49 protein-coding genes and 1 pseudogene (1 of these 50 cut by a window edge) are annotated in these 57,671 nt (G+C 41.5%); 16 read left to right on the top strand and 34 right to left on the bottom strand.

Features of this window, described 5'->3' with window-relative positions:
* The 5 genes from CDG76_RS18520 to CDG76_RS18505 form a co-directional block, all read right to left on the bottom strand.
* Nucleotides 1-383, bottom strand: partial view of a DUF421 domain-containing protein gene (locus CDG76_RS18520; protein WP_094350414.1) — the 5' portion only. The gene continues 169 nt to the left of window position 1, outside the view; the window shows 383 of its 552 coding nt (coding positions 1-383); its start codon is at nucleotides 381-383; its stop codon lies beyond the left edge, outside the window.
* Between the two features lie 186 nt (nucleotides 384-569).
* Nucleotides 570-1,586: a YihY/virulence factor BrkB family protein gene (locus CDG76_RS18515; RefSeq protein WP_094350413.1), complete on the bottom strand. Its 1,017-nt coding sequence runs from the start codon at nucleotides 1,584-1,586 to the stop codon at nucleotides 570-572.
* Between the two features lie 112 nt (nucleotides 1,587-1,698).
* Nucleotides 1,699-1,830: a hypothetical protein gene (locus tag CDG76_RS39135; protein WP_262984337.1), complete on the bottom strand. Its 132-nt coding sequence runs from the start codon at nucleotides 1,828-1,830 to the stop codon at nucleotides 1,699-1,701.
* A gap of 74 nt (nucleotides 1,831-1,904) precedes the next feature.
* Nucleotides 1,905-2,606, bottom strand: a complete 702-nt coding sequence (locus tag CDG76_RS18510; protein ID WP_094350412.1) for a bacteriorhodopsin — start codon at nucleotides 2,604-2,606, stop codon at nucleotides 1,905-1,907.
* 233 nt (nucleotides 2,607-2,839) lie between these two features.
* Nucleotides 2,840-4,369: a YifB family Mg chelatase-like AAA ATPase gene (locus tag CDG76_RS18505; RefSeq protein ID WP_094350411.1), complete on the bottom strand. Its 1,530-nt coding sequence runs from the start codon at nucleotides 4,367-4,369 to the stop codon at nucleotides 2,840-2,842.
* A gap of 477 nt (nucleotides 4,370-4,846) precedes the next feature.
* On the opposite strand from CDG76_RS18505, the gene CDG76_RS39655 reads away from it, so the two are divergent.
* Nucleotides 4,847-5,071 (top strand): hypothetical protein, encoded by a 225-nt coding sequence (locus tag CDG76_RS39655; RefSeq protein ID WP_317616128.1) that lies wholly within the window; start codon nucleotides 4,847-4,849, stop codon nucleotides 5,069-5,071.
* A 153-nt stretch (nucleotides 5,072-5,224) separates the two neighbouring features.
* Here CDG76_RS39655 and CDG76_RS18495 read toward each other — a convergent pair whose 3' ends face one another.
* The 8 genes from CDG76_RS18495 to CDG76_RS18465 form a co-directional block, all read right to left on the bottom strand.
* Nucleotides 5,225-6,451 carry a pentapeptide repeat-containing protein gene (locus CDG76_RS18495; RefSeq protein WP_094350410.1) on the bottom strand — a complete coding sequence of 409 codons (1,227 nt, stop codon included), beginning with the start codon at nucleotides 6,449-6,451 and terminating at the stop codon, nucleotides 5,225-5,227.
* A 264-nt stretch (nucleotides 6,452-6,715) separates the two neighbouring features.
* Complete coding sequence (locus CDG76_RS37440; RefSeq protein ID WP_190240894.1) at nucleotides 6,716-6,856, bottom strand: hypothetical protein; 141 nt, start codon at nucleotides 6,854-6,856, stop codon at nucleotides 6,716-6,718.
* Nucleotides 6,857-7,009: 153 nt separating this feature from the next.
* Nucleotides 7,010-8,977 carry a hybrid sensor histidine kinase/response regulator gene (locus CDG76_RS18490; protein WP_094350409.1) on the bottom strand — a complete coding sequence of 656 codons (1,968 nt, stop codon included), beginning with the start codon at nucleotides 8,975-8,977 and terminating at the stop codon, nucleotides 7,010-7,012.
* Nucleotides 8,977-9,453 (bottom strand): response regulator, encoded by a 477-nt coding sequence (locus CDG76_RS18485; RefSeq protein ID WP_094350408.1) that lies wholly within the window; start codon nucleotides 9,451-9,453, stop codon nucleotides 8,977-8,979. Before CDG76_RS18485 ends, CDG76_RS18490 begins: the two co-directional genes overlap by 1 nt.
* Nucleotides 9,450-12,584: a PAS domain S-box protein gene (locus tag CDG76_RS18480; protein WP_094350407.1), complete on the bottom strand. Its 3,135-nt coding sequence runs from the start codon at nucleotides 12,582-12,584 to the stop codon at nucleotides 9,450-9,452. Before CDG76_RS18480 ends, CDG76_RS18485 begins: the two co-directional genes overlap by 4 nt.
* Nucleotides 12,585-12,588: 4 nt before the next feature.
* Entirely contained in the window at nucleotides 12,589-12,828 is a 240-nt protein-coding gene (locus CDG76_RS18475) for a helix-turn-helix domain-containing protein (RefSeq protein ID WP_094350406.1), read from the bottom strand.
* A 418-nt stretch (nucleotides 12,829-13,246) separates the two neighbouring features.
* Nucleotides 13,247-14,155 (bottom strand): transposase family protein, encoded by a 909-nt coding sequence (locus CDG76_RS18470; RefSeq protein ID WP_094348222.1) that lies wholly within the window; start codon nucleotides 14,153-14,155, stop codon nucleotides 13,247-13,249.
* Nucleotides 14,156-14,475: 320 nt separating this feature from the next.
* The gene (locus tag CDG76_RS18465; RefSeq protein WP_094350405.1) at nucleotides 14,476-15,144 is read right to left on the bottom strand and encodes an HAD family hydrolase; all 669 of its coding nucleotides are present in this window, start codon (nucleotides 15,142-15,144) and stop codon (nucleotides 14,476-14,478) included.
* A 611-nt stretch (nucleotides 15,145-15,755) separates the two neighbouring features.
* Here CDG76_RS18465 and CDG76_RS18460 point away from each other — a divergent pair.
* Nucleotides 15,756-16,376: a Uma2 family endonuclease gene (locus CDG76_RS18460; protein ID WP_094350404.1), complete on the top strand. Its 621-nt coding sequence runs from the start codon at nucleotides 15,756-15,758 to the stop codon at nucleotides 16,374-16,376.
* Nucleotides 16,377-16,450: 74 nt separating this feature from the next.
* On the opposite strand, the pseudogene CDG76_RS38400 reads toward CDG76_RS18460, so the two are convergent.
* From CDG76_RS38400 to CDG76_RS18440, 3 genes and pseudogenes are all read right to left on the bottom strand, one after another.
* Nucleotides 16,451-20,212, bottom strand: a pseudogene (locus tag CDG76_RS38400) (nSTAND1 domain-containing NTPase); the annotation flags it as partial.
* A 25-nt stretch (nucleotides 20,213-20,237) separates the two neighbouring features.
* Complete coding sequence (locus CDG76_RS18445) at nucleotides 20,238-21,485, bottom strand: ISL3 family transposase (protein WP_442946355.1); 1,248 nt, start codon at nucleotides 21,483-21,485, stop codon at nucleotides 20,238-20,240.
* A 128-nt stretch (nucleotides 21,486-21,613) separates the two neighbouring features.
* Nucleotides 21,614-22,357 (bottom strand): hypothetical protein, encoded by a 744-nt coding sequence (locus tag CDG76_RS18440; RefSeq protein WP_223265274.1) that lies wholly within the window; start codon nucleotides 22,355-22,357, stop codon nucleotides 21,614-21,616.
* A gap of 163 nt (nucleotides 22,358-22,520) precedes the next feature.
* On the opposite strand from CDG76_RS18440, the gene CDG76_RS37435 reads away from it, so the two are divergent.
* Nucleotides 22,521-22,823, top strand: a complete 303-nt coding sequence (locus CDG76_RS37435) for a hypothetical protein (protein WP_094350403.1) — start codon at nucleotides 22,521-22,523, stop codon at nucleotides 22,821-22,823.
* A 114-nt stretch (nucleotides 22,824-22,937) separates the two neighbouring features.
* On the opposite strand, the gene CDG76_RS18430 is transcribed toward CDG76_RS37435, so the two are convergent.
* The 4 genes from CDG76_RS18430 to CDG76_RS18415 form a co-directional block, all read right to left on the bottom strand.
* On the bottom strand, nucleotides 22,938-24,242 hold the full coding sequence (locus CDG76_RS18430; RefSeq protein WP_094350402.1) for a P-loop NTPase fold protein: 1,305 nt from the start codon (nucleotides 24,240-24,242) through the stop codon (nucleotides 22,938-22,940).
* A 200-nt stretch (nucleotides 24,243-24,442) separates the two neighbouring features.
* Nucleotides 24,443-25,528, bottom strand: a complete 1,086-nt coding sequence (locus CDG76_RS18425; protein WP_442946379.1) for a pentapeptide repeat-containing protein — start codon at nucleotides 25,526-25,528, stop codon at nucleotides 24,443-24,445.
* A gap of 101 nt (nucleotides 25,529-25,629) precedes the next feature.
* The gene (locus CDG76_RS18420; RefSeq protein WP_094350401.1) at nucleotides 25,630-27,105 is read right to left on the bottom strand and encodes a pentapeptide repeat-containing protein; all 1,476 of its coding nucleotides are present in this window, start codon (nucleotides 27,103-27,105) and stop codon (nucleotides 25,630-25,632) included.
* Between the two features lie 240 nt (nucleotides 27,106-27,345).
* On the bottom strand, nucleotides 27,346-28,056 hold the full coding sequence (locus CDG76_RS18415) for a pentapeptide repeat-containing protein (protein ID WP_094350400.1): 711 nt from the start codon (nucleotides 28,054-28,056) through the stop codon (nucleotides 27,346-27,348).
* Nucleotides 28,057-28,324: 268 nt separating this feature from the next.
* Between CDG76_RS18415 and CDG76_RS18410 the strand changes: the two genes are divergently transcribed.
* On the top strand, nucleotides 28,325-29,527 hold the full coding sequence (locus CDG76_RS18410) for an FAD-dependent oxidoreductase (protein WP_094350399.1): 1,203 nt from the start codon (nucleotides 28,325-28,327) through the stop codon (nucleotides 29,525-29,527).
* Between the two features lie 115 nt (nucleotides 29,528-29,642).
* Here CDG76_RS18410 and CDG76_RS18405 read toward each other — a convergent pair whose 3' ends face one another.
* Nucleotides 29,643-31,460, bottom strand: a complete 1,818-nt coding sequence (locus CDG76_RS18405) for a tetratricopeptide repeat protein (RefSeq protein ID WP_094350398.1) — start codon at nucleotides 31,458-31,460, stop codon at nucleotides 29,643-29,645.
* An 814-nt stretch (nucleotides 31,461-32,274) separates the two neighbouring features.
* Nucleotides 32,275-32,469, bottom strand: coding sequence for a hypothetical protein (locus CDG76_RS18400; protein ID WP_094350397.1), 195 nt, complete (start codon nucleotides 32,467-32,469; stop codon nucleotides 32,275-32,277).
* Nucleotides 32,470-32,882: 413 nt separating this feature from the next.
* On the opposite strand from CDG76_RS18400, the gene CDG76_RS18395 reads away from it, so the two are divergent.
* Nucleotides 32,883-33,737 carry a sulfurtransferase gene (locus CDG76_RS18395; RefSeq protein ID WP_094350396.1) on the top strand — a complete coding sequence of 285 codons (855 nt, stop codon included), beginning with the start codon at nucleotides 32,883-32,885 and terminating at the stop codon, nucleotides 33,735-33,737.
* A 19-nt stretch (nucleotides 33,738-33,756) separates the two neighbouring features.
* Here CDG76_RS18395 and CDG76_RS18390 read toward each other — a convergent pair whose 3' ends face one another.
* Entirely contained in the window at nucleotides 33,757-36,924 is a 3,168-nt protein-coding gene (locus CDG76_RS18390) for a plasmid replication protein, CyRepA1 family (protein WP_094350395.1), read from the bottom strand.
* A gap of 204 nt (nucleotides 36,925-37,128) precedes the next feature.
* Nucleotides 37,129-37,275, bottom strand: coding sequence for a hypothetical protein (locus CDG76_RS38395; protein WP_223265273.1), 147 nt, complete (start codon nucleotides 37,273-37,275; stop codon nucleotides 37,129-37,131).
* A 297-nt stretch (nucleotides 37,276-37,572) separates the two neighbouring features.
* Between CDG76_RS38395 and CDG76_RS36280 the strand changes: the two genes are divergently transcribed.
* Together CDG76_RS36280 and CDG76_RS18380 are read left to right on the top strand one after the other, a co-directional pair.
* A complete protein-coding gene (locus CDG76_RS36280; protein WP_190240893.1) occupies nucleotides 37,573-37,995 on the top strand; it encodes a DUF4278 domain-containing protein in 423 nt (140 codons plus the stop codon).
* A 470-nt stretch (nucleotides 37,996-38,465) separates the two neighbouring features.
* On the top strand, nucleotides 38,466-39,281 hold the full coding sequence (locus CDG76_RS18380; protein ID WP_094350394.1) for a hypothetical protein: 816 nt from the start codon (nucleotides 38,466-38,468) through the stop codon (nucleotides 39,279-39,281).
* 203 nt (nucleotides 39,282-39,484) lie between these two features.
* Here the strand turns inward: CDG76_RS18380 and CDG76_RS18370 are convergent, their stop codons facing one another.
* Nucleotides 39,485-39,778, bottom strand: a complete 294-nt coding sequence (locus tag CDG76_RS18370) for a type II toxin-antitoxin system Phd/YefM family antitoxin (RefSeq protein WP_094350393.1) — start codon at nucleotides 39,776-39,778, stop codon at nucleotides 39,485-39,487.
* Nucleotides 39,779-39,791: 13 nt separating this feature from the next.
* Complete coding sequence (locus tag CDG76_RS18365; protein WP_094350392.1) at nucleotides 39,792-40,487, bottom strand: uracil-DNA glycosylase family protein; 696 nt, start codon at nucleotides 40,485-40,487, stop codon at nucleotides 39,792-39,794.
* Between the two features lie 441 nt (nucleotides 40,488-40,928).
* Here CDG76_RS18365 and CDG76_RS18360 point away from each other — a divergent pair, with 441 nt between their 5' ends.
* Nucleotides 40,929-41,153 carry a hypothetical protein gene (locus CDG76_RS18360; protein ID WP_223265272.1) on the top strand — a complete coding sequence of 75 codons (225 nt, stop codon included), beginning with the start codon at nucleotides 40,929-40,931 and terminating at the stop codon, nucleotides 41,151-41,153.
* A gap of 35 nt (nucleotides 41,154-41,188) precedes the next feature.
* On the opposite strand, the gene CDG76_RS18355 is transcribed toward CDG76_RS18360, so the two are convergent.
* The 3 genes from CDG76_RS18355 to bchB all read right to left on the bottom strand — a co-directional run bounded on the left by CDG76_RS18355 (nucleotide 41,189) and on the right by bchB (nucleotide 43,393).
* Nucleotides 41,189-41,440 (bottom strand): DUF4926 domain-containing protein, encoded by a 252-nt coding sequence (locus CDG76_RS18355; RefSeq protein ID WP_094350390.1) that lies wholly within the window; start codon nucleotides 41,438-41,440, stop codon nucleotides 41,189-41,191.
* A gap of 3 nt (nucleotides 41,441-41,443) precedes the next feature.
* Entirely contained in the window at nucleotides 41,444-41,773 is a 330-nt protein-coding gene (locus tag CDG76_RS18350) for a DUF6883 domain-containing protein (RefSeq protein ID WP_143854115.1), read from the bottom strand.
* A 93-nt stretch (nucleotides 41,774-41,866) separates the two neighbouring features.
* On the bottom strand, nucleotides 41,867-43,393 hold the full coding sequence (bchB, locus tag CDG76_RS18345) for a ferredoxin:protochlorophyllide reductase (ATP-dependent) subunit B (RefSeq protein ID WP_094350388.1): 1,527 nt from the start codon (nucleotides 43,391-43,393) through the stop codon (nucleotides 41,867-41,869).
* 436 nt (nucleotides 43,394-43,829) lie between these two features.
* Here bchB and CDG76_RS37430 point away from each other — a divergent pair, with 436 nt between their 5' ends.
* Both CDG76_RS37430 and CDG76_RS18340 read left to right on the top strand, forming a co-directional pair.
* Nucleotides 43,830-43,994, top strand: a complete 165-nt coding sequence (locus CDG76_RS37430) for a hypothetical protein (RefSeq protein WP_190240892.1) — start codon at nucleotides 43,830-43,832, stop codon at nucleotides 43,992-43,994.
* A gap of 209 nt (nucleotides 43,995-44,203) precedes the next feature.
* The gene (locus tag CDG76_RS18340; protein ID WP_094350387.1) at nucleotides 44,204-44,893 is read left to right on the top strand and encodes a Uma2 family endonuclease; all 690 of its coding nucleotides are present in this window, start codon (nucleotides 44,204-44,206) and stop codon (nucleotides 44,891-44,893) included.
* A 492-nt stretch (nucleotides 44,894-45,385) separates the two neighbouring features.
* Here the strand turns inward: CDG76_RS18340 and CDG76_RS18335 are convergent, their stop codons facing one another.
* The 4 genes from CDG76_RS18335 to CDG76_RS18320 form a co-directional block, all read right to left on the bottom strand.
* Nucleotides 45,386-45,763: a DUF2358 domain-containing protein gene (locus tag CDG76_RS18335; RefSeq protein ID WP_094350386.1), complete on the bottom strand. Its 378-nt coding sequence runs from the start codon at nucleotides 45,761-45,763 to the stop codon at nucleotides 45,386-45,388.
* A gap of 53 nt (nucleotides 45,764-45,816) precedes the next feature.
* Nucleotides 45,817-46,380, bottom strand: a complete 564-nt coding sequence (locus CDG76_RS18330) for a hypothetical protein (protein ID WP_094350385.1) — start codon at nucleotides 46,378-46,380, stop codon at nucleotides 45,817-45,819.
* A gap of 160 nt (nucleotides 46,381-46,540) precedes the next feature.
* Complete coding sequence (locus CDG76_RS18325; RefSeq protein WP_094350384.1) at nucleotides 46,541-47,215, bottom strand: HupE/UreJ family protein; 675 nt, start codon at nucleotides 47,213-47,215, stop codon at nucleotides 46,541-46,543.
* A 182-nt stretch (nucleotides 47,216-47,397) separates the two neighbouring features.
* Nucleotides 47,398-48,201: an SGNH/GDSL hydrolase family protein gene (locus CDG76_RS18320; RefSeq protein ID WP_143854114.1), complete on the bottom strand. Its 804-nt coding sequence runs from the start codon at nucleotides 48,199-48,201 to the stop codon at nucleotides 47,398-47,400.
* 393 nt (nucleotides 48,202-48,594) lie between these two features.
* Between CDG76_RS18320 and CDG76_RS39120 the strand changes: the two genes are divergently transcribed.
* The 6 genes from CDG76_RS39120 to CDG76_RS18295 all read left to right on the top strand — a co-directional run bounded on the left by CDG76_RS39120 (nucleotide 48,595) and on the right by CDG76_RS18295 (nucleotide 56,272).
* Nucleotides 48,595-48,720 carry a hypothetical protein gene (locus CDG76_RS39120; RefSeq protein WP_262984336.1) on the top strand — a complete coding sequence of 42 codons (126 nt, stop codon included), beginning with the start codon at nucleotides 48,595-48,597 and terminating at the stop codon, nucleotides 48,718-48,720.
* A gap of 142 nt (nucleotides 48,721-48,862) precedes the next feature.
* Nucleotides 48,863-50,254, top strand: a complete 1,392-nt coding sequence (locus CDG76_RS18315; RefSeq protein WP_094350382.1) for a calcium-binding protein — start codon at nucleotides 48,863-48,865, stop codon at nucleotides 50,252-50,254.
* A gap of 355 nt (nucleotides 50,255-50,609) precedes the next feature.
* Nucleotides 50,610-50,891: a hypothetical protein gene (locus CDG76_RS18310; RefSeq protein WP_094350381.1), complete on the top strand. Its 282-nt coding sequence runs from the start codon at nucleotides 50,610-50,612 to the stop codon at nucleotides 50,889-50,891.
* 104 nt (nucleotides 50,892-50,995) lie between these two features.
* Nucleotides 50,996-52,183, top strand: coding sequence for a TRC40/GET3/ArsA family transport-energizing ATPase (locus CDG76_RS18305; protein ID WP_094350380.1), 1,188 nt, complete (start codon nucleotides 50,996-50,998; stop codon nucleotides 52,181-52,183).
* A gap of 256 nt (nucleotides 52,184-52,439) precedes the next feature.
* A complete protein-coding gene (locus CDG76_RS18300) occupies nucleotides 52,440-55,745 on the top strand; it encodes a GAF domain-containing protein (protein ID WP_094350379.1) in 3,306 nt (1,101 codons plus the stop codon).
* A gap of 203 nt (nucleotides 55,746-55,948) precedes the next feature.
* Nucleotides 55,949-56,272: a hypothetical protein gene (locus CDG76_RS18295; RefSeq protein WP_094350378.1), complete on the top strand. Its 324-nt coding sequence runs from the start codon at nucleotides 55,949-55,951 to the stop codon at nucleotides 56,270-56,272.
* 73 nt (nucleotides 56,273-56,345) lie between these two features.
* Here CDG76_RS18295 and dnaN read toward each other — a convergent pair whose 3' ends face one another.
* On the bottom strand, nucleotides 56,346-57,509 hold the full coding sequence (gene dnaN, locus CDG76_RS18290) for a DNA polymerase III subunit beta (protein ID WP_094350377.1): 1,164 nt from the start codon (nucleotides 57,507-57,509) through the stop codon (nucleotides 56,346-56,348).
* Nucleotides 57,510-57,671 lie beyond the last annotated feature (162 nt).

Genomic DNA, 57,671 nt, shown 5'->3' with positions numbered 1-57,671 from the left:
ATTAACTCTCGTTGCAGATGGCGCTCAATCATCCGCCCATTTTTTACCAGTAGCAACGGTGGCGGATTCAAGAAACGTTGGAACTGGGGAAGTTTGTAACCCAACCAGTTCAGCAAGTAACTCCAAAAAATCACTGTTCCTACCAGGATAGCGCCTTCAGTAATTGATGTGTAATTACTTGCCATAGCATTTTGAGCAGCTTCCGCAAATAGTACAACTACGAGTAAATCAGTAATTCCTAATGTTCCTAATTGTCGGCTAGGAAGTAGTCTTAGCACTGAAAACAGCGCTAAGTAGACTAGCGATCCGCGGATAATCAACTCAAAGATGCTGATGCTAGGAATAAAAATTGCTTGCCAATTGATAAAAAACCATTTTTCCATTAGCACTGATTTTCTTCCTTGTTCAATAGAATTCTGGAAAAAATCCAGTATAAAAAGGAGTCAGAATTCAGAATTCCTGAATACTCTACTCATCAAGTGTGGCAAGAATAACTAATTAGCTGGGCTGGATATTAGATACTTTAATATCTATCAGATTTACAAATATAAATCTCCAGTAATCAAGGATTAAAATCGCTGATTTTTTCTTCTCTGCTTTAAGCGTTTGGGCTTTCTAAAATACTGAAAGAAGCGATTAATAAAGCGAGAAGATGGCTTTTTATTAGTTGATGCTTGTTCTCTTGGAGCCTTGCCATTATAGTTTGTGTCATCAGATATATGTACAGCATTTTTAGTTGGAACTATACCGCTTCCATGCCTTCGGGAATAAACTTGAGTAAATTCTGCACCGAAGAAAAGAATCTGTGCGGCATAGTTAACCCAAGCTAAAATTACCACCAGTGAACCAGCAGCACCGTATGTCGATCCAAAGCTGCCATTACCCAAATATTGTCCTAATAAAAATCTCCCAATAGAGAACAAAACTGAGGTGAGAGCAGCCCCAACTAAAACATCACTCCATGCAATTTTGACATCTGGTAGAACTTTGAAAATTAGTCCGAACAGCACTGTTGTGATTGCAAAAGATATGATTAAATTGGCAATCTGCCAGATGAAATCGAAACCTGGTAACAAATTACTAAAGTATGTTACTAATGTTGCTAATATCGTACTAATTACTAGAGAAACTAAAAGTAAAAAGCCAATTCCGATCACCATTGCAAAGGACAAAACGCGGAGGCGAATCATGTTATTTATGCCACGTCCAGGTTTGGGTTTCACTTCCCAAATCGTGTTCATGGCATCTTGCAACTCAGTAAATAAGCCTGTAGCACCCACTAGGAGAACTAGGACACTAATGATGGAAGCGATCGCTCCTGTCTTTGGTTGGTTAGCATTTTTGATAGCTGTTTCGAGAAACTTTGCGCCATCTACCCCGACTAAACCTTGAATTTGTCCGACAATTTGACCTCTTGCCGCCTCCTCTCCAAATACTGCACCTGCGATCGCAATTACAATAATTAGCAATGGTGCAATAGAAAAAATCGTGTAATAAGCTAACGCTGCCGCTAACCGTGAGGCTTTATCGTCACTCCATTCTTTGAACGTCTCTTGTAATAACTTCCAAATTTCTTGCAAATTCATTCAATCAGTCTCCTTGTAGGGGATATCGCTTAGTCCCTGATATATTGGATACTGATTTCCTAAGTTGCGACATCCCCCCAAGGATATTTGTGAAGCGTTCTTGGGGAGGAATTTAGCAGAGTCGGTAATTTATATGACGGGAATATCTATAAAGAATTTGCTTTTTGGTAGAGAATAGGTAGTGCGATCGCTTTAGCATATAAAATGCAGTGGCAGCGATCGCATAATACCTTGATTGATTCATCTAATATCCTTTCGTTAAAATTCGGGGTTTCTTTATCGGTTAACTATCTAAAGCATCGGACTGAAAATTTATACTTACTGATATAACGGTTCCGATTCAGTAACCGATTCTCCTGCCTGTTCTAAATTACGTAAGGTGTTTAACGATAGAAAACCAAACCCGACTTTAGAGGCAATATCTAGTAGCGTATAACCCATTGTTTCCCCGCCTTGACCAAAAACGTTAAACCATTCTGGACTAAGAATCCAGACAATTGGATAGAGTGTCCACAGCACCAGATGCACAGTTACCAGCTTGCGAAATGCTTGCTTGGATCTAGGATGTTTGCGTTCTGCCTCGATCCGGTAGGGCTTGACTAATAAGTAGAAAACCGCCACGTAAGCACCACAACTCACAATATACCAGATGTAGCTGATCGGCTTGGGTGTAACTGTGGCAAGGAAGCCAGTGGCAAGCATATAGGCGTTTGATCCTAACAAGCTACTTGTAATCAGCAGACTGGTTTTTCCCAAGAAAGTCAGATCCAACAACAACAGTGGCGTTGAGCAAAACCAAGTGACAAATCGCACCCAATAAGTTGGACGATCGTTGATGATGTTAACTCCTTGACCGAATGCCATTGCTAAGTACAGCCCACTAGCAATCAAGCAAATGAAAAAATTAAGTGTATACAGTATCTTCCAGCGTTCGTTTTTACCATTGTGTCCGCCTACGCCGAAAAAAGCAGAACCCAGCGCCATACTGATGACACCAATCCACAGCCAAGTTTGAACCATAAATATTTTCCAGCTTTTTGGTAAGTACAAGGGCTTAAATCAAAGCTCGTAGTGAGCGGCTTTAGTCCTTGATAACCTTATATTGAGCGATTTATCGCTCACTACGAACAGAAGTTTTATTTTACATTTAATTACGTCTGCTTACTTAACTATTGAAGCCTGAGCTTTGGATTTTTCGCTGCGTCTAAAGCGTGACGCTAATTCCTACTCTCATTCAGCAACGCCAAAAACTTTTACTGCATTCTATCGATTGTGCGATATTGAATTGCTTCCGCTACATGATTGGTTTTTAGCTCATCTTCTCCTGCTAAATCTGCAATAGTCCGTGCTACTTTGAGAATGCGATCGCTTGCTCTTGCCGATAAACCTAATTTTCTAATTGCTGCTTCTAATAAATTGCGGCTAGCATCATCTAACTTACACCATTTCTGGAGATGACGACTTTGCATGTGGGCATTGCAACGCAGATTTGTTTCTCCTTGGAAACGGGTAATTGCGCGATCGCTTGCTTGTTGCACTCGTTCGCGTACTGATATTGATGCTTCTCCCGTGGGTTGTTGGGTAATTTCTTCTGGTTTCAAGCGATTCACTGCAACTTGTAAATCAATTCGATCCATCAACGGCCCAGAAAGTTTTGCCCAATATTGCTCACGTTGCCGAGGAGAACAAGTACATTGTTGGATGGTATCGCCATAGTAGCCGCAAGGGCAGGGATTAGTACTCGCCACCAAAGTAAACTGCGCGGGAAACGTCACCGATAATTTGGTGCGAGAAATTGTCACATAGCCATCTTCTAGAGGTTGACGCAGAAATTCCAGCACATCTCGTTTAAATTCTGTCAGCTCATCCAGGAACAGCACACCCCTATGAGATAGTGAGATTTCTCCAGGACGAGGGAAGCTACCACCACCCACCAGAGAAGGCCCGGATGCCGAGTGGTGGGGACTGCGAAAAGGGCGATCGCGTACCAATGTACCACGATTTTTCAATAAACCAGCTACCGAATGAATGCGAGTCACTTCTAGAGATTCGGCAAAGCTTAAGGGCGGTAAAATTCCGGGTAAGCGCCGTGCTAGCATCGTCTTCCCACTACCAGGCGGCCCGACAAAAATGAGATTATGTCCACCAGCCGCAGCAATTTCTAAAGCACGACGCCCATGAGCTTGTCCTTTCACATCATGCAAATCTGCGCCAGGGTAGGATACTGTTGTTGTCTGTGTTGTACTATCTATCTGTACAGGTTTGTAACGCCCCGGATTATTTAAAAAATCCACCACCTCAGACAAATGCTTGCAGCCGTAAACAGCCAAATCTTCAACCACTGCTGCTTCTTGAGCATTATCAGCAGGGAGAACTAAACCTGCAATTCCCATCTTTTGGGCTGCTGCGGCGATGGGTAATACACCAGCCACCGGACGCAAACTGCCATCCAAAGAGACTTCGCCCAAAAATAGATAATCCCCCAACAAATCAGCGCTAACTTGCTCAGAAGCCGCCAAAATTCCCACACTAATAGGTAAATCGAAACAGGGGCCTTCTTTGCGTAAATCTGCCGGAGTTAAATTAATTACTATCTTTCGCATCGGAAAGGCAAAGCCAGTATTTTTCAAAGTTGCTTTGACTCTTTCTCTTGATTCTTGAATCGCTGAATCTGGCAGTCCCAAGACAACAATTCCCGGTAATCCCCCTGACACATCGACTTCCACGCCGACTTTGACGGCATCGATGCCCACAATTGATGCACTCCAGACTCTAGCAAGCATTGCTTATATAACAGTAAACCTTTAGAATCTCTAGCAGATGAGTTGGTAGATTGGCATTAGTGAAACCACATAGACGATTTTTTGGAATTAAGGCTAGTGGTCTGTCAATTTGAAATTCATGGGTAAGCAAGTTAGTAGTAAGGACTTTAGTCCTTATTTTCTAAGCACTAAAGTGCTTACTACAAACCCTTAAAACTACAGAGAAGTCTTTTACAGCAATTCAAGAGGTAAAATAACTATTGGAAAAATTATTAAGAATATCAAATATTATTGATAATTGCACTGAACGCATTGGTCGATTTACCAGTTGACTAGTGCTAGTAATAATTGTACTTGGCGTGTGGAATGTTATCGGGCGATATCTCGGAAGAATTAGCGGTAACAACTTCACCTCCAACGCCTACATAGAATCTCAATGGGTATATTTTTGATTTAGTTTTCTTGTTGGGACGCTTGCGCGGCGGACTGGCTTTAGCTGTGATTTTGGTGGGGGCGCTCTTAGCAGCAACTACTGGGGTAGTGGCGGCGACTGTGGTGGCGATGGGTTTGATTTCTCTGCCATTTGTTGGGTTGCGCTTTGCTTCACCCAACCTACAATTTTTCACAAAGCCAAGCGTATTGCCTTATAAACTACCTGATGTTATTAGAAGTGACAATCGCAGCTGTGTTAAAAACCTCTCGGCGTTTCATAATTGTTCGTGATTTAAATTGCAGAAAATTTAGGCTGATAGAGAATATCTATCAGGTTTTTGGCAATTTTTTAGTTTTAGGTACTAAATTAAACACGATAGGGACGCATAACTGTGCGTCCCTATCGTGTAATCAAGTTTTAGATGCTGAAACTTTAGCTTGTTATTACCGCCAATGTTGAGGTATTTTCAAATTTTCCGGTAAAATTGTTGTGCGATCGCCAATTGCCTGTTCAATCTGCTGTGATTCTACATTTTCCGAGCCACTCAAGTTGGCTCCACAGAGGTTAGCTTCTTGGAAATTAGCTTCTTGGAGGTTAGCTGTACTCAGTAATGCACTGTCTAGATTAGCGCCAGCCAGTTTTGCTCTTTGCAAGTTACTGCCAATTAGGTTTGTATCTTGGAGATTGCTACCCTCGAAATTGACTTCTTCCAAGTTGGCATCACAAAGGATTGCTCCTTCCAAGTTGGCATCACAAAGAACTGCTCCTGTTAAGTTGGCATCACACAGAACTGTGCCTTCCAAGTTGGCATCGTAAAGGATGGCTTGAGAAAGGTTCGCTTTTCTGAGAACTGCGCCTTGAAGATTGGCTTCTGGGAGGATTGCTTTTTGCAGGTTGGCTTCATAGAGGATTGAGCCACAAAGACAGGTAACAGATAAGTCTGCTTCAGAGAGGTTTACTCTGGTAAAATTGACCCATTGCAAGTTAGCCCCGACGAAAATTGCTCTAGAGAGGTTAGCTTCCGTTAAGTCTGCATTACAGAGGTCTGTATTGCGTAAATCGAGTTTCTGATTGACTGGATCTTTAGATGAATTGCGTCTGCCAATGACAGTTAAGGCTGTTTGAATATCTGTAGGAAGTTTTGATGATTGCAGCGACTCATCCTCATATTCTCTATTCACTGGGGCATTCTCGCGGATAAAAGCAGCGAGGATTTCCATGATTGTCCAATGATCTTTCGGAGAATCCTTGGCAATTCGTTCTAAAGCATAAATTGCGGCAAATCGCGTTTCAATCTTTTCATTTCCCAGTTGTTCAATTGCTTTAGAAAAGCGTTCAGAAACAATTTCTTGTGGAGCTAGTGGTGTCTGATTGATACAATTTACGATATTGTTATCCCAAGCTATTGTTCCAGACAGGAGTTGCGTTAACAAGCTGTGATTCTCATCCAGAGAGAGTCTAGAGGTATAGTAAGCATTAAGAATTAATGCCAATCCCCCAATAATTATGGCAATTGTTGTTAATGCTTGAGTGATGTATTCAATTTTTTCTTGATTTGAAAATCCTTGAATATTTTCAAAAAATAATATAATTAGAGTGAATGATAAAATAAATATAACTGAGACAAATGCCAACAAAGTCGTGAGTCCATTGGTCTTTATGAAAGACATGTCATAAGTCTTCATATCCGACTCCTTACGGAAGTAAATTTAGGTTGATTCTAAGAGTATCCGTAAAGTTATGATAGAGTACAAACACGGATAAAATTGGCGAACCTTTAAATCTACTATATAAAAATTATCTATATAACAATCCTGAATCATTCACGCTCGACAAGATTATCGACTTTCGAGAGAAGTTTGGGATCTGATTATTCACGAATGATTAGACGTCTGGTGAAGTTAAATATGCGTTCAGGACTTGCAAAAAATAAATTATCCCAAATTATTTGTAGATTTGTAGGGGCGCAACACTGTTCGGTTAAGGCAAGAGACGCGATGAATCGCCGTCTCTACAATAATCAGTCTTTCGTCTTGACGGTGAGAAATTGCGTTTTTGTAATCTAGAATTTTCATCAATAAACCTTAACCGAACCGTATTGACACAATATTTTTCTGGATCGCCCGGAGTATTCCAGGCAATTAAAAAAGCTATATTACTTGTGAAGAATAGTTTAAAATCTGTAACATTTAGCAAGTTCATCTAATTACTCAGGTTGATCATAAACCCTAAGTAGATTGGACTAAGTTAGAAATCGCCATAAGCAATTCCTCTGGTGCTACAGGTTTAACAATGTGCTGTTGAAATCCTGCTCTTAGTGCGTATTGCTGATTTATTTCACCTGCATAAGCAGTCAGAGCGATCGCAGGCATCTTTTTTCCCCCGATTTTTGCTTCTAGAGTCCGCACCTGTTCTATCAGCATATAGCCGTTCATTTCTGGCATCCCAATATCGCTGAGTAAGATATCTGGCTTTGACTGGGTTAGTGCTTGTAATGCTTCATTTCCTGATGCTACTGCGGTGACGATCGCACCAAACTGTTCTAGCACAAAGCTGAAAAAGTCGCGGCTATCATCATTGTCATCCACAACCAGCACTTGTAAACCCATGAGGGGAGAGTAGGGAAAAGCGGCAGTTGAGGAATCAGTATTTGTATCATCCTCGATTGTTGCAGTGTCCTTGATTAGCGGCAACCTAACTGTGAAGATCGCTCCCTGCTGCTCACCAGGGCTTTCCGCCCAAACTGTTCCCCCGTGCATCTCAATCAAGTGACGAGCGATCGCTAAACCTAACCCCAATCCACCAAACCTTCTAGTTGTTGTACTGTCACCCTGACGGAAATAATCAAATACATAAGGTAGAAAATTAGGGTGAATGCCTTTACCTGTATCGCTGATGGTAATCTGTGCCTGAGTATCGATGCGCTCCAATCGCACATTTACTTTTCCCTCAGTCTCAGTAAACTTGACGGCATTCGATAGAAGGTTCCAGAAAACTTGCTGTAAGCGGGCTGGATCGCCCAAAACTTTCCCTACAGTTGGATCGAACATTGTCTCAATCTGAATAGTTTTAGCCTCTGCTGCCAAATGCACTGTTTCCATTGCGGCTTCAATGGTGGATACCAGATCGACTGGGATCATGTTGAGGCTGAGTTTGCCTTGGAGGATGCGAGAAACATCTAGTAAATCTTCAATTAGTTGAGCTTGTAATTTGGCATTGCGCTCAATAGTTTTCAGTGCTTTGTTGAGCGCTGCCTCATCAAATTTCCGGCTCTGCAACAGTTTTGCCCAACCGAGAATCGGATTCAAGGGCGATCGCAATTCGTGAGAAAGTACCGCCAGAAACTCATCTTTGATTCGGTTAGCAGCCTCGGCTTCCGCCCTGGCTCTTTGCTCAAGTTGCAAAAGGCGATCGCGTTCTGATTCGGTGCGTTTGCGATCGGTGATATCAGTTAGCATGGCGATCGCACCCAAGCACTCACCCTGTTCATTCAAAATCGCTCTCGCAGAAATCAGTGTCCAGATGTACGAACCATCCTGGCAGCGCAATCGCCCTTCTTTGAGATCGCTCTCTTCTCCCTTGAACCACTCCAGTTTTGCTTCGCCTGCAATATCATCAGCCCGATCCATAAAATCAAATATAGAACGACCAAGCATTTCTGCTGCTGGATAACCCAACATCTGAGATATCCGCTGATTCACGAACTCTGTTCGAGTTTGAGAGTCAATCATCCAGATTCCCTCATAAGAGGTATCAACAATTCGGCGATACTTGGCTTCACTTTTCTGTAAAGATTCCTCTGCTTGCTTGCGCTCACGGCGCTCTTTAGCTTCCCGCAATGCCCGTTGTACTGAGGGAACTAACCGCCCTAGTCGTTGCTTTAATACATAATCGGTTGCACCATTCTTCAAAGCTTCGATCGCTAATTCTTCACCCAGTACAGCCGAAACAAAGATAAAAGGAACCTCTGGAGTGCGATTTCGGGCAATTTCCAAAGCCAAAATTCCATTAAAAGATGGCAAGGCATAATCGGCAAGAATTAAATCGAAAGTCTCTGTTTCTAAAGCCGCTAGGAAATCAGCACTGGTTTCGACTCGGATCAGTTCGCAATTAATTCCCCCTTCGGTTAATATCATTTGGGCAAGCTCTGCATCTAACAGGCTATCTTCCAAAAGGAGGAAACGCAGGACATTCATCAGTTGCTCTCCTTTTGAGGATGAGGCGCTGGCGGTAAAGCACCAACGGGAGGCTGATTGATCACTGCCCAAAACAAGCCAACACCTTTAATAGAATCGACAAAATCATGGTAATCTACTGGCTTCACAACATAAGCATTGACCCCTAGCTCGTAGCAGCGAACTAAATCCGGCTCCTCGCGGGAAGAAGTCAGTACCACCACTGGAATCACTCGCATTACTGGGTCAGATTTTAGTTGTACCAAGACTTCTAACCCATCAACTTTAGGCAGTTTCAAATCGAGCAACACTACAACAGGATACCCTTCCATTCGCAACCGGAACAACCCGCGGCGATAAAGATAATCTAGTGCTTCTTCGCCATCACGTACCACCACTACTTCATTGGCGAGATGGTTTTCTGACAAGGCAGCTAGGATTAACTCGGCATCGTTGGCACTGTCTTCAATTAGCAGAATTCGCTTCAGTTCTTTCATTCACTCTCCTTGTTGGACAATTTAGGCAGCGAGAAATAAAAGGTGGCGCCACTGTCAACTACAGCCTCTGCCCAAACTCGACCATTATGCCGATGAATAATGCGTTGCACGTTTGCCAATCCAACACCAGTGCCTTCAAATTGTGGGTCGCTATGCAGGCGTTGAAATACTCCGAATAGCTTGTGTACATATTGCATATTAAAGCCTACGCCGTTATCTTGTACAAAAAAGATAACTTCGTTTTCATGCTCAATACTGCCAACAGTAATTTCTGCTGGGTTTCGAGTCTGGCTATATTTTACGGCATTGCCCATCAGGTTGCGAAGCACGAGCCGCAGCATGGAGGGATCGCCCTGCACTTCTAGCAGTGATTCGATGTGCCAATGGATTGTGCGTCCTGGAGTTTCTGCAATCAAATCGCGTTTTACCTCATGTACCAATTCCTCCATATTGAGGTTGATGTAGCGCATTTCGGTGCGCCCCATACGAGAAAATGTCAGCAACTCATCAATTAGTATTCCTGCTTGTTTGGCAGTTTCGGCAATTATTTTTAAATAGCGCTGACTCTTTTCATCTAAGGTTGTTGAGTTATGGCGTTTCTGAAGCAATTCTACAAATCCGGCGATGTGGCGCAGCGGTGCCCGCAAGTCGTGAGAAACTGAGTAGGAGAAAGATTCAAGTTCTTTATTGGCGGCTTCGAGTTGGACAGTGCGCTCTTGAATCCGTTGCTCTAGCATTTCGTTGAGTTGTAGCAGAGCGGCTTCGGCAACTTTGCGAGCGTGAATGTCGCTGGCAATGCCCACCCATTTGATAATCTGTCCGGCTGCATCTCGAAATGGTAAACCTCGGACAATATGCCAACGATAGCTACCATCAGAAACTTGACGAAAGCGAATTTCGACTTCGTAGTCTGTAGCATTAGCAATAGCCTGCATGGAAGTTTTCAAGACGCGATCGCGGTCATCGGGGTGAATGGCATAAATCCAGCCATAGCCAGTGGTCTGCTTCATTGTCAGTCCGGTATAGTCTAACCAGTGTTGATTGCAATAGGTAATACCACCATCGCGATCGCCCATCCAAATAGCCTGTGGTGAGACTTCCGTTAAAATTCGGTACCGTTCCTCACTGTCACGTAGCGCTTCTTCTGCCAACTTGCGATCGTGGATATCAACACAAGAGCCGATATAGCCAAGAAATTGCCCTGTTGGTGCAAGCCGAGGCACACCAGTATCAAAAAGCCAACGGTATTCGCCATCATTGCGTCTAAGGCGATATTCCATTTGAAAATTTTGTCGGGCATCAAAAGCATTGTTGTATGTATCCAAGCAACACTGAAAATCATCAGGATGAACACCTTCAGTCCACCCATTGCCGATCTCTTCCTCCAGAGTCCGCCCGGTAAAATCTAGCCAGGGTTTATTAAAGTAGTCACAAAGTTTGTCAGTGCCGGACATCCAAATCAGTACGGGGGCGGTATCTGCCATCTGGCGAAAGCGGGATTCACTTTCGCGCAGTGCTGCTTCTGCCTGAGCGCGATCGCGTAGCGCAGCTTGCTGTTCGCTAATATCGGTGACTAACGCCACATACCCTTCAACAATTCCCTCTTTATTAAACTGGGGAACGTAAATGGCATTAATGTAACGTGTCCCACCATCTTGATAAGGAACTTCACTTTCAAAAGTAACCTGCACTCCTGCTAGTACTTGTTCCACATAAGGACGCAGCACTTCATAAGCGGATTCACCCAAAACTTCCCAAAGATGCTTTCCATAAACTTCTGCCGCTGGATGCCCAAACCACTCTTGATAGGCTCGATTGTTGAAGCGGTAGCGTTGTTCTGAATCTACAAAAGTAATCAGAACTGGCAGCGTATCTGTAATTAAACGAAGTTCTGTTTCTCGTTGCCGCAGTGCTTCTTCTACGAGTTTACGGTTGGTGATATCGCGCCAGCAATCTATGGCACCAATAATCTCACCTTGAGAATCCCGAATTGGGACGACATTGGCGATCGCTGTAATTGTAGTACCATCTGGACGTTCAATGATGCATTCTTCATCGCAGATCGTTTCTCCATAGCGCGTAGCACGGTATAAAGGTAGTTGCTCTAAGGTAAGGGGCGTTACACCATCAGCTAGGAACAGACCGTAGAGCTGAACATAAGACTCAGAAGATATGCCAACGAGAGATTCACTTGGTTTGCCCAAAAGTTTTTGCGCGAGTTTGCTGTTAGCGATGATTGGGAAATCAGGGGGGCCGCCAGCGATCGTAATTCCCTCTGGGACGTGTTCTAGGAGCATTTGCAGGATGCTCTGAGCAACTTCTGCTTGGCGGGCGCGATGCTGGGCTTCTGCTTGGGCTTGTTTGCGTTCGCTTAAGTCAAGAACAAAACCAATGATTGTCCGATCTCCGTGTTTAGCAAAGCCAATTAGAACGGAAACTAGAGAGCCGTCTTTGCGAATGTATTCCTGCTCAAAGGGCTTACAACTCCCAGTAATTGTCAGTTCTTGAATCCCTCGCTCGCTCACCTCAATATATTCGAGTGGAACAATTTCGCCCCAGCGGATTCGACCAGAGCGCAAATCCTCGCGGGTATAATTGAGCATTTTTAGAAAGGCATCATTGGCTTCAATGATTAAGCCGTTTAGATCGGCCACAATCATCCCAATAATATTAGACTCGGTTAAGCGACTAAACCGGGCCTCGCTTTCGCGTAGTGACTTTAGGTTTGCCTCAGCTTGCCGTTGGGCTGTGCGGTGTGATTCATTAAGCCAGCTGATTAACCCTGCTGTCAGCATGAACACTACCAAGGGAACTACAATATTTGGATCTGTAATGTTCTGCGGATGGAGTGGCTTAAAAAAGAAGTAATTAACTGCAAAAGTAGACAAAAGGGTTGCAAGTAACCCTGGTCCTAAGCCCCCGTACCAGGCACTCACCATCACCGCACCAAAAAACAGTGCCGCAGGCGTGGCAGTGAGATATGGATTGAGTAGTAGGGTTGCCCGCAGTGCTAAGGCAACGGATAGGAAGGCAACACCATAGTGCCGGAGTTTCTCCCGGATGAATGCGCCCTTGTCTCTATTGCCAGAAAAGATGTTTTGGGATTCAGATGGCTTCGCCTTACGACTCATAACCCTACTCTGCTTCTGGAAAATACTGATTTAGCAGTCTTTTGCCGGGTTCACCCATCTTCCGTAACATTTCTTCTATTAGTTTTAGCGCTATCCGTGAAGGGACTGTATGTCCATTCTCCCAACGGTTGACTGTTTTGAAGGAAATTCCTACTTTAGCAACAAACTGTTTCTGAGAAAGATTGAGCTGCTGACGAAGTTCCCGAATTAAATCTAAAATTTCCAGCCGCTTTGTTAGAGACATCTCTGTGTTTTATCCCCATAGGATAATTAGCGTAGGACAGATGTCTTATTCATTGTCTCTTACTCAGGGAATATTTTAAAAGTGAATGGCTGTAATTTTAGGCACTTGTTGATCCCCCCTAACCCCCCTTAAAAAAGCTACGAGCCAATACATCGGGGGGATTGAGGGGGGTAAAGGATGTACTTCATTTAGATGCAAAATGCTGTAAGTTCCGCCTGTTGGATCGCTCCTTCTTTTAAATAGACTTATCCAAAAATCTGAAATGTTTACTATACAATGCTTTTAGCGATTTTAATGGCTTGCGATCGCTTGCGCTTGGTGGACGCAAGAATAAGGCTTTAGGGGAATTAATCGAGCTAATTTATCAGTTAGCAAGGAAAAGATAGAAAGAGTGAAAATTTATTTTTTCCCGATAAACTCAATTATTAACAGATAAAAACCATGAGCAATTAAGTCGCAATCTGACAAGTCCACATACTGCCATTATTACCCGATTATAGCGATGACGAGATAAACGAAATTTCTCACTCGCTACTCGAAATATTTTCACTCGACATATCATGTGTTCAACACCAATTCTCCGTGAAGATAATTGTTTATTCTGTTCTTTTTGCAGTTGTGAAATCTCTGATTTTTTGGGTTTTTTATGTGGTGTAGTAATTGCATTATCTCCGATATAAGCTTTGTCACCAATAAACTTTTGTTCAACATTGAATTTATGCCGTGTTTCTCGAAATAAACCTATATCGCTTGTTTTACCTAATTTACCAACATATACATCAACAATATCTTCTCCCTTTGGCAGCACAATAAACTGATTTTTTAGAGTGTGCATTTTTTTCTTACCAGAATAATATTGTTTCTGGTTTTGGTAGTCCATAGGTCTTTCTATGGCTTGCTCTGCGCTATCTACAATTAATTCGTATTCACCAAGTATTTTACGTAAATTTTGATATTTTTTGCTATCTTTTTCTACTTCTTCTATTTGAGAGGCTGGTAAAACTTCTCTTAAAATTTCTACCCAATAATTAAATGTATCATTAGCTTTTGTTTTGGAGATGTCAAAGAGTAAACCTAATATTTCAAAAATTGGTTTTTGTCTAAGATAAATTAGGCATAAGCAGATCCCTTCTTTTGAAGATATCTCCGGTTTTCGTCCACCCCCAGGGGCAATAATACGAGTTTTATTCCTTTCGATTTCTGCACGTTTTTCTAAATGGCATTTTTCCGCTAAACTTACTAATGCTAAAAATTGCTCATAATCAATACCGATTAATCGCTTTGCTTCTTGCGGATGTGATTCAATTCTTGCCAGAGGACTTGTCATTATTCAATATACATATTTCTTAATTCTTGGTTGATTATCCCACAAAGCTTATATTAAGGATAGGTCTAATGTTCTCTGAGATTGACTAAGGCTTTTTGAGTAATAAGCTAATGCGCCTATATATTGCACAAACTCCAGACGGTCATTAGTCATTAGTCATTAGTCATTAGTCATTAGTCATTTGTGTTTCTAAGGACAAAGAACAAATGACAACCCTCATTAGTTAATGTGCAATTTTAATGCGTAACAGCTTACAATATTGCACAACTTCGTTGATGAATTGACTGCGATCGCTTACCCTTTTAGTACCGTTTTAGTATTTAAGCATTTGCACCCAGAATAGAAGAGTCATAGTGCTGTAGTAAATCTTCTGGATCGTTGTAAATTGCGATCGCTCCCGACAGTTGTTCATCGCTAAAGCCACCGCAGCGTAAACCAATCACAGCTACCCCTGCTTTGCCGGCAGACTCAATATCGTAGGGCGAATCTCCTAGCATCACGACTTTTTCAGGTGTCATTTGCCCTTTCTTCAAGGCGGCTTCTACAATGTCAGGAGCAGGTTTAGATGCTTCGGCATCATCGGATGTAGTGACTTCCGACAGCAAATCATCTACTTGGGCAATTTTGAGCATAATATCGAGTTCTTCAGAACTCGCGGAACTAGCAACAACCAGATGTAATCCCGATTTTTGCATCTTTAATATTAAGTTTCTGCTACCATTAGCAGCAGTGATTTGCGGTATATATTTGTCAAATAATAGTTTTTTGCGGAGTTGAGCGATCGCTTTGCCAGTTCCTTCTTCACCATTTAATTCTGGCACTACTTTGGGAATAAGTTGATCTCCACCCATGCCCATAAGTGGTCTAACTGTTTCAAATGGCACTTCCAAGTTATAAGCTGCAAATGCCTCTACCCAGGTATTTGCATGAGCATCATTACTTAAAACCAGTGTTCCATCAATATCTAAAATCACTCCTTCTAATGCCATGAAAAACCTCGGCTGACGTTTTGTTTCATAGCTGATGATTGCATGGCAAATAGTTTAGTTCATCGTCCCATGAGAGGAGAAGGGAGTTAGAGAAGCTGACATTTCACGTTATGTGGAAAAGTCCACCAAAAACCTAACCCCCTAACCCCCTTCCCGACGCGGGAAGGGGGAAAATTCAAAGTCTCTCTCCTTTTAGGAGAGAGATTTAGAGAGAGGTTTTCCAGATGCCGTGAAAAGTCAGGTTATAGAAGAGATGGCGATCGCTTATAATTCAATACGCTTGGGTTAAGCATTTCTTCCTTTCTTATCTTTGCGTCAAACTTCTTACGAGACGCTGCGCGTTGGCGGAAGCCTCTCGCAGAGAAGGCGTTTTCCTCTAACGAGACGCTACACGTTGGCGAAAGCCTCTCGTAGAGAAGGCGGTTCGTTAAAAAAAAGAGTTTTAGCCTTAACCCAAGCGTATTGGCTTATAATTATCTGCAATTGCGATCGCGTTCGAGACGCTTAGGCGATCGTACAGTGCCGGAGGCGGACGCTAAGAAAGCTTGTAGAATTTGTTAGTTAATAGGGTAGGCATCATATTACCGAATCCCTATTGGTAAGAGGTCAAAATGGTACAAACACCCGCTAGTTCAGAAACCGAAACCCTATTGATTGAGTTGCCTAAGTCCATTGGGCTGTATGTTACCCAAGAACAGTTTGCTGCTTTAGCCGCAGCCAATAGAGACTTGAGAGTGGAAAGAACCGCACAAGGAGAATTAATAGTGAACCCACCAACAGGCTGGGAAACTGGAGAGCGAAATTGCAGTATTTCTGGCGAATTGTATTTGTGGTGGCGTAATGCGGGTGAACCTGGTAAGGTCTTTGACTCTTCTACAGGCTTCATTTTACCCAATGGTGCGACTCGCTCCCCCGATGCCTCTTGGGTGAGTGGAGAACGATGGCAGGCGCTTACTTCGGCACAAAAAGGAACGTTTGCTAATATCTGCCCCGATTTTGTAGTTGAGTTACGCTCTAGTTCAGATACCCTCAAGTCTCTGTCTCTGCAAGATAAATTGAGGGAGTATATCGACAATGGCGCTAAACTTGGTTGGTTAATCGATCCGCAGGAGCGACGGGTGGAAATTTATCGACTAGCTAAGGATGTGGAAGTGTTGGAGAATCCTGCTGAGTTGTCGGGTGAAGCGGTGTTGCCGGGTTTTGTCTTGAATTTGCGACGGGTGTGGGATTGAAAGCATCTTGCTCGCTACGCGTTAATTAATGCGTAGCTTGCTTCTCGCTGGAGGCGAGTATTACGAATTGCGAATTACTTAATATCATCGCAGAGATGCTTGTCCCTCTCACCCAAATTCGAGTTATTCTGCAAATAATCATGCAGCCAATTGCAACCCCGCACCAGCAACCGCTCTAAATTATCCACAGGCCACAACCGGGCTGTGTTGTCATCTGATGCCGTGGCGATGGTTTTGCCGTCCGGGCTGAAACTCACACTATAAACATAGCCTTGATGCCCTTTGAATTCTTGTAGCAGTTGCCCGTTGAGCGTCCACAACCGCGCTGTCTTATCATCTGATGCCGTGGCGATGGTTGTGCCGTCCGGGCTGAAACTCACACGCCAGACATAGCCTTGATGCCCTTTGAATTCTTGAAGCAGTTGCCCGTTGAGCGTCCACAACCGCGCTGTCTTGTCCCATGATGCCGTGGCGATGGTTTTGCCGTCCGGGCTGAAACTCACACTTGAGACATAGCCTTGATGCCCTTTGAATTCTTGTAGCAGTTGCCCGTTGAGCGTCCACAACCGCGCTGTCTTGTCATCTGATGCCGTGGCGATGGTTTTGCCGTCTGAGCTGAAACTCACACTTCTGACTATGCCTTGATGCCCTTTGAATTCTTGTAGCAGTTGCCCGTTGAGCGTCCACAACCGGGCTGTGTTGTCATCTGATGCCGTGGCGATGGTTTTGCCGTCTGGGCTGAAACTCACACTTCTGACTATGCCTTGATGCCCTTTGAATTCTTGCAGCAGTTGCCCGTTGAGCCTCCACAACCGCGCTGTCTCGTCAGCTGATGCCGTGGCAATGGTTTTGCCGTCCGGGCTGAAACTCACACTTAAGACTTCGCCTTGATGCCCTTTAAATTCTTGCAGCAGTTGCCCATTGAGCGTCCACAACCGCGCTGTGTTGTCTTGTGATGTGGCGATGGTTTTGCCGTCCGGGCTGAAACTCACACTTGAGACATAGCCTTGATGCCCTTTGAATTCTTGTAGCAGTTGCCTGTTAAGCATCCACAACCGCGCTGTCTTGTCATCTGATGCCGTGGCGATAGTTTTGCCGTCCGGGCTGAAACTCACACTTCTGACTATGCCTTGATGCCCTTTAAATTCTTGCAGCAGTTGCCCATTGAGCGTCCACAACCGCGCTGTCTTGTCATCTGATGCCGTGGCGATAGTTTTGCCGTCCGGGCTGAAACTCACACTATTAACATAGCTTTGATGCCCTTTGAATTCTTGTAGCAGTTGCCCGTTGAGCGTCCACAACCGCGCTGTCTTGTCAAATGATGCCGTGGCGATGGTTTTGCCGTCCGGGCTGAAACTCACACTTAAGACTTCGCCTTGATGCCCTTTGAATTCTTGTAGCAGTTGCCCGTTGAGCGTCCACAACCGCGCTGTCTTGTCTTGTGATGTGGCGATGGTTTTGCCGTCCGGGCTGAAACTCACACTTATGACCCAATCTTGATGCCCTTTGAATTCTTGTAGCAGTTGCCCGTTGAGCGTCCACAACCGCGCTGTCTTGTCAAATGATGCCGTGGCGATGGTTTTGCCGTCCGGGCTGAAACTCACACTTCTGACTATGCCTTGATGCCCTTTGAATTCTTTTAGCAGTTGCCCGTTGAGCGTCCACAACCGCGCTGTGTTGTCATCTGATGTGGCGATGGTTTTGCCGTCCTGGCTGAAATTCACACTATAAACATAGCCTTGATGCCCTTTGAATTCTTGTAGCAGTTGCCCGTTGAGCGTCCACAACCGCGCTGTCTTGTCATCTGATGCCGTGGCGATGGTTTTGCCGTCCGGGCTGAAACTCACACTTCTGACCCAATCTTGATGCCCTTGAAACTGGTTAAGTTCTTTAATTTTATCGAGAATACTATCCAAAGCAAAAATAGGGCTGATAGCTGGATATTTTTCTAAAGGGCGACCATCTTTTACCAAAGTTTTTAACTCTTTACCACTGTGCATTGCTGCCACCAGCGATTCTAACTCGCCGGCATACTCAAACTGTCTTAAGGCATTAACACCTGCCCGTTCTAATTCCGTTCCCTTTTGTGCTTCTTTTTGTGCTGCTTCTGCTCCTTGTAGCGCTGCTTGCGCTTGACTCAAAATAGTTTGAGCCTGTTTAGTTTTAGATTGTGCTTCCTGTTGTTGTCTATTTGCCTGTTGTGCTTTCTCTTGAGCAGTTTTAACTTGTTTGTTAGCTGTTTGAATTTTTTCCTCTGCTTGAGAATTTTTATCTTGTAAATCTGCTGCTTGCTGCTTTACATTCCCTAAATCTACCTGTGCTGCCTTAAATTTTGCATCTACGACTTGCTGATTTTTCTGCGCTGCTTCAAACTTTTGCTCTGCATCTTTCTTTTTTGCTTCTAATTCTTGGGCTTTCTTCTGTGATTCTATCTGTGTTTTTTGCGTAGCTTGCAATTCAGCTTGAGCCGTTTTAACTGTATTTTCTGCCCGTTGCTTTTTACCATCAGCATCTTTAGCCACTTGAATTTGACTCAATGCATATAAAGATGATATACCTGCGAATAATAATAGACATACCGCCAAACCAGAACTCACCATCAACTGCATCCGCCCTTGGCGAATTTGTCGCTTGGCTTCTTGTTGAGCATTAACTAATATCTGCTTTGCATCTTGTTCAAGCTTCAGCTTCTCTTCTGCTTGCAAGCGTTGTTCTCGCTCTCTAGTTAATTCTGCTAATATTTCATTGCCCTGCTGTTGGCGAATAAAGGACACAAGGTAATCATGCACCAGTTGATAACGGTCAGCCGGCGATTCTGGTAATTGCAATACTAACCTTGATGCCACAAGAATCTCTAACACCAAATCTAGTTTATCGGCTTCTGCTGCCAAATCTGCGGCTAACTCAGCATGAGTCTTGAGGGGACGAGTCCCATTTTCATCTGTGAGTAAATATAAAACCAGTCGTGCAACTTGTTCATTCTCCGCGCCACAGTCTGTAATTACTTCTTCTAAAAATCGCTCAACCAGTTTCTCTTTAGTCCAAGACTTACGATACTTATCTAAAGTTGTAATTTTCTCAGTTTGCAATTGCGTCCCCACAATTTGTAACTCAATTGGGCGCACCTCCCCCAATTCTCCTGCTAAATCCCGCACTAATTCATCAATCAGTGCAGGTTCAAGATAAAAGTGAGAGCGTTCTGTTAAACTCTGCACCACAGACATAGCATCGGCTGGCAAAAAGTTACCCAAATAATGGCGAATATTTTTATCAAGAATATTATTATTAATTGCAGTCAAATTAAACAGACGGTCTAACTCTAATAAATAATGTAAATAATCTTCCCGCAAAGACAGAATTATCTTGACAAAAGGAATATCTAGACAAACGCGCAAAAACTCATAAAATGCTCGTCGTTGACTTTGGTCTGGATAAACGAAGAAAAACTCCTCAAACTGGTCAAACATTAAAACCGTCAACAAATTCCGGTCAGCATTTCTCCGCAATTGTTCTAAAATAGCTGATGAGGAATCCAGATTAACAGATAATGGACTACCTCTAACTTCCTCAAAAGCCTTAGCTAAACACCGCCCCAACATCCCCACCCAATCTGTATAAACTCGCAACAAAATCGGTAAAGCATCTCGCTCACCAATTGCTTCCTGTTGCAACGCCGGGATTAACCCACCCTGCAAAATTGAACTTTTGCCGACTCCTGACTGACCATGAATTACAGTCAATTTATGCTCAGTCCCGCCAATTCTTTCTCGCAAACGCTTAACATCTTGTCCCCGACCAGAAGCAGCAATCTCTTGAGCAATTGTTTCAGAATTTTGGTTCTTCAGTACATAGTATGCTTAACTAATAGTTAAAATGCCAATTCAATAAGCATCTAACTCGGAAATTGTCAAAGTTTCTAAATCCATAACCGGAACGTTTAATCAACTTGATCTTGTTATTAATACCTTCCACAGCACCACTACTTGTCCCATTATCAAAGTAAGCAATTATCTCATCAAACCAACGGATAATAGTATTGTTACTCTTGGGAAAATATTTTTTAGCTTTCGATAACCACATACCGAGTTTAAAAACTCCCGGATACCAATTATCTGTCTTATTAAAAATCTTTCTAAATTTTTCTTTTAATTCATGCATTTCTTTTAAGACAGGAGATACATTCTTGACTTCAGAAAGTTTATTTATTTGCTCTTCATTTAAGTCTGACTCATTTTTAAGTAAAACGTACTTACTATTTTTTAATCCCGATAAAAGTTTTTCATATTCAGCTTTTTGTGCTGATAATTGCGCTTTTTTAATTAATTCTTCTAGACTCCGTTTCTCTCGTTTTCTCTGTGTATCTAATTCTTTATTAATCTGTGTCATTACATGAAATCTATCTGCTACTACTTGAGCATTGGGCATTAATTCTGTGACAACGTTTTTATAACCAACCCACAAATCTATACTCACTTCCTCAATTTGTTCTAAGACCTCATATCCCCATTCTAAAAGGGTTTCCTTCACTACTTCTTGCGTGCGCCCATTTAAAATAGTTACTAGCTTAGATGTATCTAAATCTATTAGTACGGCGCAGTAATTACCCTTGCCCTTAACCAGAGCTATCTCATCGATTCCAAGTCTTTTTATCAGAGAAGGTTTGTCATCAGATAATTCAAGCGAAGCGTCTTTTAACATTCTTTCTATTTCTTCTGTTGTCACTATCCCTTGATCAGCTACACTGTGGATATCGTTTTCTACTACCTCTTGTATTATCTTGTGTGCCAGCCGTTTTGTATAAGTTCTTTTCTGGCTCACGAAATCTAAATTCTCACTAAAGGGTTTTTTACATTCTTCGCATTTGAATTGTCTTCTATTTATTTCTAAAAATACTGGTTTCTCACCGAAAGGTAAATCTTTAACAATGTATCGATGATTTTGATGTAATCTATGGCTTTTTGTACCACAGCGAGGACAAGTACTGTATGATTTTATTGATTCTATTTGTAAAATCATTCCTATCCCGACATGAAGGCGATGTGATATAACTTTCACATCTTTTAAATCTAGAAGCTCTGTTAGTATTTTAATATTTTGTTTCCTGTTCATAACTGTAAATAGACAAAAAATACTTTTCTAGTACTTACAGTTAATAATGAATCTGCGTCCTAAGTCAATTATGTCAAAAGTTTTACTAAATATTTTATGCAATTCTTTATACTTTTTAACCTTCGCAGCTAATAATTTAGCATAGTAAGTACTGAAGAACCATAGTTAATTTGTTGCCAAAAACTCAAACTCTGTTGATAATGTGCTAAAGCAGTATCTATATGGTCATGTAGATAATCATTGAAGCCAAACACAAATTCTAAACTTGCTTGAAGTGCTGGTTCTAATACTTCTTGACGGTTGTGCAAATCTTGACGAGCGGTTTCAAGTTCCCGGCACATTTGGGGATTAGGCGTTACATCACCAGCAAAGATTTCATCAGTTTTTTGCTGAAGGAAGTTGACTAACTCATCGGTAGGATTTTCAAACTCAATGATAGTTGCCCAATTCTCTAAATCAGTTGCTAATCGAATAAATTTTTGCAGAACTTGGTCATTAACCCACAACAATATCGGAAAGGGAAAGTTTTTTCTAAACTCCTCCCGCACTTGGTTAGCTGAAGTCAGAACTGTATCAATATCTTTAACCGACTCCAAACCAAAAACCATTAATGCTGGTGGCTGTTCATCTAAGAGTTGTTCGCGTATATTTGTGTAAAGCGTTTTGACTGATGCAGGTAAAGTAATTTCCCGAATGTCTACAGGAGATAATTGGTGCAGGCGTTCTACCATGCGCTGACGTAAATCAGCATAGTTACAGCGCAGTAAAATCAGCGAAAATGTTTCCTGAGAAAGGGTAATTGTTCGCACCAGAGTTTGCAATGAATGCTCATTGTCAAAGGCTAAATTTTCTGGCTCTTGCTGATTACTCATAACATACAGCAGTTTTCTTTTGCATAAAGTACAAAGCTATGGGTTTTGAGGCAGGGGGCAGGTGGTCACTGAGCGTAGCCGAAGTGGGGCAGGAGGCAGGAGGCAGGGGGCAGGAAAGACGACGGGTGATTTCTGCTAGTTGTAAAAAGCTGTAGTTGTGAAAATGACAACTGACACGGTTCCCGCACTTGTTGAAACGGCTCCCGCACTTGTTGAAACGGCTCCCGCACTTGCTGATATAGCTCCCGCACTTGCTGATGTAGCTCCCGCACTTGCTGATATAGCTCCCGCACTTGTTGATATGGCTCCCGCACTTGTTGATGTAGCTCCCGCACTTGCTGATATAGCTCCCGCACTTGTTGATGTAGCTCCCGCACCTGACTTTTCAGGGTATCTGGAAAACCTCTCTCTAAATCTCTCTCCTAAAAGGCTACGGTGTACACACAAGTCTGAAATAGCTGATTAGCCAGTGTTTTACCCCACCCTAACCCTCCCCTTGCAAAGGGGAGGGAACAAGATTTTCCGGTTTCCCCCCTTTATAAGGGGGGATTAAGGGGGGTATTTCTTCATATACGCCGATTTATAACCTAAATTCCTTAGCTTCTGCCAAAATCGGATTGATATCAAACCACGAACCATCCTCATTCCGGTATTCAAATACAAACATACTGCGGAGCAAAAGTTCGTATCTTTCATGACCTCTCAAGTTTTTCTCTTGCGCTACCTCACGCAGTAATTCCCATTCATCGGGCGTAATTGCCAAAGTTAGCTCATTGCGGCGCTGTTTAATCACTCTATTTACGCACTCTTGCGACAAAGGTGGGTCTTCTTGCTGAAGACAACGAAACAATAACATTAACAAATTACGCAAATGACCACCGCTAACTTGGCAAAGTCGCTCTAAAGTATTAGGACTATCAAAAACCTCAGTAATTAAATTCCGACTTTGTTCCCAACTGACACCAGGAAAAGCCCTCGCCATAACCATCTGTTGCAGCAGTACAATTCCCTGTGAGAATTGCGAACCATCTTGTAATTGCACAGGAACCATCGGCAAAACCTTGGGGTCTACGCCAAAGCGATTTGTTAACCTTCCTAAAGCGTTGGAAAAAATCAACACTAACGGAATGGTATAAACAACATGACAATTTAGCTGGTTTAACTGTTCACCCCGTTCCACAAAGAGATATTCTGGCTGGTAATGACCGGAAGGTTTCTGAGAGTTATCCACTCTGTCGAGATTATCTATAATTACCACCAGTCCTTTTTTACCCTGCTGCTTGAGTTTTTCTCTAGCAGGCTTGAGCAATTCTTTGTTAATTGATTCTAAAATGCCATTGGTGCGCGGTTCTAAATATTGCCGTAACTGACCGCGAAGTTTGGGACTATCTTTAGTTTTGGCGGTAATCTTGGCAATACCTACAGATAATTCTGCCTCCACCCCTATATCTAGCGGCGTTTGCAAAAACTCAGAAATTTCGGTAAACAGATTTTTAAAGTATCCTGGTTTGAGGTTAATTTTGATTGCTTCCAGACTTTGACTCACCTCACGAGCTACTGCTAATAAAATATCTGTAACATCAATATCAGCCATATCCAGGCTTTGGCTAGACTCGAAATAAACCACATGAAATCCCTGCTGCTCTAATTCTGCCTTTAGCCGCAGTAATTCAGTGGATTTACCACAACCGATATGTCCGGTAAACAATTGACAAGTAGGCTGCTCAGGTGAAAGGCGGGTGATAGTTCGCCCAAGTTCCTCAATAATTTTGGCACCACGCACTTTAGAGAAATCAATATAATATTGTCTATCCTCCGGTTTGCTCACGACCAGAGTTTTACTGGGGTTGCAAGCTTGAAAAAACCTGACTAAATCTAGTTTCATCACAAATTATCCGAAATCAGCCTAACGCTCTTGCCCATTTCAGTGATTATACAGACGATAAAGCGGCTATTTCGGAAAAAACTTCTTCAGATTGAGTGATTACTTTTGTCTGTTTAATTAAACAGAATTCAGATGAACCCCACCCCTAACCCCTCCTCACAAGCGAGGCTACGGTGTATACACAAGTCTGAAATAGCTGATTAACCTTTCCAATGTTCGGGTGGTTGAAGATTTTCCGGTAGGATGGTTGTGCGATCGCCTTTTGCCTCTTCAATCTGCTGTTGTTCTAGATTTTCGGCTCCCCAGAGGTCTGTCCCTTGCAAATTGGCTCCCCAGAGCTTTGCCCCTTGCAGATTAGCTCCCCAGAGCTTTGCCCCTTGCAGATTGGCTTCCGTGAGGTCTGTCCCTTGCAGATTGGCTTCCAAAAGGACTGCCTTTTGCAGATTGGCTTGCCAAAGGAATGCCCCTTGAAGATTAGCTTTCCTGAGGTCTGCCTCTTGAAGATTGGCTTGCCAAAGGACTGCCCCTTGAAGATTGGCTTTTCTGAGGTCTGTCCCTTGCAGATTGGCTTTTCTGAGGTCTGTCCCTTGCAGATTGGCTTCCCTGAGGTCTGCCTTTTGCAGATTGGCTTCCCTGAGGTCTGCCCCTTGCAGATTAGCTCCCTTAAGTTGTGCTCTCTTAATATTGATATTATCTAAATTCAATCTCTGATTTTCCAGGTCATTTTTACAATTGCGTCGTCCGATAACGGTAAGGGCTGCTTGAATATCGGTGCAAATTTTTGGTGATTCCTGCTCCTCGTCTTTTTTCAAAGGCGCATTCTCTCGCACAAAAGCCGTGAGGACTTCCATAATTGTCCAGTGATCATCTTTGGAATCTTTGGCAATTCGTTCTAAAGTATAAATTGCCCCTAATCGCGTTTCAATCTTTTCATTTCCAAGCTGTTCAATAGCTTTTGCAAAGCGTTCTGTGATTTGCTTGTCTTGTGCAGCTTTAGCATTTTGGAGTGCAGCTTTAGCACTCTCATTTGCAGCTTCAGCACTTTTATCCATAGCTTCTGCACGTTTAGCTGCATAGAACGCATTGATGAATACAGCAATTCCAACAAAAATTGTTCCAGTCGTTGTTAAAGATTTAATTCCATAATCTAACCTTTGCTCTGTTGATAAACCTTCAACATTTACAAAGGCTAAAAAAACAATAAATAAGCAAAGAATAAATATAAATGGTAGAATTATTAACCAATTTCTCAGAGGGTCTGTCTTGTTATCAGACATAGCTTTCATCTTGTTCATCTCCAGAATTGTTACGGAGACTTTTGGTAAAAACTATAGCACTAAGTGAAAACGGTAGAATGCGCCTAAATAACGAATGATGCTGCGATCGCTTAACCCAATTGCGGCCAATGTGCCGGTGCTTCGATATAATCAGGTAGGCGAGTGGTGCGATCGCCAAGTGCCTCTCTAATCTGCTGTAACTCTAAGTTTTTCGCTCCTGTCAAAATAGTCCCTTCCAGTTTGACATCATTGAGATTAGCTTGTGAAAAGTTAGCTCCCATCAAGTTTGCCTGAGTCAGGTTAGCTTGATAAAAGGTTGCCCTATAAAGATTTGCTCCAATCAGATTAGCCTGATATAGGTCAGCTTCCGTTAAGCTAGCTTCTGAGAGATTGGCAAAATATACTTCTGTTTGGTGGAGTTTGGCTGCATTCAAATTAGCCCCAGAAAGGTTAGCTCCATTTAAGTTAGCCCCACAAAGATTAGCACCAATCAAACCCGTTTGGTGTAGGTTGGCTTTACCCAATTTTGCTCCTTGCAAGTTAGCTAAAAACAATTTTGCTCCAGAGAGGTTAGCCATTTTTAAGGTCGCTTGTTGCAAGTTAGCTTTATAAAGGTTCGCCCCTTGTAAATTAGCTGCCCGCAGACTTGCACCAGAGAGGTTGGCTGAACGCAGGTTTGCTCCAGAGAGGTTAATACGATTCAGGTTAGCCCAACAAAGGTTGGCTCCACATAAACTAGCTTTTAGTAATTTAGTTTCATAAAGAATCGACTTAATGAGTTTAGCGCCACTAAGGTCACATCCACTTAAGTCAGCCCCACGCAGGTCAGCCCCACTCAAGTCAGCCCCACGCAGGTCTGCTTGTTGCAGGTTAGTTTTTAGTAGGTCTGCTTGTCTAATGTCGGTGTTACGTAAATCAAGTTTTTGATCTTTTGGGTCTTCGAGTAAATTACGCCTACCAATAACAGTCAGGGCTGCTTGAATATCGGTGCGTATTTTGGGGAATTCTTCATGGAGATTTTGCTCCAACTGCGGTGTCGGACGCGACCCACCTCGACGCCGACTTGAGTAAATTGCTCCTTGATATTCCGGCTGTTGTTGCTCGCCTTTTACGTGCTGGATGGGTGCATTCTCTCGCACAAAGGCAGTGAGGATTTCCATAATTGTCCAGTGTTCTTGAGGAAAATCCTGAGCAACCCTTTCTAAAGCATAAATTGCACCTGTCCGCGTTTCCACCTTTTCATGGCCTAACTGGGCAATTGCGCCCATAAAGCGCTCTGCAATCAATCTGTCTTGATTGAGTTTGGCGTTTTGCAAGCCAATTTCTAAGTTTTTCTCAGATGCGATCGCACTCTTCTGCATCGCTTGGGCACGTCTTGCTGCATAATAAGTATTAAACATTGCTGCCGATGCCAGAAAAACTATTGCAGTAGTTGTTAAAGCTTGGTTTCTATACTGGATTTTTTCTTGAATTGACAATTCTTTAATATTGGACAAAACAAAGAAAATTACAGTCAACGAGCAGCCAAATATAGCTGTTAAAGTTATCAACCAATTCAAAAGAGCGTCTGTCTTTTTAGAAGACATGGTAAAAATTTTCCTTACAACCTAGAATTATTACTTAGATGTTGAGGAAAAATAGTATAGCATTTAGCAGAAAATTATAATAGGTGCCAAAACACTCATTGAACTAAGCAATGATATCGAATATACTTTTACATCACGATACCAAGAAACGCTGGCGCTACAAGAATTACGAATTATGCTGAGAATAGGGAGTAGGTAATAGGAGTAGGGAAAAAATTTTTCATTTAAACGGATATGATATTACTCAGAAAATTTGGTTTCTCTGAGGTTTGCTCCATCAAGTATGGTGTTATGGAGAATTGCTCCATCCAAGCTAGCTAGATATAAACTAGCACGATGCAGGTTAGCTCCAGAAAGGTTAGCTTTTTCTAGGTTGGCTGCACTAAGGATTGCTCCTTCTAAGTTCGCTAGATACAAATTAGCTCCTTCTAAATTAGCTGCACTAAGTATTGCCCCCGCTAGATTAGCTTCTCTAAGATTAGCCCCAGCGAGATTAGCTTGATAGAGATTTATCTGTTGTAGATTCGCCCCTTTCAAGTTTGCTGCTCTGATATCCGTGAAGCTCAAATCAAGTTGCTCATTTACTGGGTCTTTGTTTGCATCTCTTCTGGCAATAACAGTCAGCGCGGCTTGAATATCTACACGAATTTTTGTTGACAGGTTACTTGTTACTTCCTCTTGGGGCATATAAGAAGCATTCTTTCGTACAAAAGTAGTAAGAATATCTACGATCGTCCAGTGGTACTGTGGATAACTAGAGGCAATTTGTTCTAAATCATTAATTATAGCTAAACTGATTTCTATAGTGTTATTTCCTAGCTGTTCTCTTGCTATTCTTAAGCGTCTTTTTAGCGACTGATGCTGATTTTGTTTAACTTGTTCTTGGAAAACTGGTATCCGCAGGAATATTTTTGATAGCTGGATGGGAGTTTTTGATAAAATATTTTTCATAGTATTAATAATTAATTTAAATAAATTTAAATCCCCAGTTTTTATTGAACATTTTATTAGCATCTGCTATTGTTTCATACATAGCCAATACTGGAATATTCTAATGTAACCAACAAAATGTAAATATAACTTTTGAGTAAGTAGACATAAGCATACATACTCTTCCCATCCCCAATCATTGTTTGTGTTCGCTAGTCTTTAGTCTTCACTGACAATTAACTCTCATCATGATATTTTTGATTTCTTTATAATCATTGATTAACTAAAAATGACTATTACAACTCAGCAAAATATACAACCAATAGTTAAAAATCTAGTGTTAATTGGTGGCGGTCACAGCCATGCTATTGTTATAAAAATGTTCGGTATCAAACCGTTAACAGGAGTACGTTTGATACTGATTACCACAGCATCAGAGACAGCCTACTCTGGGATGTTACCAGGACATATTGCCGGATTTTACAGCCACAATGAATGCCATATTGACTTGCGACCCTTGGCGAACTTTGCTCAAGTACAATTGTATATTGACACGGTAGTTGCCCTTGACTTAAAAAACAACAAAGTTCTTTGTGCTAACGGACTTGCGGTAGATTTTGATGTGCTGTCTATTGATATTGGCAGCACTCCAGCCATACTGTCTGTATCAGGTGCGGCAGAATATGCGATCGCAGCTAAACCAGTATCGCAGCTATTAGAGCATTGGTATGAACTAATTGCAGCCGTAGGTAAAAATCCTCAAGAACCAATTAGGATTGCGATCGTAGGCGGTGGCGCGGGCGGTGTAGAATTAGCGCTATCGATGCAATCTCGTTTACATCGAATTTTGGATGAAACTCAACAACCTATTCAAAACCTAGAAATTCATTTATTCCAACGCGGACAAGAACTGATGCCCAATTATCATCAATCAGTGCGGCATCAACTTCAGCAAATTTTAACTGACCGAGGTATTAAGTTACATCTGGGAGAAACTGTGTGTAAAATTGCACCTAAAACCCATAATGAAGCTAAAGAAGTATTTGAAATTAAATGTGAATCTGGTTTGACAGTAGAGTGCAATAAAATTTTTTGGGTAACACAAGCATCAGCACCCGAATGGTTAAAAAACGCTGGACTAGGAACCGATGAGCAAGGTTTTATTTTGGTAGAAGACACGTTGCAATCTCAAACGCATCCGCAGGTATTTGCATCTGGTGACATTGCCACAATGCTAAATCATCCGCGTCCGAAAGCTGGGGTATTTGCTGTTAGACAAGGTAAACCTTTGTTTGAGAATTTGCAGCGAATTTTATTAGGCAAGCCGCTCAAACCTTATAAACCACAGGAAGAATATTTGAGTTTAATTGGTACGGGAGATGGACGAGCGATTGCAACCAGAGGCACTTTGACTTTACCACCCCACAAACTCTTGTGGTGTTACAAAGATTGGATTGACCGCCGCTTTATGGAACGCTTTCGCTTTGAATAATATCATGTGTGGATAATTTAGTTGCGATTCCCACAGTCATTGCACCCCACCCCTTAATCCCCTCCCCGCAAGCGGGGAGGGGAGACAAAGCACAGCTTTGGCGGGGTGGGGTTCTTCAAAGCTGTTCAATTAACTCAATAATTTGTTGATAATACTGGATATTTCCTTCTTGGTAATATAAGTCTGCGGATTTTTGAAAATCTCTAATTGCTCCCTGAGAGTCTCCCAAATTCCGGTAGACATCTGCCCGAAGGATGTAAGCTGAAGCCCAATTCGGCTGACGCTGTAAGGCTTGGTTTAAGTCTGTAAGCGCTCCTTGTAAGTCTCCCAACAGAGAACGGCTACGACCCCGATTGTACCAGTCTTCGGCAAAGCTGGGGTCAAGCGCGATCGCTCGACTGTAATCTTCTATTGCCCCTTGATAATCTTCTAGGGCATAGCGAGCATTAGCGCGATCGCTGTAAAATGCAGCAGATTGGGGATTTATTTGCAAAGCTTGGGTGTAATCTGCGATCGCACTTTCATATTCTTCTAAAGCATAGTGGGTAGAACCTCGGTTGTAATATGCTTCAATTAAATCAGGATTAATTTTTAATGCTTGATTATAATCTGTAAGCGCTCCTTGTTCATCCCCTAAAAGACGACGAGCATTGCCCCGATTGCAATACGCTTGGGAAAATTCAGGAACAAGCTTTATCGCTTGAGTGTTATCATCAATTGCTCCCTGTAAATCTTGCAGAGCTTCACGGGCAATACTCCGACCATAATAAGCTGCGGCTAAGTTATCATTAATCTGCAATGCTCGATCGTAATCTTTAATTGCTCCTTTATGATCTCCTAAAGAACGACGAGCCGCCGCGCGATCGCAATATCCTTCTGCTAAATTAGGATTAAGTTGTAATAGGCGATTGCTATCTTCAATTGCACCTTGATAATCTCCCAATCGCCGACGAGCATTAGCCCGAAAGCCGTATACTAAAGCGAGAGTCGGATTTTCTTGCAATGCTTGGTCATAATCTGCGATCGCACCCTGATAGTCTTCAAGAGTACTACGAACCAGACCACGCTCACAATAAGCTTGCACATCATCAGAATTCAGCTTTAATGCTTGGTTAAAGTCTTCAATTGCTTGATGATAGTTTTTGAGGTGAGCAAGCACCAGACCCCGATTATAGTACGCTCCGGCAAAGTTGGGATTGATTTTTAGGGCGTGGTTGTAATCTGCGATCGCACTTTGATAATCTGCTAAAGCGTAGTGGGCATTACCTCGGTTATGATAAGCTTCCGCCAAGTTAGGATCTAATTGTAATGCTTGGTTATGGTCAGCGATCGCTTCCTGATAATTTCCTAAAATCTGGTGAATATTACCGCGATTGCTGTAAGCTGCGGCAAAATGGGGATGCCATTGTAAAGCTTGCTGAAAATCTGCGATTGCTCCTTGACGATCGCCAGTTTCAAAACGAGTCACGCCCCGATTATGATAAGCGTTGGCAATATCAATATTGATATTATCAGCTAATTGCGTACTCATTTCTATAGTTTGGATATAATCTGCGATCGCTTTGTCGTAGTTTTCCAAAGCAAAGTAGGCATTTCCCCGGCTGTGGTAAGATTGCGCCAGATTGGGATCGATTTGTAATGCTACATTATGATCTGCGATCGCTCCTTCATAATCGGCTAAAAAGTAACGAGCATTAGCCCGGTTGTAATAGGCTAAGGCAAAATTGGGATTGATTTCGATGGCGCGGTTGTAATCTGCGATCGCAGTACGATAATCTTTGATTTGGCCACTTAAAATCAGCCCCCGATTATGGTAAGCTTCGGCATAATCAGGATTTAGCTTGATTGCTTGGGTATAAGCTGCGATCGCTGCTTGATAATCTCCTTGCAAATTTTGGTTTAATCCTTGGTTAAAAAAATCTTCAGCATTCATATAATTTTTTGGCTTTTGACATTCTCAAGCCTAAAGCATCAGGATTCTTAACAATATGTTTTGAAAATCATTCCAACTACTGTTGTGTCTGTTGCTAGGATTTTTTATTTCAATTTTGCGAATGGATTTCATTTCTTTGAAAGTTTGCTGTTGTTATAGGAAAGTGCATATTGATTTTTGTTTCAATCCTGCTAAACATTACTTAAGTTTAGGGTGCGCCTTCTGACGTAAGCGTTGCGATCGCGATGGTGGACTAAATAATCATAATTATGTACGTATAATTAGTTATAATTCCCAGAGTGATTGCACTCCACCCGCGAGGTGCTTCTCCCAGAGGGAGACGCTGCGCGTAGCTTGCTTCCCCGGAGGGGTATAAGTGGGGAAACCCACTGTTAGCACCTGGCTCTTTGGGCTTCTTCGGGTTTAATAATTAATCAAGCGGACATGATATAGCGCCTTTCCATCACTCTCAGAAAACAATAATCGAAGCAGAAAACTGAAACTATGACTAAATCAAGGTTTGAGGCTTTATTTTCTAATATAAATTCAAAAATGTAGCCAAAACCTGGAAAGTTAAGTCTCGTAAGCCTTGCAGCGATTGCTTTCTCCAAGAGTGATGGAAGAGGGATAGCGTTTCCTAATCATACAAGGTACATCTTAGCCCCCTCCTCGCTTGCGGGGAGGGGGTTGGGGGTGGGGTTCTTGTACATCACTTGGGCCGAGAACCGCTATATTAGGTATTCAATCCACCATTGTTGAGTTGAGTTACTAATGACCGATGCAGTTAAACCTTGACTCGTCCTCGGAGTCAGCTTTACTCCTGATCAACTTTTTCGATGTCATCAGGTGTACCAGTGGCAGAAATTTTTGATGTGCCAGATTTACCTGCACCGGAGTTACCACCAGAAGCACCAGCACCCCCTGAGTGTTTAGAATCCGTGTTGCCTTGTTCTTCTTGGAGCTGTTCAAGCCGGTTTTTTTCTTGAGCTTTATCTTTTTGGTCAGCCATATATTATTTACATTTTTCGCGTAGCGATCGCTTTTAACTTTAACATTTTCCCGATTCTTGCGACATAACTAAACAAATGCTTTTAATTGGAGCTTCTAGACTGCGTTGCCGCAATAGCTTACTCCCTTTAAGACTCGCTTGTTGATTTTTGGGTTATGAGATTGCCCAAATCCCTTTGCACACATCGTTGTAGTGCCTCGAAATTTACGTGCAGACGCGATTGTGAACATAATTGGTGGAGCGATGAGCAAAAGCGCAAACAGAATGTATTGATTTAGTCAGTTTTAAAACAACATAGCCACAAAAGTTCTCTCATAACATTCAACATTCATTCTTCTGTGATTTGCATGACAAAAGGCTCTCTCTAGCGAGGGCGATAATGCCTAATAGTAAGACAACATCAGCATTAAAGCGTGAATACAAAACTTCTCATTTCTCCTCAATCACTCACGTTTTTGTTAGCCCAAAAGTCATCAAAGACTGTCATCATTGATACGCGAACTCCCGAAGAATATGCTATTTCTCATATTCCTCAATCCATAAATATTAGAGCTTTTTTCACCTATCTTTTAGACAGTTCCTACCCAGCAGGATTAAAGAAATTACAAGAGTATTTTGCACAAATTTTGAGTGGGGTAGGAATATCGGGTGCAGAATGGTTAATTGTTTATGAAGATACTTTAAATAAAGGTTATGGTCAATCTTGTCGAGCAGCTTTCTTACTGAAATATTTGGGTTGCGCTCAGGTATCTATCTTAGACGGAGGATATAGAGCATGGCTCAAGGCAGGATTACCTACTACTAATGAAGTACCATTACGTGAAAGCAGCATTTTTAGATTGCATCCCAACGCTGACATGATGGTGACTACCGCCGAGATGTTGCAAGCAATTGACAATCGAGCAATTATTAAATTAGATGTGCGCGACAGCGAGGAATGGCTTGGGTTGAGTTCTTCTCCCTATGCTGTTGATTTTTGTCCTCGCAAAGGTAGAATCCCTAACACTATATGGTTAGAATGGCATCGTTTGATGAATTCCGAATCGCAAATCCCCATGTTCCGATCGCCAGATGAAATCCGAGAAATTTGTCAATCTGTAGGTATTACTTTAGAGTCCATTGTGTACATTTACTGCTTTAAAGGTTCAAGGGCTGCCAATACATTGATAGCCCTCGAAGAGGCAGGGATTTCTGCCAGAAATTATTTTGGCTCTTGGAATGAATGGTCTCGTGACTTATCACTACCCATTGATAGCAGAGTAATGTGAAGAAGGTAATTCAGGATTGCTATATCTTGGATAATGGGACAGTAGACATAGATAATCTATGGTCTACCTTTTCAGACTTCGTTTGCATAACTTCAAACTTCCAGTCTGAAGAATAATCAGGCAATTCATAACCAACACTCTTAACATGAACCAACATCAATTCATCTCGTTGATGCCAAACAGCAAATATTTTATCCCTGCCATCATATAGCGTTTCTAAATCAATTTGATAAACTTCATTTACTCGCTTCAGCTTCAAACCCAACAAATTTAACAGTCGGCTGAGTATTTTTATTGCCGAAACCTGCTCTTTCTCCCCGACTAAATTAATACCAAGCGCTCTTTTAATATGTTTACTATGCTGAAAAGCAATATTTTTAAGCAATATCAAATCTGAATCGTTCTCATGAAATTCGCGTTTTTCTTCGAGAAACTGAAGCATTCCTAAAGCTCTCATAGCTTCAACTTTGAGCGTATAAGTTTTTAAATCTGGGAGAAAAACTTTTCCTTCCCCCCAAGATAATTGCTGATGCCATTCTTGCTCATCTCTAACGTGAAAATACTCGCTTTCATGAGTTAAATAATAGTGAATTAACAGTTGACGATAATATCCTTGTTCATCCTGTAATTTCAGCCAAGGACTAATTTCTACACCATATCTTTGTCTAAGAACATATTTATTAATTTGGTTGCGTTCTCCATCCGTTAGGGAATGCTTAACTAACATCTGCTCATATTCCACATAATCAATATCTTTAGCATTGGCAACAGCAGATGCTACTGATAGTTGATTTTGCTGCTTAATATCTTTAATTTTACGTTTAATTTCTTTAGCCTTTTGACGACTTTGTGCCCAATCTTTTTGAACCTTAACAATTTCTAAAACTAACCTTTTGCGTGTATCTAAATCATCTGCATCGGTTGCCAAAAAGGCCAGGCGTAAATCTCGAATAATATTATTGTGAACCGCATTACTCCGCACCTGAATTTGATGTCCATCAGCAATCAAACCATCTTGCATCGATTGTCGGTAAAGGCGAATAGAAGCATTTACCCTTGCAGATAACTTCGCCCAAGTGCGCAAATGAATCGGGTCATAAACTAAGGGTAAATCCACATCTATTTTATGTAGGGGACTCAGCAAAGCTAAGTTTTCTTTTTGATTTTCTTGATACCAATCAGATAACAAGCGATAATTTGTACTCCCACTACCAATTAGACCAATACCTCGTTTAGCACACCAGACAACACGCGGTACATCATCCCTGACTCTTGCTAACGCTTGTCTTGCTTCCGAGTCAGGAATTACCCCTTGAAAAATGCCATAAACCCGATCAAAATGTTGGACATCAATACTAATTCCTGTACCAAGACTAGGGGTAACGAAAACGCCGTCATATTCAGATATTTTTTGATTAATCGCTGCAATAAAATCAACTGCTGCGTGACCAGGTGTATTTGTTGTGTGACTACTAACCACCAGAGTTTTAGGAAATTGTCGCCGTAATTTTTGTAGCCTTTCTTTCAAATAACGTTCAATTGTTTCACAACTATAACGCCCAGCGCGACTATCGGTAGTAACATAACATTTACGTCCAGCAAGTAAATCCAATTCTAGTTGGTGAATTAGCGGTGTTGGGTTTGGTGAATCATAAAAAGTTACGTCCCAACCATGCTGAGGTTTCCACTGATTGAGAACTACCCAAGGTGTTAATTTAATTCCTGCTAATCCCTGTAAATATTCAAGTGAAACATCTGATAAATCAGCATCTTGGGCAATTACCAATCCCCCACTTGTTAAAACTGTAGCAATGAGTTGTTGGAATAACTTTAATATTTTTACCCGCTTGTGCTTACAAGTATTACTATTTAAAAGATGCCATAAAGATTGCTCTACTTCATCTAAAATTACTATTGCTCCCCGCCAATTTTCTGGGTTAAGTTTCCAAATTGAATCAACACACAAGCCGAGGGATTGCTGAGGAAAGAGAGAGCGCAGTATGGGAGGAGCGGGGGTAAGTGTTTTATTAATCCTTTTTTCCCCATCGTCTTTATGTGTTCCCCATTGAATACCAATTTTTTCACACAAGAATCGTCCAAGTAGGATTCTGTGAGTAATTAACAAAACGGGTTGATTTCGACTTTTTGCTTGTTGAACAACGCCTTGTAATGCCGTAGTTTTCCCCGTTCCTTTCGCTGATTTGACTCCTACTAATCCAGAGGTGGGAAAAGGTATTTCACCTATATAAGGACGGTTGAAGGTAAGTGCCGCAGGAATACTTAACTCGGTGTGGGGTTTGGTTTGAGCAAGATAAATTTCTAAATCAACACTTTGGCGATAAACTTTATCAAAACTACTTGCACCCTTAGCAACAATAAATTCATCAACCCCTTTTTCTATTCCTGGAAGTTCAATGACTTTCACAGGACAATTTTTTTGCTGAAATAAACAGCCAAGTTGAGAAATAGCATTATTTACAGCAGCAATTGTCTTGGGTTGAGTTTCAAAATCAAAGCAAATGTAAAAGCTGCGCTTTGTAATCGCAAACGCGGCTAAATCAGGAATTAGCTGACGACGGGTAACTTTACCAAATTCATCTTTCACAACCCGATAACCACTGGTAATTCCGGGAATGGCAATGGCTACATATCCTTGCGTCAACAACGTGGCTGCTTTCTTTACACCCTCGCAGATGATAAGGGGAATGTTCTGTTGCATCACCCATTGCCAAAAGCCTCCAGCTTCGCCATCAGGAGTAATGGTGATATTTTCAGGCATGACCAGATTGTAACGCCCAGCGACTTGCTGCCACACTTGCAACGTTACCCGCAAACAAAACACCCGCGTTGGTGTGCTGGGGGGATGCTCGTACTTGATGGATTTGCCATTGTGGTTTTGTCGGGGTTGGTTTGGCTTAAAGCATCCCCATTCCATCATTTGCCAATTATTCAGAGGGTCTATTCCCGAACACCACCAACCACCTTCTGTGATGTGAGCGTAACGCTGCAACCAACTACTTTTCACCATTCCGGTATTGGTGCGGGGGAGTAGCTCAGAAATCAACAGGTACTCATAAGCTGTTACACCTTGGAGCGACCTAAAATTGAGATGCACTAAGTGTAAGTCTATACCACTACTCTTGACTAATTCTTCAAGGTGTTGGGGGTGTAAATAGTGCAGATGCATAGGGAAAGGCGCGAAGGGAAGACAATGAGATTAAAACAGTAACATGCATCTGCTTTTTTTTTATACGCGAGATTGCGAGGCTTTGATGATGCTTTTTTTACTTCGTTGCCGGAGATACATCGGTTAGAACTGTAGTGGGTTATTCTGCCTATTAGATCCCCAAAGTAATAATTTTGTATTGTGATATTTGTTCGCTTTTAATTTTTATTTATCAGTAAATTTCTGCGTTAAGGAATGCGATCGCAGTATAACATCGCTATAAGGTAATATCTTCATATACTCCAGCAAAGGCTTTACACTGAGCATCCACTCTGTACCACGCCTGTAACCTCTCTGAATGAATAAAGACAAAAACGCTCACTGCTCCAAGGTTTGAGATAGCCTTGAGTGTTAATTTTTCTTTGTGATCGCAGCTAATACAGATAACTTGACGTAAAACTTTTACCCTAGTAGCACGGTAACTTCTCAAGCTGATTGGAGGTAAAATAAACAACAACTTTTAAAATAAGTTCAATCTGCTTTATAAACCCTTTGCTTTTAGTTGCGAATGTAGGAAATATGGCTTTGTACTTTTTCATTTTTCCGTGTGTTTGTTTCATCACTGGCTATTTTTTATTCAAAAATAGAAATAATGAAATCTCACATTTAGTGACTGTATTTGCAGCTATCAGCCTGATTTTGGGTTTAATGTTAGCTCCTTGGCAAATTTTACTTCTACTATTAATTCTTATTCTTATCAGTACAATCTCCGAATATTATACAAGCAAAGTAGTTAACAGGGAAACACAATATACACAACAGTCAGTTCCCAAATCGGAACCAGATTATCACTTAATCTACCGTGGGGCTTGCTATCGTCATGACCTCAACGCCAAATTAGATGGGGAAACCACACCATCAGTAACTCATAAGTTGAGCTTTCGGGGATGCACTTATTTTGTTGGCGCCGATCCTAATACCCAATCGACTGGAATCATTACACCACAGGCAACTCATAAGTTGAGCTTTCGGGGAAGCACCTATTCTATAAATAGAACTACACACAGAGATATTAAAGAGCAAGGTAGTTAGAAACTTGGTGCAAGTGTCTGAAAGTTTACATTTTATTGGCTCATACCTTCCAAATCCAAGAGGCGATGTCTACAATGGGCTATGAGGTACTAGTGCTATTTATGCCAAATTCTGCTGTAGCACCTGCAATTTAATGTAATTATAGACTTGATGCCCAGCAATATGCGATACCAGTGGAGAGCCTAGCAGCGATCGCTATAAATCATAACCATTTTAAGAAATATCCAATATATCTACTTTAAGAAATGGTATTAATATATGGCTTTGTCAAGATTCCTAGACGGACAAATAATGTTAAAAAATAAGAACATATTCTGGAAACTACTGTTGACAAAGTTTATTTTTTATATAAAGGGAGTGGAACTTCCTTGGTAAAAGAGATATCTAGTTAGTTTGATTCTTAACTATTCACTCCTTGGGGAGGCGGTTAGTCTCCAGAAATAGACAACATATTTTTAACCTGTAAAATTATGTGGAAATCAAAGTTTATATTTAGACTTATACTGTCGGCTGCGGCGATCGCCACTAGTGTGCAGCTAAATTCAGCAAGTGACTATGCTATTGCTCAAAGTGCATCTTCCAATCCGACTGTTGAATCTGAGCAAAAAAACCAAGCTTTAGAAGATGGCAAGGTTGCTATGGCAGGAGTTGGCATAGGAGCCATTGCAGGCTTACTGATTTCTGGTTTATGGTATCAGAAACGTCGTTACCACAAAATCCAGTCACGTGCCAAAATCAACCGTTTTCGTGAAGAGTTTCTCTGCGGTTCTTTAGCAGATTATTATTTATCTAATTCTAAAGCAAATTCTTCACCTACAAATTCTCGGAAAACTTTACCAGCACCCACCAAAGAAGAATCTCCTACTTCTGAGGAAACTGTCGTAACGCCAACTAAAGAAGAAATATCCGATCCCTCTACTTCTGAAACAAATAATCTAGCAGCAGAACCTACGCCAGCCGTACTATCTGATTCCTTATCTGACTCCTACCACAAGTTAATCGAGGAAATTGTTAATATCGCCCTCAATAGTCAAATCAGTTCTAAAGAGTATATATATCGCCAATTAGTAGAAAATGTGAGCAGTGGTAATGATGAAGTCTTTGAACGCTGTTTGAGCGATCGCTTGCATTCCACCCAATCTGAACTACATAAAGTAATAAATTCTCCGAGTTTATTCCAAAAAGAGACTCCTGAGTTAAAGAAAGCTCGTTTAAATTGCACCTTGAAGGCATTACAAAGTATTCAAGGGGAATGGGAACAAATCCAAAAACAAAAACTAAATTAAGCTTCAGTTAACCCAAGTATGCAATAAATTCTCACGGACTGAAAAGTTTCTTGCTTTTCAGTCTTGTTACAAAACCGAACTAACATTATTAAATTTATTAATGTGGACGGTTATGATTACTTGTTTCTACCCAATAAGCGGGGTATTCCCGAAAGTATGGACGAAATACAGCATCTCGAACTTTATTTTCTTGGGGTTGGCTTTCATCTTTCTTCTTCTTCGTCAATACCCAACTCCTGACGTAGTTCGTTAATACTTTGAGATTTTAAAGTTCTAGCTTTTGCTCTTTCCAAAGCAGTTAATAGACGGACTGCATTTTTAGGTGAACGAAGTAAATGAGATGTTTCTAGTAAACTATCTAGTTCATCAACAGCAATTAGGGCGACGCTTTCGCCTTCTTGTCGGGTAATAATTACCACTTCTCTATCTGCAATTACTTGATCGCAGAGTTCGGCTAGGTTGTTACGAGCATCAGTCAAGTTTGTCTGATTGGACATGGTGGGATATTTCCTATATTTGTAGATTTAAATATTTTCTTATTTCTGACTTAATTATTAAGATTTTAGAATCTTTCTCATCTTTTTTATAGTGGTAGCTTGGATGCTTCACATAAATTACTGGCTTCCCATGTAAACTTTTATAGCTATGAAGAAATTTTTCAACTTCTCTTCCAAAAGCAATGATTACTTTTGGATTAAAAAAAGTCATTTCACGCATCAAGTGGCATCGAAAACAGTTTTTGATAGTATTGTTTTTTAGTTTATCTTGTTCTCCAATTGTTGAACATTTGACAAGGTTAGTCAGGACACAATACTTAAAGACTTCACCTTGATCAACTTCCAGTATAGTTGACATATAGTTCAATATATTTTTGTGGAAAACTAGATTACCCTTTTCTCCTGGCTTTGTTATGACATTACCAGTAAATAACCCCCGATTCCAATCAATATGTTTTTGAGCAATATCTTTAGGTGAACCTCTATAGTAGCCAATTTCAGCGTTAATAATATGTCCGGGATTTTTGGCAACAAGCATCACTTGGATATTTTCGGGATTTCCTTCTGTGTAAAATCCTCTTGGTGGAGAATCTAAGGCAGGATTATTTTGTTCATTATTTAGTCGATTCATGTTAAGAGTATTTGGACAGTCTCTTTCTGAGTTTTTACAGTTGACTACTGTTGCGTAGAAATTAATAACTTGATTCATTGCCTTATACCTTATATGGGTGGTTTATTAAAAACTATACTGATCTGACTAAAGTTGTCCTGAGTAATACTACTAAAAAATCGTTTCACTGATGTTTCAGCGAAACGATTGAAGTTAATCTCAAAATTAAAAATAGCTAACCCGCTAAACTAACCCATGACAGCTTCTTCGCGGCGTACAATACCTCAGCATTGATTTGTTTGAAACCGCGATCGCAGACAAATTTATTGGTGCTGTAATAGTTTTATATTCTGTTAACTGAAATTATTATTGAATAGTACGTAAAACTGATAATTCACATCCTACAAATAGTTGCAATTCTTTCCAAGCTAGACAAAGACTTTCTTCCACTTTATATTTAGCCATATAATGAGATTATAAACATCTTAGTTAAATACTCACTTATAATGTTCTTTTTCTGATTCGTAACTGGTGAATAAAATGGCTAAAATCTTAACAATACAGTTGTCAGATGAACTAGAAAGTAAATTAACTGCCCAGGCAAAAAAGCTGAATCTATCTTTAGAAGATTTAATTCTACAATCCTTATCTCAATCAGTTAAACAGGAAAATATCTCCGAATTCGATCCAATTTTACCTTTAATAGGTACATTAAAATTTGATAATTCTGATGTAGGAGAAAACCCCGATCAATATCTCCGGTAAACTTTGCAGCATTGCAATTCAATTTCTTGATTGTCTTAAACTATCTGTCTTGTATCATGTTCAATACTTCCCCAGGTTTCAGGTAGAAGGTTGACCCAGGAAATAGGCACGGTAACTACATCTAGAGTTTCACCGTCCTTAAAGACTTCTAAAATATATCCTGGCTCTTGCTGAGTTTTAGTAGGACGTAGATGATCCAATACAACCCCCCTATTGCCAGCTTTTGCAGGGCTATTAGGAACATCTTGCTTCAGTTCTACCCACTGAAATAAACTAGCTGTTGTCATCGTTTAACTCTCCCGTGATTTATCAGGATATAGTGTTATAAATCTAACAACTTCTGTTTCTTCCTCTTGTTGCCAGATAGTAATTACCTTAATTAATCGACCATTAGGCCCAGACCACTCGCTTTGAACCTCAAACTGAGTCCCCCAATCACTAGGGGTAACTTTTGCAATTTCAGAACTTTCTACAGCATTTATTATATCGTTCTTAAGAAGTTCCCAGTTATCAAGATTATATCCTGCTAAAGCTAAATATCTTGATTTATCACTTTTAGGTTGATAAACAAGTAGGTATTTAGTTATTTTTTCATCTTGAATGATTAAACCCGATGGCATTTTCATTATGTTATTTATAATCAATACACCATAAAAACGGGGAGTCAAGATTGTTCTTAACTCCCCACTAATTTTTATTTGTCGGCTAAAAAACTAAGCCCCCACAGCTTCCTTGGCGGCGTACAATACCTCAGCGTTGATTTCTTTAAAACCGCGATCGCGGGCAAATTTTTCAGTATTACGCTTCACTTTACCGCGAACAAATCCCGGAATCTTATTCAATTCTGCTTGACCATCTTTTGTCCAATTCAAATCAGAATCAGCAGAGATTCCCCTAGTAATAACTTCTTTGGTATCATGACCGCCAAAGATTTCTAATAGGTGATCTTCCATTCCCAAAGTGAAGGAATTGTAGATCAAATCTGTAATCTGATTTGTGCCTTCGTAACCCATAAATGGTTTGTAACCAATGGGGAAGTTTTGGACGTGGATTGGTGCTGCAATTACGCCGCAGGGAATATCCAAGCGTTTACCAACGTGACGTTCCATTTGGGTGCCGAAAATGGCAGAGGGTTCGACACGAGCGATCGCATCCCCAATTGCACCATGATCTTCGGAAATTAGCACTTCATCGCAATACTCGCTCACCTGTTCGCGGAACCAGTCTGCATCATATTTACAGTAGGTTCCAGCCCAAACAACATGAATCCCCATTTCTCGCGCCAGAATCTTGGTAATGGCGGCAGCGTGCGTATTGTCACCAAAAACCACAGCTTTTTTGCCAGTCAAGTTTTGACAGTCAATCGAACGGGAGAACCAAGCAGCTTGAGATACATACAAGGTTTGCTCATTGATGAAGTTTTCGTAGTCAACTTCTGCACCTTGAGCGTTAATTACCTGCTGAATCTTACGAATACAACGGGCAGTTTCCACTACACCCATTGGAGTAATGTCTATATAAGGTGTGCCAAATTGTTCTTCTAGGTAACGAGCTGTAGTCAAACCGAGTTCACGGTAAGGCACCAAGTTAAACCAGGCTTGGGACATCTTTTTCAAGTCATTTACCGAAGCACCTTCAGGAATTAAGGTATTTACCTCAATTCCCAAATCAGCCATCAGCCGTTTGAGTTCGGTGCAGTCATGATTGTTGTGGAAACCAAGGGTGGTAGTACCGATGATGTTCACCGAGGGTTTCGCTGTTTTGCCCTCAGCCAATTCGCCCCGCTTCCGCGCTTTTTCAATGTAGTATTGGACGATTTGATCCAAGGTGCGATCGGCGGCTTGCAGTTCGTTGTAGCGGTAGTGGTTTACATCCGCCAGCATTACATCTCCTTTCGCTTCCAACTGCGCCCGTTCAACAAAGTTGTGCAGATCCTCTTGCAAGATACTGGAGGTGCAGGTGGGAGTTAACACAATCAAATCTGGGTGTTCCTCGGCATCCTTGCGGACGATGTTATCTACCACCTTCTCTTGAGAGCCACGTGCCAAAACGTTGCGATCGACGACACTGGTTGTCACCGGAGTAAAATCCCTCTCCCGCGATAGCATAGAGCGCATGACGTTAAAGTAGTCATCGCCAATGGGAGCGTGCATAATCGCATGAACATTTTTAAAAGAACTAGCGATTCGCAGAGTGCCGATGTGGGCTGGGCCAGCATACATCCAGTAAGCCAATTTCATGTTTGTGTCTCCCTTTTAAACTCAAAATAACTAAGTAAGTGGGCGTAAAAAATATAAGATAGAGCTTACCACCAACCCCTTCGGTGCGTAGTTTACCGCCGTAGGCATCGCCCAGCGTGTCGTTGGTAGAGAAGGGGAGAGGTTTGGAGAGAGGTATTATCTTTAATTCATCCCATTTACTTATAAGTGCTTGATTATTAAATCGTTTCTGATTTTCTCAAACCTGCTGGCTGAAAAAAAATAAGGTTTGTTGCGGGTTTTCTGGGAGGCGATATGGCTGAAATCTATTTACTGCTTGGGATACAGCTATCAATTTCAACAACATTGCTGGTGATTTTGTAAAAAAATCTTAATGTTCAAACAGAATTCAGGAGTCAGGAGTCAGCCTGGATTTCTCACAAGTGAGAAATCCAAGGGGTGTGGGAGGTGTGGGAGGATGGGGAAGAAGTCTTACCCAACTGAACGCCCTGGCAATCACCGATTAAAAAATCGGGTGGGAGGTCTGGGAGGATGGGGAAGAAGTCTTACCCCCCACACTCCCCACACTTCCCACACTCCTCTTCCCCTGAAGCCTACACTATGCGTGAGAAATCCGGGTTAGGAGTCAGAATTCAGAATGAATTCTATACTCTCCCCGCTATCAGTGGCGAGTCTGAATCCCCACAAAGAGTGATTCTGATTCCTGTTAGCGCAGCGGGGCGTAAGCCCATTCTGACTTCTGAATTCTTCTTCAATAATTTCTCATTCCCTAGTCGGTTGCGTTTTTACCTAATTCGCTAAGATGTACACAAGCTCATTTTCACAACAATTATGGTGAAAACACCCTCCCAGCCTTGGACAATTCCTCCTTTGGAAAATGGCGACAAACTCACCCGCTACGAATTTGAGCGTCGCTATAATGCCACCCCTAACCTGAAAAAAGCTGAATTAACCGAAGGAATTGTCTATATTATGCCTGCTGCTCTGCGTTTCCGAAGTCACGGTCAACCGCATGGTTGGATTTTGACATGGCTTGGTACTTACGAAGCTGCGACTTCTGGTGTAGCATTGGGAGTTGAACCTACTGTCCGCTTAGACTTAGATAACGAACCTCAACCCGATGCTGTTCTGTTGATTGTACCGGAAGCAGGTGGTCAAACGCGGCTGAGTGAAGATGATTATATTGAAGGTGCGCCAGAGTTAGTTGTGGAAATTGCTGCTAGTAGTGCGGCTATCGATCTTCATGGTAAAAAACAGGCTTATCGTCGCAACGGTGTCAAAGAATATATTGTTTGGCAAGTTTTAGACCAAAAATTGACTTGGTTTTCTCTGGAACAGGGTGAATATCTGGAATTAGTACCTGACAATGAAGGCATTTTGCGAAGTCGGGTATTTCCAGGGTTGTGGTTAGCGGCGACGGAGTTATTAGCAGGTAATATGCAGGGTGTGTTGAAGGTTTTACAAGCAGGTTTGCAGTCTGCTGAACATGAGGATTTTATCCAGAAATTGGGTAGTTATTAACCCCTTATAAAGAGGGAAAATATCTTATACAAATTCTGTAGTATGTATAGTTAATTCAGCAGATATTTCAGGATTTTTAGCAACCATTATAATAATTAGTGGCTTTCGTTGCTATATCTAGTGTAGTAGTAATATCATGTCCGCGTAATTAGTTATGCTAACCACAGTCACCCCACCCCTTAATCCCCTCCCCGCTTGCGGGGAGGGGAGACAAAGCGTAGCTTTGGCGGGGTGGGGTTCTTCGGGTTTAATAAGTAATCAAGCGGACATGATATAGCGGTTCTCAGTTGAGTGAGGTACAACAACCCCACCCNCAACCCCCTCCCCGCAAGCGAGGAGGGGACTATGATGTACCTCATGTGATTAGTAAACGCTATATAAGACTTCAGTTCTGATTTTGTTTGCGTAGCATCTCGTCAGAGAGGACTAAAGTCCTCACTAGAAACCATGAAGATTTTGACGGTAATTATATTATTTGAATCATCCACTTTTTCAAGAGGAAAAATGCTGTTTCACCACATCTAAGCGTGAACAGTTCCAATAATCGATATGGGAAATAATCAAACCATCAGAGTTCAGACCTAATTCACTCCAACCAGGAATAGAGATCCGTGGCTTCCAAGGGAGAGGAGTATTCCAACTGAGTGTCCACTCAGTTTTTATTGTGTCTCCTAAACGTTGAATATTATGTAAGTCCATCTTGGGATTTAAAAACCAAGTTTGGATAAAATTAATCATTAATTGGTAACGTTTAACACCACGAAATTTATTCAGCGGGTCTTGAAAATAAACCTCTGGAGCATAAATACTGTAAGTTTGATTGACTGGGAATCTTTGATAGTCTTCTTTGAGGATTTCAATGACATCCATGATAGATAAATATATCTGTAAATTGGTTGAATATGAAAACTTAAAAATGGAAATTAACCCTCATTCCATAAACGTTCTAACTGACGCCGCCAAGCAGTTAGGACTTCTTCTCGCCCTTGTGAAGTTTGATTTATTTCGCCCATCATTCCTTCGGCGTAAAAACGTTCTAAGCTTTGCATGGTAGCTTGCAGAGATTGTCCTTGCTGTTTTGCTGCCTGAATAATTTGCCGGATGCGGCTTTCAATTAGTCGATTAAAGACATTATCTAATCGAGCTTGATGGAGAGATACAAGTCGGTTAATTGCATTGGATAAATCTGCACTCACTAAAGTATCAATGTTATGTTGAAATACTCCCCAAATTACTCTTTCATATAAAGCATAACGTACTTCTTGAGTGTCATCGAAGTTGGCTTCGAGGAACTGTTCTAAAAATGGTTGGGCTTCTTGGATGGGCAGAATAGGCAGTAAAACTCGCAGCCAAGTATTATCTTCGGAAAGCAGCACCAACAGCCGAAAATTAGGAGTGTCAACTTGCCACGATCCAGGAGCAGTCGTAGCAACAGCCGATGTGTCAAATAATTCTGTGAGCGTACCCGCAATTTCTTCAGGTGTCATAACTTTTTATTTATTTATATATAGCCTCTAGATTAGCGCAGAGGTGCATCAACTTATTCACTAGAATGCTTGCTTGTCCAGTCTGAAAACGCAGTGGGGGCGCACAGCTAGGTGTACGCCCCCACGAATGAATGTATTCCACTGAATTGAAATATCTGATTTAAATAAGCGAATTGCTCAAAAACACGATACCGATCGCACACAAAGCGAAACCACCAAGGCTGATTTTCCAGGGTAAAGTTCGGTTTATCTCTCCCATACCCATCCCAACACCAATTGCTCTAGCACTCATGGCAACGGCAAACAGAGTTAAGGCAATACCTAGTATATAGGCAACTACTGATATTGTTCCTGCACTAACAATAGATTCAGCATTAGCGTAACCCTGAAATAAACCAGCACTGATGCCTACTAGAGCAAGCACCAGAAAGTTTAGTTGATTTGGCATCATCAGCATAGTACCAAAAACGATGGTAGAAATGGCAATGGCTATTTCTGTGCCTGGTAAATCTAACTGAAATATATGAATTACAATGCCCAAAACTGTTGCCAAGACAAAACATCCAGCGATCGCAGCGCCACGAACAAACACAGATGAGAGTAAGCCAATTGCAACAATACCAACTAAACAATTCAAGCTAATTACTGGATCTGCCAATCCCCAAACAAAGGCTTCCCAGCCGTTAGAGATGTTATGGTCAAATGGTGTACCACTCAATGAACTCAGTAAGCTAATTAAAATTAAAGCTGCGATCGCTCCAATATGGCGATCCATGAACTTTGAGGGATTAAGTTCCCTCGAAGTACGGGATTCTGATAATTTAGTCTTGAACATCGCTATATACCAAATTAGTTTTTTAGGTAATTTATACTACCCAGCTATCCCAAAAAACTAACGTGGTAATTACGCTAGATTACACTAGCTTCACTAAGTTATCTCAAGCCAAGTTGATTTCAAAGTGAAAAGTCTGAATGCAGGCTAAAAACTTTTTCTTATCCTTTTAACCATACAACAGACTATTCCGATATCTTTCTGACGATGTATTCAACTAATTGTTGAATCATTTGGGCATCTGTTTCACTTAAACTTTCCAACTCAATTCTGTTGTTTTGTTGTGGCGTACTAGTATTACTACTATATATACGGCGATTTAAGCCTACAGGACTATTCTCATACAATGTTGTATATAATACACACGCTGCTACATACGAGCCAATCGGACTAGGGTGGCTTCGATCGGAGGTGTAAAGGTTTAATTTCAGATTCGCTTCCTGAATTTTTTGCCAAGCAGTTCCCACGGGTGCAACTTTAGCTTTTAGTTCTTTAGCAATGCTCATGTAAGCATCAGTCAATATCTGTTGCGTTTCTGGTTGATTTTGCTTTGCCCAAGTCAAGTAAAATACTGTTTGAGAATTAACTCGCTTAATCTCGGCATCAAACAGAGTAGCGTACTTGTACATTTCCTGGGGATTGGTAATTGGTAAAGTACTTTGCTCTTGCAGTACTACATAATCCCAGCGTTTTGCTTTCAAAAGTCTGAGTGCTTTACCACGTTTCCAGTGGTTTTGAAGTGTAGCTCCACCAATCACAACCATTTCAGTTTCTAACTTTTTAGGTTCTTTTGCCGAAGCAGCCAACTGTTGTGTCAACCAAGGAAGATCGTTGAAATATGTATAGCTGTTACCAATAAATAAAACTCTGATTACCTGTTGTTCAGCTACGGGGAAAGAATTTGTCTGAATCTGCCTTGCTAGCATATTAAACAAGACAATTATCAGAAAGAGGAATAAACATACATATACGATGTTGGTATTGCTCATCTTCCCTGAAATCCTTGCAGTATAACTTAATTCTTGGACAAGATTTTTTTGGGAATAGTTCTGGTTATTGATGAGTATATGAAAGTTTTTCCCAAGATATTGCAAATTTTACCTGCTTCGGCTGGTTTGTTGTGAAGGAGGTACAACCTTGCTGGGTGACACTATATGCAATTGATAAATTTCCCTGCGCGGCTAATCTCTACTCACTCTGTGCTTTATCTAAATCTTGTAACTGATCATAATTTATTTATGGTGTGAGCCGGAACTGATAAATCAATATGCACGATGTTGTGAAATTATCAGGCAGGATTTTTTTTATGAACTTTTATAAAAAATTGGCTGACTCTGCATAAAACTTGTGCCTCCAGCGTAAAGTAAACAGGTACTAGCTTGATGAAGATGAATTGTCGTTTACTTGATCTGGCATTGCCTAACCGTTGTTTAGAAACTACTGCTGATTATTATTCGCCAGAAATCTTCTCTTACATCCCAATGGGAAAATCGTGGACAGCAGAATAATGAATAATTGCTTACCCCGAATTTTTGATTAGATACGAAAACTTTTCAAACTGCTGAAATTCTGACTTAGAAAATTCTTCTTCAAAGAGCAAGACTTTCAGCTTTTAAAACTTCATCACACACAATTGCGGAAAATTATATTATGTCCAGACTAATTGTTTCTTTACCCCCATTCTTAGGCACTTCTGGTTCCGATCTAGTGGTGGGACAAGAGGATAACGCAATCCCAGCAATTGGAATTGAGGTTCTAAAAAACGGAGTCATCGATACTCAAGCAGGTAACGATACTATCGAGGGTAGTGGCACCGGCGGCGACGACAATGACGCTGGTGGCACAGGCACAGGCATTGCTAACAGTGGCATCATCAATGCAGGGAGTGGAGACGATACGATCTCTGGCACAGGCAGTGGTGGTTCCGGGTATAGAAGCTTTCAACCTGGTACAGGAATCTCTAACACTCAGGGTGGTTACATTAATGGAGGAGACGGAAAAGATTTGATCAAGGGAACCGGAACCGGAGGTGGTGGAAATAGAGCCATCACTATAGCCATCCAAAACACTCAGAAGAGCCGCATTGATGGAGGATTTGGGGATGACTCTATCGAGGGAACTGGAATTGGAGTATTTGAGGGGAATGCTATAGGAATCTCTAACACTCAGGGCAGCAACATTAATGGAGGAGAAGGGAACGATTCCATCAAGGGAACTGGAACTGGTGGAACTAGTAGTACTGGAGGAGAAGGTACAGGTATCTTCAACAGTGGTGGTAGTGTAATTAGTGGAGAGAAAGGAAACGATTCTATTGTTGGTATCGGCAAGGGCAGTGATGCAAGCGAAGAACCTTTTAGATCGTACTATGCGGGTAGGGGTATAGGCATCTCCAACAGCAAGGGTAGCACGATCGCTGGAGGGCAGGGAAACGACTATCTCTCTGGCACAGGCACAGGCGGTGCAGGGTTCTACGCTGATGACCCTTTTGGGCAAGGGCCAGTGGAGCTTGCACCTGGTGTAGGTATAGGCATTGTTAACAGTGGCACAATCAATTTAGGCGATGGCAACGATACCCTCATTGGCACTGGCATTAGTCAAGGCACAGGTATTCTTAATACTGATGGCATTATTTATCAAGGGGCAGGAGCTGATATCCTTACTGGTTATGGCACCAGCATTGGCATTCAAGGCGGCACGATTGATGGCGGAAACGGTAACGATAAATTCAAAGCTCGTCGAATTGATGCTAACGGTAATACTGTTTCCGACCAAGGGGGCGCTATTGCCGATGTCTTGATTAAGGGTGGAGGTGGAAACGACATATTTGATGTTGGTTACGGTAATGCCACGATCGATGGTGGATCGGGATCGGATAAGCTAATTCTGTCTAATTTCAAAAGTGATTACATTATTACGGGTACAGGCAGTCCCAACAATTACACCATTAAGCGAGATCAATTTACCTTGAATGTCTTGAATGTTGAGGTAATTGCCTTTAGTGGCGTTCCTCTACAGCAAAATGTAGTTGGGACTGTGAATTAGGAATTTCCAATAAATAAATTATCCAATCTTGTGGAGTGGGATGAGGGCTTGATAACCGCAGCAGTCGGTTATCTCAAGTGCAACAAGAACACTTCACTTTTTGTAGTGCTAAAAATTACCCAAAGTTAGCACACAAAAAGTAACCCTTAAGCCTTGTAATGACTAGTGTCTACAGGTATAGGTATTTGTCAGGAGAGTAAAAAATCTAATTGCCAGTAAACAGCCCCGATCGCAATTTTTAGGTAGTTAAACCATAGTACAGGGTAGCACAACTGTGCTGCCCTACTGGGGATTGAAACAAAATCCCTCAATACTTTAGAGTTAATAATAAACTCAACTCCAAAGCGCGATCGCAATGACTGATAAAGAACTCAAACATCTAATTGAGAGTAATGCTAAAACAGTCCAAGCTATGTTAGATGAAATGGCGGAAGCACGTCAGGAACGCCAAGAACTCCGAGAAGGAATGCTCCAAATTCAGAATGCAGTCGCACAATTAACGAATATACAAGAGAGAATAACCAATTTACTAATTTCTATTGATGGCGATCGCCCCACAATTCTTAAAAAACTCTCAGCACTGGAAACTAAGCTTGACCAGTTATTGCAGCAAAACCCAACGGATGAGTTAGGGTAAACGCTCATAATAATGCCTAGACGTGTTGAAACAACATTTATTTTCCTTAAACAGTCGATAATGTAAATAAATGTAAAAAATTCTCAGGCAGGATAGAAGCATTTATGCGTGTAATTTTAATGACTGGTAAAGGCGGCGTGGGCAAAACTTCCGTTGCTGCTGCAACTGGACTGCGTTGTGCGGAACTAGGCTATCAGACGTTGGTTTTAAGTACAGATCCCGCCCACTCCCTTGCAGACAGTTTTGATATGGAACTGGGACACGCACCCCACAAAATTCGCCCAAATCTCTGGGGTGCTGAACTGGATGCGCTGCAAGAACTGGAGGGAAACTGGGGTGCTGTGAAGCGTTATATTACCCAAGTTTTACAGGCAAGGGGTTTAGATGGCATACAGGCAGAGGAATTGGCAATTTTACCAGGGATGGATGAGATTTTTGGCTTGGTAAGGATGAAACGCCATTACGATGAAGGTGAGTTTGATGTCTTAATTATCGACTCAGCCCCCACCGGCACAGCACTGCGTTTGCTGAGTTTACCTGAAGTCGGTGGCTGGTATATGCGCCGTTTTTACAAACCATTTCAAAACATCTCGGTGGCACTTCGACCCCTGGTTGAACCTTTCTTTAGACCAATTGCTGGTTTTTCGCTACCTGATAAAGAGGTAATGGACGCACCTTTTGAGTTTTATGAACAAATTGAAGCTCTGGAAAAAGTATTAACAGATAATACTCAAACCTCAGTGCGTCTGGTAACGAATCCCGAAAAAATGGTGATTAAAGAGTCTCTCCGTGCCCATGCTTATCTGAGTTTGTATAATGTTGCAACAGATTTAGTCGTGGCTAATCGGATTATTCCCAATGAAGTCCAAGACCCATTTTTTCAACGTTGGAAGGAAAGTCAGGAGCAATATCGCCGAGAAATTCATGATGATTTTCACCCTCTGCCTGTGAAAGAAGTTCCTCTATTTTCTGAGGAAATGTGTGGATTGGCTTCATTAGAACGCCTGAAAGAAACTCTTTATAAAGATGAAGATCCAACTCAGGTTTATTACAAAGAAACAACTCTGAGAGTAGTGCAAGAGGAAAACCAATACAGCTTAGAACTTTACTTACCGGGTATTCCTAAAGACCAAGTTCAACTCAGTAAAACTGGAGACGAATTAAACATCACTATTGGCAACCATCGTCGTAACTTAGTTTTGCCACAAGCCTTAGCAGCACTACAACCAGCCGGAGCAAAGATGGAAAATGACTATCTAAAAATCCGCTTTGCTGACAACACAAAAGTTTAATTTTGTTGAACATTAGTCTGTCAACAAAAAGTTAAAACTAAAAAGCAAGAAATTTCTCTTGTAGCTAGTACAGACGCAATCTTTTTAGCGTCTTTTTTTATGATGTTTTGGTGAATTTTGATAAAAGGCAAAAAAATATTTTTATTAATGATTTGACCGTAGTTTTACTGAAGACAAAATGATCAAATAAATTTCAGAATGTCTTTAGATTTAATTATTTCAGTTTTCAAATTATTAATTTATTTTGCTATAAACAATGACCTCCAATCCTGAACAAGATTTTTCCTTATGTCGCGATGAAGAAAGTTTATTACGCCGCATTACAAACCGTATCCGACGCAGCTTAGAGTTAGAAGAAATTATCACAGTGACAACAGCAGAGGTGCGATCGCTATTAAAAACCGATCGAGTGATGATTTACAAATTTCATCCCGATGGTAGTGGTCAAGTGATTGCTGAATCGATTAATAAAAATTGTTTGCCGTCGCTACTAGGACTAAATTTTCCCTACGATGACATCCCATCCTATGCCCGTGAACTATTTATCAAATCACGGGTGCGTTCGGTTGTGAATGTTGAGACTAAAGAGATTGGTCAAATTCACCTGCGTGACTTGGATAATGGAGAAACTATCTCAGAGGAGATCCGTTACCGCCCTGTAGACCCCTGCCATATTGAATATTTGACGACAATGGGCGTAAAATCCTCTGTAGTAGCGCCTATTCTCTATCAAGATCAACTTTGGGGGTTGCTGGTTTCTCATAATTCTGAAGCGCGTTTGATTTCAGAATATGAGCTAGAAGCAATACAAATGGTAGTCGAGCAACTGTCAATGGCGATCGCTCAAAGTACCCTTCACACTCAAGTTCGCAAAACAGCCGAACGAGAAGCGATCGTTAACCGCATTGCTACCCTATTACATTCACTGCCGACGATTGTCTTACAGCCAGCCCTAGAAGCGGCTGTTGCTGCCTTTGATGGCGTAGGTGGCAGGCTTTGCATTAGAAATGAAGCTCTTGATGTCCACAATGGCAACGTCACCAGCTTAACAGAATGCTTAATACCAGGAAATACTTGTATCAAGCTTTATATCTGTGGACAGCAACCTGTAATGCCAGAACAAACTATATATCCACTAATCGAGCAGTATAGTGTCTGGCACGAACACTACAAGTCTAGTAAATACGATGTTTGGGCAATTTCAGATATATATAACACTCCTGGCTTGCGAACTTTGCAAGTTGCTTTTCAACCAACTAAAATTCGCAGCGTGTTGATGATCCCACTCCAGTATCGTCAGCAGTTGTTGGGCTACTTAAGTATTTTCCGCAATGAAGTAGATACAGAAACTTTATGGGCGGGGGAGCATGAGGGCGATCAAAGGCAACAGTACCCCCGACGATCCTTTGAGGTTTGGCGCGAATCTAAAAAAGCACAAGCTCAAAAATGGACGGTTGAAGAAATTGAACTGGCTAGAAACCTCAGTAAACACTTTGCTTCAGCAATCCAGCAGTATGAATTATACCAACAAGTGCAAACCTTCAATGAAAATTTAGAAAAACAAGTTAGAAGACGCACCGCTGAGTTACAACGCACAGCTGAACAAGAACAGGCTGTGTTTAAAGTTATTGCCGAGATTCGAGAATCTTTAGACACAAATACGATTTTTCAAACCACAACTAAAGAAGTTTGTCAATTAATTAAAGCCGATCGCGTTTCTGTTTATCGTTTCGATGCTAATTGGGGTGGTGAATTTGTCGGGGATTTCGAGGCTGCTAGTCCATACTGGTCGAATGAGTCGGAACTAGGTATTAATACAATTTGGAATGACACCTACTTACAAGATACAGAAGGAGGACGTTACCGCTACAATGAAACATTTGCAGTCGATGACATCTACAAGATGGGGTTTACTCAGTGTCATATCGACAATCTAGAGCAGTTTCAAATTTACGCTTTTGTGCTTGCGCCGATTTTTGTTGGGCAAAAACTTTGGGGTTTACTAGCAACTTATCAACACACTGGCCCCCGGCAATGGAAAGCTTCTGAAGTTAACTTTCTCAGTCAGATTGCCGCCCAAATGGGCGTAGCACTCCAGCAAGCTGATTTACTCTCTCAGACACAACAACAGACATTAGATTTGCAACAAGCAGCAGAACAACAACGGGTATTGTTTGAAGTTGTGGCGAAAGTTAGAGAATCTCTTAATCTAGATGCGATTTTTCAAGCAACCACCCAAGAAATCTGTAAATCACTACAAGCGGATCGAGTTGCAGTCTACCGCTTCGAGGCTGATTGGAGTGGTGAATATATCGCCGAGTTTGTGGTTGATAACTGGTTAAAGTTAGTAGGTTCAGATACGAAGACAGTTTGGCGAGATAGCTATTTACAGGAAACCCAAGGTGGGCGATATCGTCACAATGAAAGCTTTGCAGTTGATGACATCTATGAAGTTGGTCACTCTCAATGCCACGTTGCAGCTCTAGAGCAATTACAGGCAAGAGCTTATGCGATCGCACCTATATTTATCAGGCAACAGCTATGGGGCTTGCTAGCAGCTTACCAGAATTCTGCACCCCGCCATTGGGAAGCCTCGGAAATTAAGTTTATTACTCAAATTGCCAATCAGCTTGGGGTTGCACTCCAACAAGCCCAATTACATAATCAAACCAAAGAGCAGGCTCAAAAGCTAGCTCAAGCTTTGCATGATTTACAGCAAACTCAAACCCAACTGATCCAAACTGAGAAAATGTCCTCACTAGGTCAACTGGTAGCTGGTGTTGCTCACGAAATTAATAACCCCGTGAACTTCATTTATGGCAACATCAATCATGTCAATGATTACACCCAAGATTTACTCGGTATACTAGACCTCTATTTGCAAAATGCTCCCAACCCTAGCTCTGAGATTCGCGATCGCGCACTCGATATCGACTTAGAATTTATCATTGAGGATTTGCCCAAAACTCTATCTTCCATGAAAATTGGGGTCGATCGCATCCGGCAGATTGTCTTGGGTTTACGGAATTTCTCTCGCCTTGACGAAGCAGAAAAAAAACCAGTTGATATTCATGAGGGTATTGATAGCACCTTACTAATTTTGCAGCATCGCTTGAAAGCAAAACCAGAAAGTCCAGCGATTCAATTAGTCAAAGAATATACTAACCTTCCTTTAGTAGAGTGCTATGCCGGGCCGCTAAATCAGGTATTTATGAATGTATTAAGCAATGCGATCGATGCTTTAGAAGATTATACAGAATCTCAATCAAATTCCCATAACAGTCAAATTACCATTCGTACTGCTCTTGGAGAACTTGAAGGCAATATCAAAAGCGTAGTAATTCGCATTGCGGACAATGGGCCAGGAATACCCGAAGCTATGAAGGCAAAAATTTGCGATCCATTTTTCACAACTAAGCCAGTGGGAAAAGGCACTGGCTTGGGGTTATCAATTAGTTACCAGATTATTGTAGATAAACATGGTGGTGTGTTTAGATGTGATTCTCAGCCGGGGTTAGGTACAGAATTTTGGATTGAAATTCCGATTAAACAAATCGACTAATCATAGAAACAAAAAATCAACTTGCATAGTGCAGCTTATCCCTGGTTTGAAAATGAAGAATGCAAAGTTATGTAATAATTTTGATTTTCTGCAAAAAATTTGAGTTTTGGGGTGAAAGCATAGTAGGTTATTGATAAGTGATAGATAGCTAGTAACCTGATTTATACTTGACTAGGGTTTAACGCTTAGGAGCATACGTGATTATGAATTCGATAAATCCCTCTGAAAACGTCATCAGTTGTTTGCAGACTATCTTGGATGCCACTGCTACGGGAAATTATGACCTTTTTCTTACAGTAGGTGATTCAGACTACAGAGCAGATATTACCAAAGAAATTTTTGACCAAGTTAGTTCCCCACTAATTCCACGTATGTCTGAGGGCTATACAACTACTTACTTCGGTCATCTCAAACAAGGAGAAACTCAGAGCTATTTGTGGAAGCTAAGTTTTGCTGATGATGGACATGAATTTATAGTACGTGTGGGGATGAAGGGGGACAAAGTTAATCTGATATGGATTACTTAATATATATGCATATCTGCTGTGAAAACAAAAATACGCTGTAGGGTAGCAAAGATGTGCTACCTTACAATTCTTTTTAACTTCTAAGTTGCACCGGCATAGCTAAATAGGTCATTTTCAAACCGCCTAGTGGCGTAAAAATTACTGGAGTCAGGCTTTGATTCAGATGCATTTGAATTTCTGAAGATGGTAACTCTTTTAAGCCTTCCATCAAATATTTAATGTTAAAAGCAATCTCTATATTTTCCCCAGAAATTTGCGCTGGCATTGACTCTCTACCACTGCCCACATCTTGAGCTTCACAAGATAAAGTAATTTCTTGAGCTTCGCTATCAATACTAACCTTGACAATATTATTTTTTTGATCGGCTAACACAGCAATCCGTTCCAATGTGCTGACAAATTGTCGCCGTTCAATTGTCACTTGTCGCTCAAATTGGCGCGGAATTAATTGTCGATAAGCGGGATATTGCCCTTCTAATGTGCGACTAGTCAAGCGTTGATTTTGCCATGCAAACACAACTTGACCTTGATCGAAATATAGAGCTACAGGTTCATCTGATGAGGCGCTATGAGCTAACATTCGTTGGAGTTCGCGTAACGCTCTAGCTGGTACTGTCACTTCTAGTTGACTAGTCCCGCCTAGAGGACGCTCGTTGCTAGTTTCTACGACTGCGAGGCGATGTCCATCGGTAGCTGCAAATTCTAAGGTGTCTTGTTTAACTGTTAAATGCACACCAGTGAGTACTTGCTTGGTTTCATCAGCACTGGTAGCAAACAATGAACCGCGTAATCCCTCAATTAATGCGGTGGTGGTGAGATGGATTACTTCTGTATTTTCAATTACAGGTAGTTCGGGAAATTCTTCCGGCCCCATTGCTCGGACTTGGTAATGTCCACTCTTGGGTGTGAGTGTAACTATTAAACCTTCTCCACCGGATGTTGCACCTGTTAGGGCTGATTCATCGTCTAAAGTGATTTCGCCCTCTGGAAGACGAGAGGTGATGTCTACAAGTAATTTAGCAGGAAGTGCGATCGCACCACTTTGCCATACCTCTGCGTTAAAACTGGTGCGGATTCCTAAGCTGAGATCGAAGGCTGTTAAGCTTACTTGGTTAGTTTCAGCATCTGCTTGTAACAGCACATTAGCAAGTACTGGATGAGTTGGCCGTGAAGGTACTGCACGACTAACGAGTGAGAGGTTTGTACTGAGATCGCTTTGGGAGCAAACTAATTTCATAAGTCAGATGCAGCTAGTGAAAGATATCCTAACATCCTTATGTTTATAGGCGATCGCTGCTGAGTAGTAAAAAGCAACCAACAAAAATAACTGGTTCCCAGCCTCTAGGCTGGGAACGAGGCGAAAAAATTAAAGCTTTTTAACGCGCGTAGGCGGGTTTTG

Origin of the sequence: Nostoc sp. 'Peltigera membranacea cyanobiont' 210A (assembly GCF_002246015.1) — a bacterium.
Lineage (GTDB): Bacteria > Cyanobacteriota > Cyanobacteriia > Cyanobacteriales > Nostocaceae > Nostoc.
Note: the sequence above shows the minus strand (reverse complement) of the source record. Positions and strands in the feature narration are given on the sequence as shown.

What these genes read in the sequence shown, in the direction of transcription:
- CDG76_RS18515 (WP_094350413.1), bottom strand. Translation starts at nt 1,586, where the DNA reads ATGAATTTGCAAGAAATTTGGAAGTTATTACAAGAGACGTTCAAAGAA.
- CDG76_RS39135 (WP_262984337.1), bottom strand. Translation starts at nt 1,830, where the DNA reads ATGAATCAATCAAGGTATTATGCGATCGCTGCCACTGCATTTTATATG.
- CDG76_RS18510 (WP_094350412.1), bottom strand. Translation starts at nt 2,606, where the DNA reads ATGGTTCAAACTTGGCTGTGGATTGGTGTCATCAGTATGGCGCTGGGT.
- CDG76_RS18505 (WP_094350411.1), bottom strand. Translation starts at nt 4,369, where the DNA reads ATGCTTGCTAGAGTCTGGAGTGCATCAATTGTGGGCATCGATGCCGTC.
- CDG76_RS18495 (WP_094350410.1), bottom strand. Translation starts at nt 6,451, where the DNA reads ATGTCTTTCATAAAGACCAATGGACTCACGACTTTGTTGGCATTTGTC.
- CDG76_RS37440 (WP_190240894.1), bottom strand. Translation starts at nt 6,856, where the DNA reads ATGAAAATTCTAGATTACAAAAACGCAATTTCTCACCGTCAAGACGAA.
- CDG76_RS18490 (WP_094350409.1), bottom strand. Translation starts at nt 8,977, where the DNA reads ATGAATGTCCTGCGTTTCCTCCTTTTGGAAGATAGCCTGTTAGATGCA.
- CDG76_RS18485 (WP_094350408.1), bottom strand. Translation starts at nt 9,453, where the DNA reads ATGAAAGAACTGAAGCGAATTCTGCTAATTGAAGACAGTGCCAACGAT.
- CDG76_RS18480 (WP_094350407.1), bottom strand. Translation starts at nt 12,584, where the DNA reads ATGAGTCGTAAGGCGAAGCCATCTGAATCCCAAAACATCTTTTCTGGC.
- CDG76_RS18475 (WP_094350406.1), bottom strand. Translation starts at nt 12,828, where the DNA reads ATGTCTCTAACAAAGCGGCTGGAAATTTTAGATTTAATTCGGGAACTT.
- CDG76_RS18470 (WP_094348222.1), bottom strand. Translation starts at nt 14,155, where the DNA reads ATGACAAGTCCTCTGGCAAGAATTGAATCACATCCGCAAGAAGCAAAG.
- CDG76_RS18465 (WP_094350405.1), bottom strand. Translation starts at nt 15,144, where the DNA reads ATGGCATTAGAAGGAGTGATTTTAGATATTGATGGAACACTGGTTTTA.
- CDG76_RS18460 (WP_094350404.1), top strand. Translation starts at nt 15,756, where the DNA reads ATGGTACAAACACCCGCTAGTTCAGAAACCGAAACCCTATTGATTGAG.
- CDG76_RS18445 (WP_442946355.1), bottom strand. Translation starts at nt 21,485, where the DNA reads ATGAACAGGAAACAAAATATTAAAATACTAACAGAGCTTCTAGATTTA.
- CDG76_RS18440 (WP_223265274.1), bottom strand. Translation starts at nt 22,357, where the DNA reads ATGAGTAATCAGCAAGAGCCAGAAAATTTAGCCTTTGACAATGAGCAT.
- CDG76_RS37435 (WP_094350403.1), top strand. Translation starts at nt 22,521, where the DNA reads ATGACAACTGACACGGTTCCCGCACTTGTTGAAACGGCTCCCGCACTT.
- CDG76_RS18430 (WP_094350402.1), bottom strand. Translation starts at nt 24,242, where the DNA reads ATGAAACTAGATTTAGTCAGGTTTTTTCAAGCTTGCAACCCCAGTAAA.
- CDG76_RS18425 (WP_442946379.1), bottom strand. Translation starts at nt 25,528, where the DNA reads ATGAAAGCTATGTCTGATAACAAGACAGACCCTCTGAGAAATTGGTTA.
- CDG76_RS18420 (WP_094350401.1), bottom strand. Translation starts at nt 27,105, where the DNA reads ATGTCTTCTAAAAAGACAGACGCTCTTTTGAATTGGTTGATAACTTTA.
- CDG76_RS18415 (WP_094350400.1), bottom strand. Translation starts at nt 28,056, where the DNA reads ATGAAAAATATTTTATCAAAAACTCCCATCCAGCTATCAAAAATATTC.
- CDG76_RS18410 (WP_094350399.1), top strand. Translation starts at nt 28,325, where the DNA reads ATGACTATTACAACTCAGCAAAATATACAACCAATAGTTAAAAATCTA.
- CDG76_RS18405 (WP_094350398.1), bottom strand. Translation starts at nt 31,460, where the DNA reads ATGAATGCTGAAGATTTTTTTAACCAAGGATTAAACCAAAATTTGCAA.
- CDG76_RS18400 (WP_094350397.1), bottom strand. Translation starts at nt 32,469, where the DNA reads ATGGCTGACCAAAAAGATAAAGCTCAAGAAAAAAACCGGCTTGAACAG.
- CDG76_RS18390 (WP_094350395.1), bottom strand. Translation starts at nt 36,924, where the DNA reads ATGCATCTGCACTATTTACACCCCCAACACCTTGAAGAATTAGTCAAG.
- CDG76_RS18380 (WP_094350394.1), top strand. Translation starts at nt 38,466, where the DNA reads ATGTGGAAATCAAAGTTTATATTTAGACTTATACTGTCGGCTGCGGCG.
- CDG76_RS18370 (WP_094350393.1), bottom strand. Translation starts at nt 39,778, where the DNA reads ATGTCCAATCAGACAAACTTGACTGATGCTCGTAACAACCTAGCCGAA.
- CDG76_RS18365 (WP_094350392.1), bottom strand. Translation starts at nt 40,487, where the DNA reads ATGAATCAAGTTATTAATTTCTACGCAACAGTAGTCAACTGTAAAAAC.
- CDG76_RS18360 (WP_223265272.1), top strand. Translation starts at nt 40,929, where the DNA reads ATGGCTAAAATCTTAACAATACAGTTGTCAGATGAACTAGAAAGTAAA.
- CDG76_RS18355 (WP_094350390.1), bottom strand. Translation starts at nt 41,440, where the DNA reads ATGACAACAGCTAGTTTATTTCAGTGGGTAGAACTGAAGCAAGATGTT.
- CDG76_RS18350 (WP_143854115.1), bottom strand. Translation starts at nt 41,773, where the DNA reads ATGCCATCGGGTTTAATCATTCAAGATGAAAAAATAACTAAATACCTA.
- bchB (WP_094350388.1), bottom strand. Translation starts at nt 43,393, where the DNA reads ATGAAATTGGCTTACTGGATGTATGCTGGCCCAGCCCACATCGGCACT.
- CDG76_RS37430 (WP_190240892.1), top strand. Translation starts at nt 43,830, where the DNA reads ATGGGGAAGAAGTCTTACCCAACTGAACGCCCTGGCAATCACCGATTA.
- CDG76_RS18340 (WP_094350387.1), top strand. Translation starts at nt 44,204, where the DNA reads ATGGTGAAAACACCCTCCCAGCCTTGGACAATTCCTCCTTTGGAAAAT.
- CDG76_RS18335 (WP_094350386.1), bottom strand. Translation starts at nt 45,763, where the DNA reads ATGGATGTCATTGAAATCCTCAAAGAAGACTATCAAAGATTCCCAGTC.
- CDG76_RS18330 (WP_094350385.1), bottom strand. Translation starts at nt 46,380, where the DNA reads ATGACACCTGAAGAAATTGCGGGTACGCTCACAGAATTATTTGACACA.
- CDG76_RS18325 (WP_094350384.1), bottom strand. Translation starts at nt 47,215, where the DNA reads ATGTTCAAGACTAAATTATCAGAATCCCGTACTTCGAGGGAACTTAAT.
- CDG76_RS18320 (WP_143854114.1), bottom strand. Translation starts at nt 48,201, where the DNA reads ATGAGCAATACCAACATCGTATATGTATGTTTATTCCTCTTTCTGATA.
- CDG76_RS39120 (WP_262984336.1), top strand. Translation starts at nt 48,595, where the DNA reads ATGAAGATGAATTGTCGTTTACTTGATCTGGCATTGCCTAACCGTTGT.
- CDG76_RS18315 (WP_094350382.1), top strand. Translation starts at nt 48,863, where the DNA reads ATGTCCAGACTAATTGTTTCTTTACCCCCATTCTTAGGCACTTCTGGT.
- CDG76_RS18310 (WP_094350381.1), top strand. Translation starts at nt 50,610, where the DNA reads ATGACTGATAAAGAACTCAAACATCTAATTGAGAGTAATGCTAAAACA.
- CDG76_RS18305 (WP_094350380.1), top strand. Translation starts at nt 50,996, where the DNA reads ATGCGTGTAATTTTAATGACTGGTAAAGGCGGCGTGGGCAAAACTTCC.
- CDG76_RS18300 (WP_094350379.1), top strand. Translation starts at nt 52,440, where the DNA reads ATGACCTCCAATCCTGAACAAGATTTTTCCTTATGTCGCGATGAAGAA.
- CDG76_RS18295 (WP_094350378.1), top strand. Translation starts at nt 55,949, where the DNA reads ATGAATTCGATAAATCCCTCTGAAAACGTCATCAGTTGTTTGCAGACT.
- dnaN (WP_094350377.1), bottom strand. Translation starts at nt 57,509, where the DNA reads ATGAAATTAGTTTGCTCCCAAAGCGATCTCAGTACAAACCTCTCACTC.